This window comes from Xenorhabdus griffiniae (genome assembly GCF_037265215.1).
GTDB lineage: Bacteria > Pseudomonadota > Gammaproteobacteria > Enterobacterales > Enterobacteriaceae > Xenorhabdus > Xenorhabdus griffiniae.
The window spans coordinates 634,384-692,054 of record NZ_CP147737.1; the positions used below are offsets into that span (position 1 = coordinate 634,384).

At 44.3% G+C, this 57,671-nt stretch carries 36 protein-coding genes and 4 pseudogenes (1 of these 40 running past the window's edge); 25 read left to right on the forward strand and 15 right to left on the reverse strand.

Translation table 11 applies throughout. The features are described from left to right. The 12 genes from WDV75_RS02795 to WDV75_RS22070 all read left to right on the forward strand — a co-directional run. Window positions 1–1,117, forward strand: partial view of a phage baseplate assembly protein V gene (locus WDV75_RS02795; protein ID WP_273557908.1) — the 3' portion only. 500 nt of this gene lie to the left of the window's left edge; the window shows 1,117 of its 1,617 coding nt (coding positions 501–1,617); its start codon lies off the left edge, out of view; it ends in the stop codon at window positions 1,115–1,117. A 10-nt stretch (window positions 1,118–1,127) separates the two neighbouring features. Then, window positions 1,128–1,550, forward strand: coding sequence for a GPW/gp25 family protein (locus WDV75_RS02800; protein ID WP_273557909.1), 423 nt, complete (start codon window positions 1,128–1,130; stop codon window positions 1,548–1,550). Then, complete coding sequence (locus WDV75_RS02805; RefSeq protein ID WP_273557910.1) at window positions 1,547–1,972, forward strand: hypothetical protein; 426 nt, start codon at window positions 1,547–1,549, stop codon at window positions 1,970–1,972. Before WDV75_RS02800 ends, WDV75_RS02805 begins: the two co-directional genes overlap by 4 nt. Before the next feature lie 84 nt (window positions 1,973–2,056). Beyond that, window positions 2,057–4,243 (forward strand): hypothetical protein, encoded by a 2,187-nt coding sequence (locus WDV75_RS02810; protein WP_273557911.1) that lies wholly within the window; start codon window positions 2,057–2,059, stop codon window positions 4,241–4,243. Beyond that, the gene (locus WDV75_RS02815) at window positions 4,236–7,127 is read left to right on the forward strand and encodes a hypothetical protein (RefSeq protein ID WP_273557912.1); all 2,892 of its coding nucleotides are present in this window, start codon (window positions 4,236–4,238) and stop codon (window positions 7,125–7,127) included. The genes WDV75_RS02810 and WDV75_RS02815 overlap by 8 nt, the downstream gene beginning before the upstream one ends. Before the next feature lie 57 nt (window positions 7,128–7,184). Then, window positions 7,185–8,387, forward strand: a complete 1,203-nt coding sequence (locus WDV75_RS02820; RefSeq protein WP_273557913.1) for a tail fiber protein — start codon at window positions 7,185–7,187, stop codon at window positions 8,385–8,387. 139 nt (window positions 8,388–8,526) lie between these two features. Further along, window positions 8,527–10,113: a contractile injection system tape measure protein gene (locus tag WDV75_RS02825; RefSeq protein ID WP_273557914.1), complete on the forward strand. Its 1,587-nt coding sequence runs from the start codon at window positions 8,527–8,529 to the stop codon at window positions 10,111–10,113. Between the two features lie 36 nt (window positions 10,114–10,149). Next, entirely contained in the window at window positions 10,150–12,240 is a 2,091-nt protein-coding gene (locus WDV75_RS02830; RefSeq protein WP_273557915.1) for an ATP-binding protein, read from the forward strand. Between the two features lie 178 nt (window positions 12,241–12,418). Next, window positions 12,419–13,324 (forward strand): DUF4255 domain-containing protein, encoded by a 906-nt coding sequence (locus WDV75_RS02835; RefSeq protein WP_273557916.1) that lies wholly within the window; start codon window positions 12,419–12,421, stop codon window positions 13,322–13,324. 393 nt (window positions 13,325–13,717) lie between these two features. Continuing rightward, window positions 13,718–14,020 carry a LysR family transcriptional regulator gene (locus WDV75_RS02840; RefSeq protein ID WP_273557917.1) on the forward strand — a complete coding sequence of 101 codons (303 nt, stop codon included), beginning with the start codon at window positions 13,718–13,720 and terminating at the stop codon, window positions 14,018–14,020. A 215-nt stretch (window positions 14,021–14,235) separates the two neighbouring features. After that, window positions 14,236–15,252, forward strand: coding sequence for an Insecticial toxin (locus tag WDV75_RS02845; protein ID WP_273557918.1), 1,017 nt, complete (start codon window positions 14,236–14,238; stop codon window positions 15,250–15,252). A 54-nt stretch (window positions 15,253–15,306) separates the two neighbouring features. Further along, window positions 15,307–15,651 (forward strand): DUF4225 domain-containing protein, encoded by a 345-nt coding sequence (locus WDV75_RS22070; protein WP_420497497.1) that lies wholly within the window; start codon window positions 15,307–15,309, stop codon window positions 15,649–15,651. Window positions 15,652–15,729: 78 nt separating this feature from the next. Here the strand turns inward: WDV75_RS22070 and WDV75_RS02850 are convergent, their stop codons facing one another. Next, the gene (locus tag WDV75_RS02850; RefSeq protein ID WP_273557919.1) at window positions 15,730–16,050 is read right to left on the reverse strand and encodes a hypothetical protein; all 321 of its coding nucleotides are present in this window, start codon (window positions 16,048–16,050) and stop codon (window positions 15,730–15,732) included. A 182-nt stretch (window positions 16,051–16,232) separates the two neighbouring features. On the opposite strand from WDV75_RS02850, the pseudogene tssI reads away from it, so the two are divergent. After that, window positions 16,233–16,821: pseudogene (gene tssI, locus WDV75_RS02855) on the forward strand (type VI secretion system tip protein TssI/VgrG); the annotation flags it as partial. Between the two features lie 106 nt (window positions 16,822–16,927). Here the strand turns inward: tssI and WDV75_RS02860 are convergent. Continuing rightward, window positions 16,928–17,164 (reverse strand): annotated as a pseudogene (locus WDV75_RS02860) (DUF3577 domain-containing protein); the annotation flags it as partial. Between the two features lie 63 nt (window positions 17,165–17,227). Here WDV75_RS02860 and WDV75_RS02865 point away from each other — a divergent pair. Beyond that, window positions 17,228–17,860: a hypothetical protein gene (locus WDV75_RS02865; protein WP_273557920.1), complete on the forward strand. Its 633-nt coding sequence runs from the start codon at window positions 17,228–17,230 to the stop codon at window positions 17,858–17,860. 60 nt (window positions 17,861–17,920) lie between these two features. Here WDV75_RS02865 and WDV75_RS02870 read toward each other — a convergent pair. Next, window positions 17,921–18,181: pseudogene (locus tag WDV75_RS02870) on the reverse strand (STY4528 family pathogenicity island replication protein); the annotation flags it as partial. A gap of 194 nt (window positions 18,182–18,375) precedes the next feature. On the opposite strand from WDV75_RS02870, the gene WDV75_RS02875 reads away from it, so the two are divergent. The 6 genes from WDV75_RS02875 (at window position 18,376) to WDV75_RS02900 (ending at window position 28,647) form a co-directional block, all read left to right on the forward strand. Next, window positions 18,376–19,023 (forward strand): thiamine pyrophosphate-binding protein, encoded by a 648-nt coding sequence (locus tag WDV75_RS02875; protein WP_273557921.1) that lies wholly within the window; start codon window positions 18,376–18,378, stop codon window positions 19,021–19,023. Between the two features lie 77 nt (window positions 19,024–19,100). Next, window positions 19,101–20,291 carry a Bcr/CflA family efflux MFS transporter gene (locus WDV75_RS02880; protein WP_273557922.1) on the forward strand — a complete coding sequence of 397 codons (1,191 nt, stop codon included), beginning with the start codon at window positions 19,101–19,103 and terminating at the stop codon, window positions 20,289–20,291. A 1,233-nt stretch (window positions 20,292–21,524) separates the two neighbouring features. Beyond that, window positions 21,525–21,656 carry a hypothetical protein gene (locus WDV75_RS02885; protein ID WP_273557923.1) on the forward strand — a complete coding sequence of 44 codons (132 nt, stop codon included), beginning with the start codon at window positions 21,525–21,527 and terminating at the stop codon, window positions 21,654–21,656. 45 nt (window positions 21,657–21,701) lie between these two features. Then, complete coding sequence (locus WDV75_RS02890; protein WP_273557924.1) at window positions 21,702–24,062, forward strand: type I restriction-modification system subunit M; 2,361 nt, start codon at window positions 21,702–21,704, stop codon at window positions 24,060–24,062. Next, complete coding sequence (locus WDV75_RS02895) at window positions 24,062–25,402, forward strand: restriction endonuclease subunit S (RefSeq protein WP_273557925.1); 1,341 nt, start codon at window positions 24,062–24,064, stop codon at window positions 25,400–25,402. The genes WDV75_RS02890 and WDV75_RS02895 overlap by 1 nt, the downstream gene beginning before the upstream one ends. Continuing rightward, complete coding sequence (locus tag WDV75_RS02900) at window positions 25,399–28,647, forward strand: type I restriction endonuclease subunit R (protein WP_273557926.1); 3,249 nt, start codon at window positions 25,399–25,401, stop codon at window positions 28,645–28,647. The genes WDV75_RS02895 and WDV75_RS02900 overlap by 4 nt, the downstream gene beginning before the upstream one ends. Window positions 28,648–28,836: 189 nt before the next feature. On the opposite strand, the gene WDV75_RS02905 is transcribed toward WDV75_RS02900, so the two are convergent. The 3 genes from WDV75_RS02905 to WDV75_RS02915 are packed head-to-tail and all read right to left on the reverse strand — an operon-like array spanning window position 28,837 to window position 38,521. Continuing rightward, complete coding sequence (locus WDV75_RS02905) at window positions 28,837–35,118, reverse strand: TcdA/TcdB pore-forming domain-containing protein (RefSeq protein ID WP_273557927.1); 6,282 nt, start codon at window positions 35,116–35,118, stop codon at window positions 28,837–28,839. Between the two features lie 38 nt (window positions 35,119–35,156). Continuing rightward, complete coding sequence (locus tag WDV75_RS02910; protein WP_273557928.1) at window positions 35,157–37,322, reverse strand: type I secretion system permease/ATPase; 2,166 nt, start codon at window positions 37,320–37,322, stop codon at window positions 35,157–35,159. After that, a complete protein-coding gene (locus tag WDV75_RS02915) occupies window positions 37,322–38,521 on the reverse strand; it encodes an HlyD family type I secretion periplasmic adaptor subunit (protein WP_422399060.1) in 1,200 nt (399 codons plus the stop codon). The genes WDV75_RS02910 and WDV75_RS02915 overlap by 1 nt, the downstream gene beginning before the upstream one ends. Window positions 38,522–38,575: 54 nt before the next feature. Here WDV75_RS02915 and WDV75_RS22075 point away from each other — a divergent pair. After that, window positions 38,576–38,758 (forward strand): annotated as a pseudogene (locus tag WDV75_RS22075) (hypothetical protein); the annotation flags it as partial. On the opposite strand, the gene WDV75_RS02920 reads toward WDV75_RS22075, so the two are convergent. Beyond that, the gene (locus WDV75_RS02920; RefSeq protein ID WP_273557931.1) at window positions 38,707–40,836 is read right to left on the reverse strand and encodes a type I secretion system permease/ATPase; all 2,130 of its coding nucleotides are present in this window, start codon (window positions 40,834–40,836) and stop codon (window positions 38,707–38,709) included. The pseudogene WDV75_RS22075 and the gene WDV75_RS02920 overlap by 52 nt on opposite strands. A 1,277-nt stretch (window positions 40,837–42,113) precedes the next feature. Between WDV75_RS02920 and WDV75_RS02925 the strand changes: the two genes are divergently transcribed. Genes WDV75_RS02925 through WDV75_RS02935 form a run of 3 tightly spaced genes read left to right on the forward strand, consistent with a single transcriptional unit; the run spans window position 42,114 to window position 44,543 of the window. Continuing rightward, a complete protein-coding gene (locus WDV75_RS02925; protein WP_273557932.1) occupies window positions 42,114–42,545 on the forward strand; it encodes a GNAT family N-acetyltransferase in 432 nt (143 codons plus the stop codon). A gap of 3 nt (window positions 42,546–42,548) precedes the next feature. Beyond that, entirely contained in the window at window positions 42,549–43,238 is a 690-nt protein-coding gene (locus tag WDV75_RS02930) for a helix-turn-helix transcriptional regulator (RefSeq protein ID WP_189758617.1), read from the forward strand. Window positions 43,239–43,262: 24 nt separating this feature from the next. Next, the gene (locus WDV75_RS02935) at window positions 43,263–44,543 is read left to right on the forward strand and encodes a cytosine permease (protein WP_273557933.1); all 1,281 of its coding nucleotides are present in this window, start codon (window positions 43,263–43,265) and stop codon (window positions 44,541–44,543) included. A gap of 42 nt (window positions 44,544–44,585) precedes the next feature. Here WDV75_RS02935 and iolB read toward each other — a convergent pair whose 3' ends face one another. The 8 genes from iolB to WDV75_RS02975 form a co-directional block, all read right to left on the reverse strand. Continuing rightward, entirely contained in the window at window positions 44,586–45,416 is an 831-nt protein-coding gene (gene iolB, locus WDV75_RS02940; RefSeq protein WP_273557934.1) for a 5-deoxy-glucuronate isomerase, read from the reverse strand. A gap of 24 nt (window positions 45,417–45,440) precedes the next feature. Continuing rightward, window positions 45,441–46,331 (reverse strand): myo-inosose-2 dehydratase, encoded by an 891-nt coding sequence (iolE, locus tag WDV75_RS02945; RefSeq protein WP_273557935.1) that lies wholly within the window; start codon window positions 46,329–46,331, stop codon window positions 45,441–45,443. 54 nt (window positions 46,332–46,385) lie between these two features. Continuing rightward, window positions 46,386–48,290, reverse strand: coding sequence for a bifunctional 5-dehydro-2-deoxygluconokinase/5-dehydro-2-deoxyphosphogluconate aldolase (locus WDV75_RS02950; RefSeq protein WP_273557936.1), 1,905 nt, complete (start codon window positions 48,288–48,290; stop codon window positions 46,386–46,388). Between the two features lie 90 nt (window positions 48,291–48,380). After that, the gene (locus WDV75_RS02955; protein WP_273557937.1) at window positions 48,381–49,514 is read right to left on the reverse strand and encodes a Gfo/Idh/MocA family protein; all 1,134 of its coding nucleotides are present in this window, start codon (window positions 49,512–49,514) and stop codon (window positions 48,381–48,383) included. Window positions 49,515–49,700: 186 nt separating this feature from the next. After that, entirely contained in the window at window positions 49,701–51,413 is a 1,713-nt protein-coding gene (locus WDV75_RS02960; RefSeq protein ID WP_273557938.1) for a solute:sodium symporter family transporter, read from the reverse strand. A gap of 186 nt (window positions 51,414–51,599) precedes the next feature. Then, a complete protein-coding gene (gene iolG / locus WDV75_RS02965) occupies window positions 51,600–52,586 on the reverse strand; it encodes an inositol 2-dehydrogenase (protein ID WP_273557939.1) in 987 nt (328 codons plus the stop codon). Between the two features lie 498 nt (window positions 52,587–53,084). Beyond that, complete coding sequence (iolD, locus tag WDV75_RS02970) at window positions 53,085–55,019, reverse strand: 3D-(3,5/4)-trihydroxycyclohexane-1,2-dione acylhydrolase (decyclizing) (protein WP_273557948.1); 1,935 nt, start codon at window positions 55,017–55,019, stop codon at window positions 53,085–53,087. Between the two features lie 22 nt (window positions 55,020–55,041). Next, window positions 55,042–56,553, reverse strand: a complete 1,512-nt coding sequence (locus WDV75_RS02975) for a CoA-acylating methylmalonate-semialdehyde dehydrogenase (RefSeq protein ID WP_273557940.1) — start codon at window positions 56,551–56,553, stop codon at window positions 55,042–55,044. A 242-nt stretch (window positions 56,554–56,795) separates the two neighbouring features. Here WDV75_RS02975 and WDV75_RS02980 point away from each other — a divergent pair, with 242 nt between their 5' ends. Then, window positions 56,796–57,620, forward strand: a complete 825-nt coding sequence (locus WDV75_RS02980) for a MurR/RpiR family transcriptional regulator (RefSeq protein ID WP_273557941.1) — start codon at window positions 56,796–56,798, stop codon at window positions 57,618–57,620. Window positions 57,621–57,671 lie beyond the last annotated feature (51 nt).

Sequence of the window (57,671 nt, forward strand, 5' to 3'; positions counted from 1 at the left end):
GCTATCGGCAACCGGCGTATGGCTGTTACCCACAACAGAAGGCGTTCGGCTTGTCCAGCCTAACACCCTGAAATCTAAGCCAATCCATATCCTGAAAAGCCGGGGAGATGAGAAAAAAGATATCGTCGTCAAAGATGCAAGCTGGCAGTTTGACAATCATCTTAACCCCGCTTCACTGGAAGTCAGTGGCTGGGATATCAGTAAGCAGCAAGAATTATCAGGTGGCCGCCACAGCAGTGTTGCCGTCGGCAAAGCCGCCCTCTCTCCTGACAGGCTGGCGTCTTTAAATAAAACAAGCTGGGATATTCGCTACAGCAGCCCATTAACCACCCAAGAGAGTGGCTATCTGGCACAGGGGCTGTTGCTGAATCAGCGCCTTTCTGGTGTTACAGGTGAGTTCCTGCTTAAAGGCAATGAACGTTATCAGTTAGGGGACAACATTCAATTGACGGGATTTGGTTCACAATTGGATGGCACTGCAAGCATTACTGCGGTTCGCCATCGTTTTAACCGACGAATTGATTGGGAAACTACGTTGAGCATTGGCTTACCACAGGAATATCTGCCGATGTTACCCGATGCCACCGAACTCCATATTGCAACAGTCGCGAAGTATCAGCAGGACAAAGCCGCCCTGAACCGTATTCCGATTATTCTGCCGGTACTGAATCGTCCGAATGAATTTTTATGGGCCCGATTGGGGAAACCTTACGCCAGCCACGAAAGCGGTTTCTGTTTTTATCCAGAACCCGGCGACGAAGTGATTGTCGGTTTTTTTGAAAATGATCCACGCTATCCGGTCATTCTGGGAGCAATGCACAATCCGAAAAACCAAGCACCTTTAGAACCCACCCAAGATAATCAAGAAAAAGTCTTGGTGGTTAAGCAAGGTGAAAACCAACAACAAATTGCCATCAATGGCAAAGAGAAAATCATCCGAATCAATGCGGGAGATAATCAAATAACGCTCCAACAGGATAAAGATATTTCTCTGTCAACGAAAAAAGAATTAACACTGAAAGCGCAGACAATGAATGCCCAAATGGATAAATCGCTCAATATGTCTGGCAAAAATAGTGTTGAGATCAAAGGCAGCAAAATTAATCTTACCCAATGAAAGGTGAACAATGGAAAACCAAATATTGACACAGCTTTATGGTCGTGGCTGGGCTTTTCCTCCTGCCTTTTCCCTTGAAAAGGGAGTAGAAATGGCGGAAGGGGCAGAAGATGTGCGCCAGAGTTTGCACATTCTGTTCAAAACTGAGCCGGGGGAGCGCCTGATGCGCGAAAATTATGGCTGCGGATTAAATGATTTTATGTTTGAAAATATCCGCAACGAACTGTTTGCTGAAATTGAATCCCATATTCATGACAGTGTATTGCGTTATGAATCACGGGCGGATATTACGGATATCCAAGTCCTTCAGTCGCCAAATAGCAAAAATACCTTGCAAGTGCAGGTCATGTATCGCCTGCGGGGCAGCGATATCAATCAGCAAATTCAAGGAACACTGGCATTGAGTGAAGGTCGGGTGATGGAGGTGGTATGAGTGAGGCCATTGTGACAGACGGAGACATGCTCCAGTTTGATCCCAATTTTGGAAATCGACAGGTGATGGTTTCCAGCCCGGGTAAGATCAGCGGTCAAGGACATGCGCAGGTAAACGGCAAGAAAGTCTGCATTCTGGGGGATGAGAAACAAGTCAAGGTTTCTGCAACCTATATCACAGCAACACATACAACACCGGGAACCGGCACTATTACCATCAGCGCGTTAGATTCCAGCCAGCAAGCCCTTCAATGTACCAGTGGCGCGGCCTTAATTATCAAGGGGCAGAAGTTTACAGCTATGTTTACGCCTCAATCACCAGCGATGAATAATACCGTGAACCCGCCGCAACCGGATGTTACAACGCCTTCATCGGGCAAAGGAAGTTTTATCACTCAACAAAATTTTGCCACCGTGAATTAAGGCCTTGTCTGAAACAAATTGAAATTAAACAGTGTGAGTAATCCTTTATTCACAGAGAAATCGCTGTACCACACAGGTGATATTATGGAATTAACTGAGTTAAATAATAAATTGTCAGACTTGGTGCCGATGAGCGATTTTAAATTAGATAATCGAACCAGTTTGCAATTACTCGAATATATTGAAGAGTACACGAAAATAATTCCCTTCAATCAGGGAAATAACCATTGGAATGATTTTTTCTTTATGGAAAATAATACGCCAGAGGAACTTGCCGAATTATATCAAGGGGAAATCGAAGCCAATGGGGAATTATTACCTCATCAAGCTTTTCTGTTAGCGATATTACGATTACTGGAAACCCCAATATCCTTATTGAATACCTTACCGGCGGCGCATCGCAATCTCTATTACCGGAAACTTTTGGGATTATCTCCCCGTCCGGCACAACCTGATCAAGTTGCCTTATCTGTAGAACTGAATACCACAGTAACAGAACAATCGCTCACTAAAGGCACCTTATTTGAAGCAGGACAGGATGAACAAGGCAATGCCCTGCAATATGCGCTGGATACCAGTTTGCTGGCGAACCGTGGATATATCAGTGACTTACGCTGGTTACGTAAAAAAGAACAACAGCAATGGATCACCGCGATACCGTGGGATTCTCAGGTGCAGTTATCATTGCCATCTGATGGAGTACGGTTATTCGGTGAAACTGATTTGGATAAATCGGTACTGGGTGGGGTGTTGATCACTTCCGAAAAACTGGCAATGGAAGAAGGAACAAGAAAGATAACTGTTACCTTTGATAAAGACATGAGCAGCCAAAATCTGATCGCCCAGATCAGCAGCGGTAATCAATGGCTAACCTTGTCGCCCAAGGTGAATACAAAAGAAGTTACACTAGAGCTTTCAGATAAAGAATCCGCAATCAGTGCCCCAGAGGATTTGGATAATCTGGTTTTCAGTGAGCCAGTACTCAGACTACAGGGTAAAGACAGTCAAGCATTGCCAACAGTGGAATCTCTTAAGGTACAGGGAAAAGATGTCGATAAAACCTCGTTCGAAACGTATCACCTAACCCCTTTTGGTTATTCCCTTGAAATTCAGCCATTGAAAGAAAACCCCGCTTTATATCTTGGTATTACTGACGTCGAGCCGGGACAGACCTTATCGCTGTATTGGAAATTAAAATCGCCGCAGCAACCCGAAAACGTTTTCTGGTATTACCTGAATAATAAGAATCAATGGGTTGCATTAGATGCGTGGGTTAAAGATGAAACCCAAAATCTGTATCAGGATGGCATTTGGCAAGTTGTACTGCCTGCGGATGCTTCCGCTCAGGCTACCCAAATGCCAACGGGGCGCTATTGGCTAAAAGCCATCGTGGCAATACCCACACATGAAGGTTCATGGGGAAAAACGCCTTGGTTGTACGGCCTGATCTATAACGCGATGACAGCAACATTGGCGAACACCGATGGCATCAGTGACAGCCACTTCTTAACGCCATTACCAGCAGGCACTATTCAGCGTCCGGTTGAACCCATCATTGTGGTGGCGTCGATCAACCAGCCCTGGGCATCATGGAATGGGCGTGTACCGGAATCCTACAGCGCCTTTTTTGAACGGGGAGCCCAACACCTGTCTCACCGTAACCGAGCCTTAACCTGGGGCAATATGGCGACACTGTTAACAGAGCGTTATGTCAGCATTTTTGATGTTAAGTACCCCGGCAATGATGAGCTCACGCGAGTCCCCGCACTGGAGAAACAGCAACTGACGATCATTCCGGCTAACCGATACAACGACAGCGATGATCCTTTACGTCCGGTGCTAAACCCGGCCCGCCTGCAAGAAATGGCCGAATGGTTACAGCAAAAAGGCTCTCCGTGGGCTGAGAATGAGATCAGCAATCCAAAATACGTTGATGTAAAAATCAATTATAAGGTGATTTTTAAGCCGGATGTTAACGAAGATTTTGGCTATCGCCAGCTACGACAGCAACTCAGCGAAACCTATATGCCCTGGAGCGTCAATGAGCAACGCCCCGTTATGTTGAATAACAGCATTAATTATTACCAGTTGCTGGCGGCCATTCAACAGCAGCCGCTGGTTGAACGAGTCACTTGTCTGACGCTGCGTCGGTCGAATGCCGCTACAGACAGTGACATCACTGCATCAGTGGAAGCCAAAGATAATGAAGTTCTGATTTTGGTCTGGGAAGCAGATGATAAGCTGCAATGCCGAGGAAATAACTATGAGTGATAAAGATGTACTGTTTCACAAAGTGAAAGACGATATTCACTTTGATACCTTGCTGGAGCAGGCTCATCAGGTGGTTGAGCAACAGGCAGGAAAATTGTGGAGCGACACAGCGGAACACGATCCCGGCATCACCTTTCTGGAAGGAGTCAGCTACGGTGTGTCAGATTTGTCTTACCGTCATACTCTTCCCTTAACAGACTTACTGACCCCTGCCCCCGATAAGCAGAAAAAACCAGACGGAATTTTTCCTGCTGAATTTGGCCCCCACAATACACTGACTTGTGGGCCAATCACCACCGATGATTACCGGAAAGCATTACTGGATCTGCATAGCCGTGACCGGAGAGAAGAAAAGTCAGAATCAAAACAGGATCAAGGGGATTTTCTGTTCCGCAATGTGCAGTTAGTCCGTGAACCGGAAACACAACGTTATACCTATTGGTATGATGCCACCAAAAGGGAATATAGCTTTGTCGAGAGCAAAGAAGCGAAAAAGTTTACTCTGAGGGGAAATTACTGGCTCTATTTGGAACCGACCCGTTGTACTCAGGAGAATTTGGATAATGCCACCCAACAGCTCACCGATTTTTTGATCCAAAACCGCAATATTGGTGAATCAGTCAGCCAAATTATCTGGACAAAACCGGTTGATTTTCCGCTATTACTGGATATTGAACTGGATGACGATGTGCAGGATGTCGCGGGTATTTTTGCTGCCGTCTATAGCACAGCAGAACAGTACCTGATGCCCGAAGCGCAGCGTTACGACACTGAAACACTGCAAAATGCGGGAATGCGTAATGATGAAATCTTTGAAGGGCCACACTTAGAGCATGGCTGGATACCTGAATTGCCGGCAGCCCGTGATTATACCAAGCGGCTCAAGCTCAATCTTAGCCGTTTGGTTAATAAGCTGCTTGAGATTAAGGGCGTTCAGAATGTGAATCGTCTTCAATTGGCTGACTGCTTTGACAAGACCTTGATTGCACCGATTAACGAAGATAGCTGGTCATGGTCAATTAAAGAAGGCTACTACCCTCGCCTGTGGGGTCAAGATCCAATCTATCAACTAGCGCAACATGATGGCCCGTTAAAGGTGATTGCCAAAGGTGGGATCAGTATTACGGTTGATGAAGACCAAATTCGGGACAGTTTACCTGATTCTCCCTTGATTCAGAATAAACCTGTGGTATTGGCTTACGGGCGGCATCGCAATGTGGATCGTTATTATCCCGTCAGCGACACCTTGCCCGCTTGTTATGAGTTACAGCAACCTTTATCTGAAAGTGAACATGCACAGCGCCTGTTGTCACTTCACCAATTTATGCTGCCATTTGAACAGTTGTTGGCTTGCGGCTGTCAGCAAATTGCCATGCTGCCAAAACTGTTGGCTTTTAAGCGCGAAGGCTATGAAGTCTGGGGCGATCAATGGCCATTTAAGCCAGGTTCTGTTAATGATGATGCCCATCAAGATTATGCTCCGGCATTAAAGAAATTACTAAAAGAAATTGCACTCGATAGCGATCACGAGCTGGATATCGTCAATTATCTGCTCGGATACTTTGGCACCGAGCGGGCACCACGTACCTTTACCATCGACATCAATGACTTTCGTGCTGTGCAACAGGGCTATCTGGCACAGCAACCAACATTAACTTATCACCGTGCCAATATTCGGATTGATCAGGTCTCGTCGCTACAAAAGCGCATTGCTGCCCGCATGGGATTAGGCGATGAGCTGTTTAAACCGAAGCCTGACCTGAGCAAACTGCCTTTTTATCTGGTGGAACATCGGGCATTGCTGCCAATCAAGCCCAATAGCCAGTTTGATAAAGAGCAGAAGCCAGACTTGGTAACAGAGGAGAAAGAAAGCCAGACCGAACCGCATTATCTGGTGATTAAGCAAGCCGGTATTAATGGCAAGCTGAGACAAGGGCAAGTGATTAATTTAGTCCTCTATGAAGGTGAACAAAACGAAAACCGATTTACCGTTCGTGGTCAAATGATAACCAAATCCGAGGGGGATCAATTTTGGCTGGACATAGGTAATAGCGCCCAACTGGAATACAATCTGGAACGGGTCATGACCGCTGCCAAAGCGAAAAAATTGGTCTGGCAAAATAGCGTGGTCTGGATGGAAGATATGAACTATCGTTTAGCCTACGATAGTGACCAATTCCAGAATGGGAACCCGTTGCCTGAAAACCAACGGCGCCTGACCCGCACAGCACAAACGCCCTTTCCATCCCTGATTGCGGTAGGTAATGAAATTACCTTGACCAAAAATGTAGGGATCGTCAGTGTAATACAGGATTATGCTGGTGAATCAGAAGAATTGTATGCCAAAGTCGTCAGTTTTGATCGCATCAAGGGCACCTTGATTATTGAACGTCAGGATAATTCGACATTGAAGTTCCCGGCCCCAGAAGAAGCATGGCGATACAGTTGGCATTTTTCAGGTGAGGAATATGAAAAAACCGATCGTTTCTCATTTGTGATTAGTGTCGTAGTAAACAGTGACTTAATTAAAGTTCCCGGTGTTGATCCCTATAAATTAGAAGAGTGGGTTAAAGAAACCATTCTTACCGAGTTCCCTGCCCATATTTCCATGATTATTCACTGGATGGATCGGGAAGCATTTTCAAATTTCGGCACTACTTACCAACGCTGGCAAAATAATGGTGCACCTTTGGGTGATTCTGCCTATTGGATTCTGGAAAGCCTGACATTAGGTAAATTACCTTCCTCTTTAAAAGGAATAGGGACAATGCGTGTTGCTACTGTGCACCAAAGAGAGGAAGTTGTCGGTAAAAACAACGATCAGTGGAATACCGATAAGATAATCCAGAATGAATTATTCTATGTTCCGAGAGAGAACGAATAAGAAAACAAGCATCTACCAGTCACAATTTTATATTAAAAATAGTTTATGGAATTAACCATGAAAGAGATTCGCTATTCTGAAAAAAAACAAGGTCAACAAACTTTATCTAATGAAAAAAGTGTTGGGCCTGAGACTGATAAATTAAAAGATAAATTTAAAGACGGCAGTATTCCCTTACAAACCGACTTCAATCAATTAATTGATATTGCGGATATTGGGCGCAAAGCTTGTGGTCAGGCACCAGGCCAAGATGGTCCGGGAACAGGATTAAAGCTGGATGATAACGGTACACTTAATTTAAAAATAGGTACCATCGACAACCAGGACTTTTCCCCATTAATATTAGAGAAAGATATTTTATCTGTTGATCTGGGGAGTGGCCTGATTAATAAGAGCAATGGAATATCTGTCGGTCAGGGTAATGGTATTACTGTAAATACAAATAATGTGGCTGTAAAATCAAAAAACTCAACCATTAAAGTTGAACCTACGGGAATATCGGTAGGAATGGGTTGGGGAGTGACTGTAGGCGGTGATGGCTTAGATATTGTAGGCAGTGATGGTATTACTGTTAGTGCTAAAGGGGTTGCAGTAAAACCCTATAATGGCATTATCTCTAATAGTAGTGGTGTTGCAGTAAAGCCTTATAATGGAATTAACGTCGATGGTAATGGTGTTTCAGTTAAAGCAGGCAATGGTATTACTGTTAATTCAAATGGTGTTAGTATTGATCCCAATAATGTGCTTCCCAGAGGAATGATTGTGATGTTTTCTGGTAGTAGTATTCCTACAGGATGGGCATTATGTGATGGCTCTAAGGGTACACCTAACCTTATTGACAGATTTATTATGGGGGGTACCATACAAAATACACATGGTAAATCTTCAAATATATTTTCCGGCAACAAAGATAATAAAAAATTTACCTTTATATCAGAAAGCCAAAGCGTTCGTATATCAGGACAAACAGAGGGACATGCTCTAACCGCTGATGAAAATGGTAAACACAAACATGAACAAGGTGAAATATTAAACGAAAAAGGTATGTGTCATAATGGTTATACAACAGACACGAGCCAACGTGACTGGGTTAACGGTGGATCTACCGGGGGAAAACCACCTAAATATAGACCATATACATTTGAAAGTGGTAAAGGAAAACCACATTCCCATAATATAAGTCTGACCAGCGGTCAACATAATCATAATAATAATGTCACTGTACCATATTATATCCTATCCTTTATTATGAAGCTCTAATGAAGCTCTAATGAAGCTCTAATGAAGCTCTAATGAAGCTCTAATGAAGCTCCTTTAACTTATATTACTAGTAATGGGCATTACCAATGCACATTGCTAGTTTACATAACTAATTCTATTTATGGAGTTAAGTTATCTAATGATTTCATTGATCAAAGAAACAAATAGCACTATTTACAGAGTTATCATATCCATTGAATCCGTAGATTGTTATAGTAAAAAGGTAATGAATAAATGCTCATTTTTATTTAATAAGAAGTTATCCTTAATTATAAAAGAAAATATTAAGGAATTAGAGTTAAACAGAAATAAAAAAATCCTCTTAGAAAGAATGCTTGTGGATTTAGGCAATATTGATATTAATGCATTTGAAACAGAATTTCCCATAAAATTAAAGTCTGAGTTAAGAAAAAATCTTAAAAAATATTTTCATTCTTGCGAATATAATCTGTGGGAAGAAAAAAGATCTTACCCACTATCAATGCATAAACCTGTGGATAAATATATAGATAGATCAGAAAACAATATTTCTTACCAAATATCTACTGAAACTCTATTGATAGAAAAAGTAGATCATTATTTACGCAAGGGAAACTGGTTGTTTGATGACAAGAAGCATCATATCCCGAATATTGTACGTATCGACAATCAGTTATGGCAGCAAGTTAACCACCAACCACAACAATGGTTACCTATGTTAGCCAAACACTGCTTACAACCCACAGGCCTAAGTCGCTTAATGCGAATTTGCCAGCCAGACGTTCTTGCTATGCTTTGCCAGTTATTTACTGAAATAACATCCGAATTTGTTAATTCGCAAACACAGGTAATTATAGATAAAAAGGTGACACCAGAAAAATTAAGTTTAGCGGCTGAATATTACCTACAACATCAAATGAAACATACCCATGCCACACAACAGGCACTTGGGTTACAAACTCAAAATAAGCAAACACCGAGGATAAATATTATTCAAAATGATAGTCATCTATTAAAACAGAATCACAATAAAACTGACATGCCAATGGATGCAGTACCGCCATTTGCACTCCAGCCCACGCAAATACCCCCTCAATCAGCGGCCACACAACAGCATCATGGTTTGATAAAGGAGCCCCCTGCAACTTTACAAAACAGACAACAACACAAGGAATTACCGGAATCAACTTTATCAGCGCAGATATCATCCATACAACCTGATAATGGAATTCAATCTCCATCAGCACAGTCGGTTTTACCCATCAGCAATGCCGGCTGCATGATTTTATGGCCGTTATTGCCCACATTTTTCCGCACCTTTGATTTACTGGAAAAGAATCAATTTATCAGCCTTGAAGCACAAAGAGAGGCAGTCTGTTTACTTGATTGGCTGATTTGGGAAGAAGAGGAAATACCTGCATGGCGGTTGACACTCAATAAAGTACTTTGTGGATTACCCATTTATGATAACTCGCCATGGCATACACCAGAGCCAGAACAACGAATCGTAATCAACCAATGGCTGGAAAAAATCCTCGTGCAACTTCCGGCCTGGAAAAAAATGGGAGTAAACGATGTCCGGCACTTATTCCTGCAACGTTCCGGGGAATTAAGTGAGTTAAATGGAATAACAAATATCCATATTAAACCCGAAGTTTATGATGCACTGATAAGCGAATGGCCGTGGCCAATGAATATAGCGAGCTTTAGCTGGTTGCAACAACCTATCACCATAACGTGGTTATAACCATTAAACACAGTAAATTAGTCTGAGTAAAAATTTATGAATACAGCGCCTGTTTTCCCTGATTTATTTCAGCAAAATAATAACTCTAATTTAACGTTTTTATTTAGCCAACTGGAACGCATCGATCTCGTTCTTCAATACCATTTCCACTGCATATCAGGCCAACGAGGTGATCTTGATGAGTTTCTGTTAAGCGAAGAAGATATTATCGCCAGACTGGATAATCCAATGGGTAAACCTCATTGGCTCAACGATGATTGTCTGGCAATACCACAAATCGTCACGCCCGTGGCATCCCGATTAGCTGATCTGATTGCACGTTTTGAACTGACTGATTTTGAAAGAGATGTTTTGCTGTTAGGTTTACTGCCCCATTTTGATAGCCGCTATTATCAACTATTTGCGCTGATTCAGGGAGAACAACAATTCCGATTTCCCTCTTTTACTCTGGCGTTGGAACTATTTTGTCACTCAGTGTTGGAAAAACAGGCACAACAGGCCAGTTTTCTGCTTCAATCCCCCCTGATTGGTTGCCAACTATTATCCATTGATAGGCGTCAAAAAACGTCATCCTGGATTCAGACACCTTTTATCACTGACAACAGCGTGTATCATTTTTTACTTGGGCATCACTCTATTACGCCTGATTTGGAACATTGTTCTGAATGGTTAACTCCCGTAGAAAATGGCTATTACCCAACCCAATTAAAGCAATCACTCAATAACGCATTATTATCTGACCACGATGCTATTCGCCCTATTATCTTATTAAAAGGCATTACCAGCAGTGCCAGAGCTTATGCGGTTGCCAATATCATGGCGTCCGAAGGGCGGCAAACTCTAATGGTGGATATTGCCAAATTAGCTGACAACAATGATCAAACTCTACTTTCCCAAATAAAACCTATTTTGCGGGAAACCCGCATGCGCGGTGCCTGCTTAATATTGCGAAATTTTTGTTTATTCGCCGAACAGAATAAACAGCTACTGGAACCTTTGTCAGCTTTATTGCATCAACCTGAATTAAGGGTTGTTTGTTTAATTGAACCCTTTTCCCCATTGGTCTGGCTGAAAAAGTTATCGGTATTACTGGTAGAGATGCCCGTTCTGACCTCAAAGGAAAAAGCTAATCTATTGACGGCCCAACTCCCCAATCACTGTGCAAATAATATTGATGCAATAGCCTTAAGCCAGCGTTATACCTTTAATCCCGAAACCCTGCCATTGATTTTACAAGAGGCTCAGCTTTACCAACAGCAGCGAGATCCTTTGGATATCTTGCAGCAATGCGATATCCATAAGGCACTCAATTTACGCGCCCAGCAAAATTTTGGTCAATTGGCGCAGCGGATTACCCCTACACGTTCATTAAAAGATTTATTGGTATCCGATGATATCGCTCAGCAGATACAAGAAATACTCGCGGCCATTAAGTATCGGGAACAAGTTCTGGTGGGAGGTTTTAAAGATAAGATTGGTTATGGTATGGGTATCAGTGCCCTGTTCTATGGTGATTCCGGTACGGGAAAAACCATGGCAGCAGAGGTGATTGCCAACTGTATTGGTGTTGACTTAATCAAAGTAGATTTATCCACCGTCGTGAATAAATACATTGGTGAAACCGAGAAAAATTTATCCCGTATTTTCGATTTGGCAGAACAGGATGCCGGAGTTTTATTCTTTGATGAGGCGGATGCGCTATTTGGTAAACGCAGTGAAACCAAAGATGCACAAGACAGACATGCCAATATTGAAGTCTCTTATCTACTGCAACGGCTGGAGAATTATCCGGGGTTAGTTATTTTATCCACCAATAATCGTAGCCATTTGGACAGTGCTTTTAATCGCCGTTTTACCTTTATTACTCGCTTTACTTACCCGGATGAAACTATCCGCAAGAAAATGTGGCAGGCAATCTGGCCTGAAAATATAAAAGTCGCCCAAGATGTGGATTTCGATAAATTAGCCCAACGAACAAGCGTTACAGGGGCGAATATTCGCAACATTGCTTTATTGTCTTCGCTTTTTGCCGCAGAGAATAACCATAACGAAGTCAGTAATAAAAATATTGAAACAGCATTATCACGTGAATTAGACAAAGTGGGCAGATTGACTTTTCAAAATTAATAGAAATAAAAACACCTAAAAATTACATGCACTGATGATCTAAATAGCGTTTCAAAATGATAGGAGTATTCCTTACCCCGCGCTCCGCACGGGGTAAGGGACTCCAACATCTGATACTCTCAGTATTATAAAAACCTATTTAGCTGTTATCACCATAATAAATTAAGAGGATTTTTTTATGTTAGAAATGCAAACCGTTATTAATGTCAATAAGGCAATGAAGGCGATTCTGGAAAAATATCTGGATAAAAAAGTGGCGATCCGTTTCGATCTGCCTGAGTTAGATACCGTGCAATCTGATGCGATGGTGAGTGTCTTTCTTTATGATATCTATGAGGATCTACAGCTTCGTTCAACAGAATCCAGAGTGTTTAATGCCAGTTCAGGGAGGTTATTGCCGGGTTGGGTCAATATCAAATGTAATTATCTGATTACCTATTGGGAATCGACCAAACCCGCAACCGATCCCAACAGCCCGGATAGCCAACCGGATAATCAGGCAATACAAGTCATGTCACAAGTCTTGAATGCTTTAATTAATAACCGCCAATTATCAGGTATTCCCGGCGCTTATACTCAGGTTGTACCCCCGAAAGAAAGTTTAAACAGCTTAGGGAATTTTTGGCAATCACTGGGGAATCGCCCACGACTTTCTTTAAATTACTCAGTGACAATACCGATTAGCCTCACCGATAAGCAGGATGAGTCGAAGCCGATAAGCACCATTTCTTCTACAGTGGAACAAATTGCACCACTCAGTCAGGAAAAGATTAGCCATGCTTTGCGAGAATTATTGATTACGGAACTACAGATACAGCCTGTTGCAGAATCAGAAAGTGAAGAGAATATTAGGCTGGCACTGAGCAAAGTTGAACTATTAACAATGAAAGAGGCTATGACCGCAGATAATTCAGCAGAAATTTCTATATCTCTGTCTGTATTAGGGATTACCCATCAGAAATATCTACAGGGCATCAATGCAATTTTTGATCGCTGGTTAAATGATAACAAGATTATTACCACAGTTGATGATTATGGAATCAGGATTAAGAATATAGAAAAAAACCAACTTTTTGGAATTTAATTTATTGTTATTTTCATAAATCATGGAATAGCAGATATTAGCCAACCAAGAATAATTTACCTGATTTTAACATAATGATATCATTCATAAGTCAAACTTAGCCTAATGATATTTGAATTAACCTTATTAACAATAATGTTAATTTATAAAATATCATGAACATTCCATTATTTTTTAATAAGATTTATTTAAACAGCATATTTAATAATGCAATGATTTTTATATTAAATTGTTGACAAACACCAATGTATATATATGATTATTGCATAATTAATGATTTTTACTGTGATGAGCTTCTGGTCAAATCACGTAATTAAAATAAAAATTCAATAAATTTATTAATAATTTTATAACACCAGGAATAAACCCTATTACATTCAAAAAGGAGTTCAGGTGTTTATTTCAAAAGACTTAGCAAATTTTATTGTTGTAGCCAAAAATAAATCAATAAATAAGGCAACAAAGGAGCTTTTTATCACACAGTCGCCAATTAGCCGAAGCTTAAAAAAACTGGAGTGCTCATTAGGTGTGAAACTCTTTGTCAGAAAAAACCAAGGATTAGTTCTAACGGAAGAAGGAGAACGCCTATACAATAAAGTGTTATCAATTTATGAACAACTTAAGAATATTGAAAATGATTACAAGAATCATAAGTCACCCTATTATGATATTTATAAAAACAACATAACGATTTAATAGAATTAAAATCGTTAAGATAGATAGTTAATAGTGGACTTTCAAATAGCCATGGAATCATATTTAATATACTTTATTACAGAAATAAGTTATACCAATATCACTTCAAGATGCATGTAATTTCTCCCCGCGAAGCGGGGAGAAATCAGGTTTCATATCGTGTTGTAAATTGCAGCTTGAAGTTTAATTCGTATATATAAGGAAGGAAATATAATATGCCTACATCTGAATATTTAAATAAAAAATCGAAAAAAAGAGCCTCTTCAGTACAAGCACACTCTACCAATGAATATAGACAAAATGACGAAGATATTCTTCAGCAAGTTGCTAACCAATTTATTTGGCAAGGCCATATCAAAGCCATTGAACGAGCATCCAGAAGAGGCCAGTTTGCCGTCAGTTTCCGAGCAGCGGGTGAGCCAACACTTAAAGCATTAAGTCAAGGGGCCGCTGCTAAGGGACATGATATTCTGGAAAAAACCATTAAACCTGGTTCCATTAAGAATGCTTATGGTGAAGAGAAAGCACCGCAAATAATAAAGCAAGTTAGGGATGCGGGTATTGAAGGTTATGTTGGTCACTGGGATAAGGAATCAAGAGAGCTTCTGGGGATTTATATGAGTAGTGGTCACGGCTTATCAGATGATCAGGTCAATGGGAAAATTTATCCCATAGATTTAAACAATCTCGATGCCAGCTTATCGGCCTTGAAAGCAAAAGAAAACTGGGCCGCACTACCTTTCACTGGTGACTATGATATGCATGACATGATTCTTTTCGCGGGGCGACCCCATTCTGTGCCATCAGAGTCACCAGACGAAAAAAGAATAATCAAATTTATTAATGAAGAGATCGCAAAATCTGACACAAATAGGCCGTTTAACAAGCTGGAACATAATGTTATCAGGCATGGGCCTCAAGTAAATTATCCTGCTTTTGCGTTAGATAAAGAAAAAGAAGAGACAAAAAATCGGGGAGGACTTTTTAAAGCTGTTGCTGAGCCCGGAGAATTTCCTGTTGCTATAGTCAGTAAAGGCAAATGGTCAATTGCCAAAAACATTAATGAACTAGAACAATTTTATAACAGCATTGGTGCAAAAATGAAAACCCCCTGGAAACCAGATGATGGAAACTTCGGATATTTTCCCAATGCTGAAAAACCTTGGTTGGTCAATATTAATTCTAAGCAGAAAACCAATCCAGAAAAGCCTTGGTTGGCCAATCGTAAGTAAAAAATAAATCGGTCAGACATAATAAATAGGTTTTCATAACACTGAGAGTATCAGATGTTGGAGTTCCTTACCCCGCGCGGAGCGTGGGGTAAGGAATACTCCTATCATTTTGAAACGCTATTTAAAAGGAGTTGGCATAGTCGTAGGTTTATCACAAATAGTTGCAGGAATAGGCCTAATAAAGGATTGGTCAGATTAGGATATGAAAATACCTTTGAATATTTGGGCTCTAGTAAAACAACAGGAAGCCTAGTTTATACAGGAGTAGATTTATCACTGTCTGCTCATGCATTATTATCGCGTACCTTAAAACCTGATGCATGGCGATTATTTCATCACATTAATGAAGATTATGTACATGGTTACAAACTTATGAGTGGATACGCACTAGGCTTCTAAATAACGGCCAATGGTCTCACGATAAAATCGGCCTATGACATATACAACAATCCAAACTACAACAAGTAATGATTTAATCTACCCTTTATGTTTTTTTATAAACATAAAGGATTTATATGTTAGTCTTACAGATGAAAAATATAACACTATTGGCATTGCAATAAAAAATGTAAGCGCAGTATTAATATAATTATCGATATCATGATCGAGTAACAACATGCAAATAAAAAAAGAAAGAGCAATAAGAAAAACAAAAACAATACCATGAAACTTTCTTTTTAAAATATATATTTCTTGCATGATTTCATAACCGGAGCGTTCTGAAGCAGCTTTTATCAAGCTAATATCCTTTGAAGTAAAACCATGTTCAATCATTAATGACACTATATTTTTTTCCATTTTTACTCACCTTTAATAATTTTGTCATATATGCAAGACGCTGACATGAAAATTGAATATTCTGTCAGGTTGACGATGAAAATTATAATCCCGCGCACTTATTTTTCTGTGTCTACATGCTACACGTATTATAACCATACGTGAAGAAAGCATTATATTCTGATTTGAAAAAAACCAGGATACAGACCGGCAACGGGCAAAGTAACTGCATCAAACTGATGCCGGGGCAAATTTTCAACATTGCCGCCCATCCTCATGCCCCGCTCAATACCTGCTGGCAGATTGTCGGGATCAGCCATCAGAGTCGCTGCCCGCAGGCACTGGGTGACAATGGCGGCGAGGGCACCACACTCAGCAATGACTTCAGCTTTATCGATAGCTATGCCGACTGGCGACCACCATTTCATACAAGCCCCTGGCGGATGGGATGAGAGTGCCGCCATGGTCGGGCCGGAAGGGAAAGAAATCTTCGTCAATAAAGACAGCGCGATTAAAGTCCATTTCCATTGAAACCGCTACGACAAGGCAGATGACAGCGCGTCTTGCTGGGTTCGGGTAGCTCAGGGCTGGAACGGCAATGGTTTTGGCTTTATGGCTATTCCGCGTATCGGGCAGGAAGTGATTGTTTCTTACCTTAACGGCGATATTGACCGACCGATAGTGACCGGCAGTGTCTATAACGCCGTCAACCGTCCGCCGCTAGATTTACCCGCCGCGAAGACCCTCACCACGTTTAAAACCAAAACCCACAAAGAAGGCTGTGGCTTCGATGCTGCTTATACCCAGTCTGCTGAGCCACCGCCTGTTTTGCCTCGCCACGGCTTCCCAGCATCTGCATTGTGCCATTGACACTCCCCACCACTTCCGTTGAATAGCGATCCCCCCGCTTCAGGGTAAAAATATCGGTGGAAGGATTACTTAAGGTAAACCCCAGCAACACTTTTTTGTCCTCGTCAACAGCCTTCTGGCAACGACTGACCAGACTGGTAGTCTCCTTGCCGACCACGGTAATATCAAAACGCACATAGACCGGATTATCACTCGGACCATTTAACGCATTGATCACGCAGCTCAGGAATGTGCCATTAGCAGTGCTGACATGGCGGATATTTATTTATACGAGCATAAAGCAAAGGAGTACACTATCTGAATTAATCAGAACTATGAGGAAAGAAAAATGTTACCTCCCACTGTTTATTTCAATCAAGAGTTTGCTCCCGGTGATTTAATTTATGGCTTACGTCGTGAAATAGCCAGATACGCCGATTCTTTACACCTTAAAATAAATCTGGATGCATTTGATGTTCAGGCAGCAACCGTTGATCAATATGTCGTTCCACGGGAAGTGGAACTATCAACAACAGGGAGATGTCGATTTTATAATATGACGTTACCAAAAAATATACCGTATTTTCAGAATTTTATTTCTTATTTAGCAGACCATCCTAAATATCATACTGCGCTCACATACCCGATTGAAAACAATTCCCGAATCTCAGGCAGAAAGTGTAAAGGTGCATTATCATGGGTTACCCTGGGTAATAATGCGTTGACTGAAAATATGCATATTCATTTCCTCCTCGATGGTATCAATATGAAATATGTCGTGAATAAAAAACCCTATCCGGGGAATCCGGATCTTGAAACAAACGTGACAGCCAGAGAGTTAAGGTGGATCTACAGAAACAAAGACCACCCACAGGTACAACGAAAAATATTATTCTGGTTGAACAGAGAACTGACATCCCCGCCCTGGACAGGAAACGGGGCTGTGTTATGGCGGAATTATGTACCACATCATATTCTCTGACATGTTTATTATACGTGTGATTGATCTCCATCCGCTGATATCTGCCCGAAAACGCGGTCAAATATCCCGGGCCGTCTGACTGATAGTGCGGTTTTTGCTGCGACAGGCTTCCGCCACGGTATCCAGCCAGTGCGAGTCGAGAATTTCGGCATCACGGCAGGTCAGCGGCTCATCGTGTTGCGCATAGATATTGCCCCGCATTCGTCCGTGTTCATCACGGATGCGCTTACATAAACTCAACCAGCCGGTTATTCGCAGCATCAGTAACACCCGGCTGACGGTTTCACACGACGCCTTGCCTTTATAGGGTAACGCCATCATATAGTTATTATGTGAATTATATAATTAAAGAAATTAATATTTTATATTTTTGTTTTTATAATCTTTGATTATAAAATGATAAATAAATCAAATAAAATTGAATTAATTAAATTTTAAATTTGTATATAAGCTGTTTAGTATCTTCAAAGTAGAATTATTAGAATTTACATGATAAATAAAAATAAGTTGATTGAATGGAAATGCACAATGTATTACAGGACAGTACCCAATCTGGAATTAACCAACAAGCCATTTTTTCTCCGGTGACTCGCGCAACATTTGAAGTTAAGGCGGGTCAATCAATTAGCCGATTTCTGAGAGAATCATTCCGGGCAATGAAAGGAATTGAAAGGGGTCCTGTGTATCTGGGCGTTAGTAAGGAAATTTTAAATGAATATGATGAAAATCGCCCCGACATTAGTTCAAGCATTTCTGATTCTTGGAAAGATCGTCCGGTCGATATCAATAAAATACGTTCACCCGAATTTAAAAATTTCATGAGTAAAACCCATAATTGCATCATTCTCGCGGGTCTTGATATCACTTGTGGGATCACAGCAAACAGTAGTGCATTCTTGAAAGCTCTTGATGAACATTACCCTAATATTATCATTCAAAGCCGCTTCAAACGGGAGAAATGGTTACAGTATCTCAGTATCATTCCCAAGTATTTCCCTATTGATTTTAGCGCAACAGGCGATGCAACAAGACACCCAGCATCCTATATCAATATCCTCCAGAAACATTTTCCGGAAAATGGAATAGTCAGTGTTGATTCCGGTGAGTACCGTTCATTTTTTGGTCATCATTGGATCGTCCGCAGACCTGAAACTCAAATGTGACAACCAACATACAACGCCAAATAAAGAATATAACAAACGCATAAAAGCGTTCCCACTCGTATGAAAGGTGAAAAGGCATGAAGTCAAAACTCATTATCATCAATTCGTGTGTTATACTGGTATTGGGATTATTTTCTATAGACCTTTATAATCCGGCACTACCTATAATAAAAACCGCACTCGCAGTTACTGACAATCAGGCACAAAGCCTTGTTGTTTATTATCTCGTTGGTTTCGCTATATCCCAACTTTTTTATGGGCCTCTCTCCGATAAACACGGACGCATTCCTGTCATTGTATTTTCTTTATTATTTTCCGCTATCGGTAATTATCTGACTTCTACTGCTGAATCATTTTACGCACTATCTCTATTCCGGCTTCTGACCGGTATTGGTGCTGGTGGGTGTCCGGTTATTAGCAGAGCTATACTCAGTGATACTTTCCGGGATAAGACGGAATTATCTAAATCTCTGGCTATTTTTTCGATGGCATCACAAGTTTCGCCTGCTTTTGCACCTGTTATTGGCGGGTATATTACAGAATATCTGCCGTGGAAGTTTAATTTTATCGCTCTTACCATAATGATGCTGATAGGTGCATTTTTTGTAAAAATGACGTTGCCGGAAACATCACCGATGAAATCAACAGACAATGGCCGAATAACAGGTTTTCGAATTCTGTTATCTGACATTAATTTTGTTATATACAGTGTTGTCTCCGCCGTTTTGTTTGCTATTACCATTGGTTATTTTACTGCCAGCCCTTTCGTATTCCAGACACAATTTGAATTATCTTCATCACAGAATGGATATCTATTTATGGTTTATTCTGCTGGGATCGTAATAGGTTCGTTGCTGACAAAAAAATGGTTGTCACATTCCACACCTGAAAGAATTCTGAAAGTTTCACTCCCACTATTAGTATTGTTTACAGCGATGGCACTCATTTTTATTTATTTTACTCAGGTATTGTCGATTGAATTTATCATTATTTATAGTTTTGCGGTAGGGCTAGGATGTGGATTGTCTTCTCCATTATTACTTGGGATAAGTTTGCATGGACATCCAGAATTGTCAGGAACAGGCAGTGCCTTACAAGGCGCACTAAAAATGGCCGGAGCAGCCATTGTATTATGGTTTTTCTCTAGTGGGCATACAACGACAGCAGCGGGTTTAATGTGGGGGCTTTTCATTCTTGCCTTGATTTGTTTTGTTTTTATTACGTTTACTCTGTATAGGGTATCCGAAACAAAAAACCGGCGTTTATAGAGCAACCAACATTGATAATGTTATTTTCACTGTCACACTAACGGAGAGAATATGGATCTTGGGATCGCGGGTCGCTGGGCTGTCATATGTGCAGCCAGCGAAGGTTTAGGATTTGCTTGCGCTGCAGCGCTAGCGGCAGAAGGAGTAAAATTAGTATCAAAAACAAAGGAGAAATACGGATAGTGAAGCGATCACGAACGAGAACAAACAACAAAGATTGATTTAACCGTCCGTATTTTCTTCTGAGTTTGTGCGCTCTTGAGAGGAATTATAGCCATTAAACTTAGTCGTTTAATTATTAAACAATTAGTTAAAGGAGACTCACGTCTCGCCGGAGTAAGCGCCGGTCTGCTAACCCTGTCTGATAAGCAATATAAATAAGTTAAATCAGTCAGATAGGAAAGAAAAAACAAGCAAAAAAATGTGAGGGCATTAAAAGGGGCATAAAAGGAAAGTCAGGTTATATACTTTGATTATTCAACAAATTATAATACTTTTCGATTCCGCCTCCGCACTAAGTTTCCATGCGGTTTTGTCCCAACTTGTTAAACTTCCTGACAAAAGCGCAAAAAAGAATCAATGGTTAATTAAATGTTAAAGCCTAATCAGTCCAATTTGCACTGCTATGATGTTTAGGAACATTTAAAACAAGAAAAGGGTGACTGAAAAACAGTCACCCTTTTCTTGTTTAAGGTAATGATTTCAGTAATTGATTCTGATGTCAAGTGGGGTGTAAACTTCGCGGGATGCCGATGCCAGTTCGGTATCAATTATCTTTTCGTACCATCTACTGTTGATGCAGGGCAGTTCAGTCAATTCCATCCTCCTAAATGACTCAAACCCGCCCTGCTCTTTTTAATCCGTGTTATTCCTTATCATCAGAACGATCGGTATACAGCCCCAGTAGTCTTTTCACCAACGACAGATTCCGATCCGGCGCTTTCATCAGTGTCGTTGCCAGGGTATGGCGAACCTGATCAACTCAGGATGAACGCCTCATTATCTTGACGTATGTCATATCTCTTTTTTTACTGCATCAGCCTATTTTAAGGCGGTGGGTTGAAAACCAGATCTGGAATTCGTTCGTCAATCAAACGAACTGTCTGTTAATGGTCTATTTTGAATGGTTTCACTGAGTAATTCAGGGTTCAAATCGGTCGTAAAGGCAGACCGAATACGCTCTGGACACTGACGCCGCGTAATTTTCGTAACATTTATCGTGATAAATACAAAATGCAGGCAATAGTTGGGTTCAAAATCTGGCTTGACGAAATTCAGGCTAAAGAAAAGCTCGGCCAGCATATTCGGGCAGATGGTGATGCAGCGGATGATACCGAAAGGAAAATAGTGATATTGTTTTTTTAAGTTATAATCATGTCACTTTTTTATGCCATTTTCCGGATATCAATCATGTCTAACACTAACTTTTCTCAAACGGCTGCTTTTATCTGGTCGGTTGCTGACCTGCTTCGCGGTGATTTTAAGCAATCTCAGTATGGGCGTGTGATCCTGCCTTTTACACTGCTGCGTCGACTTGAGTGCGTGTTAGCCGCCACTAAAGACGCCGTGGTGGCAGAAGCTGGAAAACTGAAAAACAGCCCGCTGCCAGAAGAAGCAAAAGAGAAATTTCTGCTCCGTGCCAGCGGCCTGACATTCTTCAACTCCTCTCCGATGGACCTCGGAAAGATGGGGCAAAACGATATCAAGGCCAACCTGGAGAACTATATCCAGTCTTTCTCAAAAGATGCGCGTGAAATCTTCGAACATTTCAATTTCAGCGAGTTTGTCAGCCTTTTGCAGGATGCCAACCTGTTGTTTAAAGTGGTGAAAAAATTCGCCACCACCGATCTTAGCCCACAAAAAATCTCTAACCATGACATGGGCCTGGTGTTTGAAGAGTTAATCCGCCGTTTTGCGGAAAGTTCAAACGAGACGGCGGGGGAGCACTTTACCCCGCGCGATATCGTACGTTTAACCACCTCGCTGGTATTTATGGAAGATGATGAAGCTTTATCGAAAGACGGCATTATCCGCACCATTTACGACCCAACCGCAGGGACGGGGGGGTTCCTCTCTTCCGGTATGGAATATGTGCATGAACTGAATCCTAATGCGGTGATGCGTGCTTTTGGTCAGGAATTAAACCCGGAATCCTACGCTATCTGTAAAGCCGATATGCTGATCAAAGGGCAGGACGTCAGTCGCATCAAGCTGGGCAACACCCTTTCCAACGACCAGTTACCGCAGGATCAATTCGACTACATGCTATCTAATCCGCCGTTTGGCGTGGACTGGAAGAAGATTGAGGGCGAGATTATCACCGAGCATCAACAAAAGGGCTTTAACGGCCGTTTTGGTCCGGGCTTGCCGCGTGTGTCTGATGGCTCGCTGCTGTTCCTGCTGCATCTCATTAGCAAAATGCGCAATAGCCACAATGAGGATGGCACCGTGACTAATGGTGGGCGCATCGGAATTATCCTCAACGGCTCACCGCTGTTTACCGGTGGGGCGGGCAGTGGTGAGAGTGAAATCCGTCGTTATATTCTGGAAGCCGATTTGTTGGAAGGTATTGTTGCGCTGCCGACCGATATGTTCTACAACACCGGCATTGCGACCTATGTCTGGATCCTGTCGAATAAGAAAGCGTCAGAGCGCAAAGGCAAAGTACAGTTGATTGATGCTACTAACCTGTGCGGCAAAATGCGTAAGTCGCTGGGTTCTAAACGTAACCTGATGGGTGAAGATGATATTAAACTCATCACCCGTACCTTTGGTAATTTTGAGGCGGTGGATGCCACGCCGTTGGAAGAGTTGGGGCTGGAAAAAGCCATAGAGCAAAAATCCAACCGTGGTCGTCAGTCTGCTACGACAAAAACCGAAACACCGAAAACCTTCGCCAGCAAAATCTTTAACAGCACTGACTTTGGCTATCGCCGTCTGACTATTGAACGCCCGCTGCGTCTGTCTGCACAAGTAACCGATGAGGCGATTGCAGCCCTGCGTTTTGCACCGAAGCCATTTAACGCGCCGATGGAACGTCTGTATGAAGAGTTCGCCACACAGTGGCAGGACGATAACTATGGCGATTTTTCTGAAATCGCAGCGGAAGCTCGCACCATTATCAAAGCTGAATTTGCCGAGCTGAAAGAGAAGCAAATTAAAGACTTGCTCGATAGCAAGCTATGGCTGGCGCAACGAGCGTTAATGGAGAAAGCGCAGCAGATTCAAACCGCATTGGGTGAGCAGGCGGGTGGTAAGACGCAGGTCAGCGACGACTTCAACCAGTTCCAGCTCACTCTGAAAGGTGCGATGAAAACCGCAGACGTTAAACTGGATGCCAAAGAAAATAAACAGCTTATCAGCGCTATTACCAGCAAAAATCCTGCCGCAGAGCCGGTTGTGAAAAAGGTACTGAAAGAAGACGAGCAGCCGCTGTACGGAGCTTTTAAGTATAACGGCAAGGTGGTGGAGTTTGAGCAGGATGGCGATCTGCGTGATAACGAAAACGTGCCGCTGAATCCGGCTGTTGCCACCAGCATTCTGATCGAAAACTACTTCAAAGCGGAAGTGTTGCCGCACGTGGCTGATGCCTGGATTAATGCCGATAAACGTGATGAGAAAGACGGCGAGGTGGGAATTGTTGGTTATGAGATTCCGTTTAACCGCCATTTCTACGTTTACCAGCCGCCACGTCCGCTGGAAGAGATTGATGCTGATTTGGATGCGGTAAGTGCCGAGATTATGAAGCTGTTGCAGGAGGTGCATTCCTGATGGCTGGGTTAAATAAATATCAAGCATATCCGGAGCATAAGGATTCTGGGATTGAGTGGTTGGGAGCGGTTCCCACCGATTGGCATATAACTAAACTAAAATATATAGCCGGTTTATTAACAGGCAGGTCTTCCATGGCGTGTGAGTTATTTGTTGGGCTAGAGAATATTTCAAGTGGTGATGGTAAATATATAGCTAAAGAAGAAAATATAGCAGAAGGAATATCAATATCATTTGAGAACAATGATGTTCTTTTCGGGAAGTTGCGACCCTATCTTGCTAAATCCTGGCTAGCCACTTTCTCTGGTGTGTGTTCATCCGAGTTTTTGGTGCTTCGTACGAATAAACTACACCCACGATTCCTGAATTATTATTTACTCACAAAAGAATTTATTGAACAGGTTAATTCTTCCACGTATGGCTCGAAAATGCCTCGTGCAAGTTGGGAGTTTATTAGACTGTTGCCTGTGCCGACATGTTCGTACTTTTTATCTGAGAAGATAGCTTGCTTCCTCGATCACGAAATCGCAAAAATCGATAACCTGATCGAGAAGCAACAACAGCTGATTGAACTGCTAAAAGAAAAACGGCAGGCAGTGATTAGCCATGCTGTAACCAAAGGGTTAAACCCTGATGTGCTGATGAAAGATTCTGGTGTTGAGTGGTTGGGGAAAGTGCCGAAGCATTGGATTATATCACGCTATAAGTTCTGTACAGCCAGAGTAATCGTTGGAATCGCTGAAGCAGCGACGCATGCTTATTCGGATACTGGAACACCCATTATTCGTTCTACAAATATTAAAGAAGAAGGGCTTAGTACCACTGATTTATTATATCTCAAAGATGAGTTCGCAAGACAAAATGAATCTAAATACTTATATGGGAATGACATTGTAACTGTTAGGACTGGTTATCCAGGTATTAGTGCTGTGATACCTAGCGAATTAAATGGCTCTCACTGTTTTACAAATTTAATTTCGACTCCTTTATGTACTCAACACTCAGAGTATTTAGCTGAGTACTTAAATTCTGCAATGGGAAAAGAATATTTTTCACTCAATGGATGGGGGAGTGCACAAAAAAATATCAGTGTACCAATTCTTCAAAACTTCCCAATTGCATATCCCGATAAAACTGAGCAAGAAGAAATTTCGGCATTTATTTTAGAAAAAAGAAAAGAATTTAGTAATCTCTTAGAGAAAGCAGAGGAATCAATCCGATTAATGCAAGAACGCCGTACCGCCCTTATCTCCGCCGCCGTCACCGGAAAAATCGACGTTCGCAATTGGGTTGCACCTAACTCACAAAAAGTTGAGAAGTCACAGGAGGTCGCCGCATGAGTATGGATACCACCAACGAGCTGATTTTCCAGAATGAAATAATTGCTCAGATGGTCGAAAAAGGTTGGATTGTTGGCAAGAGTGACGGCTACGATCGCGAACGCGCTTTATACTCGCAAGATATACTAGCCTTCGTTCAGACAACGCAACCGCAGGAGTGGGAGAAGTTTTCGAAGATTTATCCTACCGATACCGAACGTCATTTCCTCGATACGTTGGTAGCACAACTGAAAAAAGCTGATATCAACGCTACCGATATGCTGTCACGCACTTACGGTACGCTGGGTGTATTGCGCCACGGGCTCAAAAGCCATAACGCCCGTTTTTCTCTGTGTCAGTTTAAACCAGAACATAACCTCAACCCGGAAACCCTCGCGCGCTATAAACAGAACATCTGCCGTATTGTGCCGGAGCTGATTTATAGCCCACATGCTTCGAAAGAAGCATTTGAAGAAAGCGGCGTAAAAGCGAAGAAATGGCGTATCGATCTGGTACTGTTTGTAAACGGCCTGCCGGTGGCGACGCTTGAGCTGAAATCTGAATTTAAGCAGGCCGTGCAAAACGCGATCACACAATATAAGAAAACGCGTTTGCCGAAAGATCCTGCCACCAACAAGCCTGAACCGCTACTTACCTTCAAGCGCGGTGCATTGGTGCACTTCGCCGTCAGTCAGTATGAAGTGTTTATGGCGACCAAACTCGACGGCGATAAAACCGTATTCCTGCCCTTTAATAAAGGTACAAAAGATGGCGGCGCAGGGAACGATATCCCGGAAGATGAAAACGAATACGCCACCAGCTACTTGTGGAACGAAGTGCTGCTCCCTGACAATCTGCTGAAAATTCTTGCCAGCTTTGTACATCTGCAAATCAAAGAGAAAGAAGAGTGGAATGGTCTGAAAGGCAAGAAAGAGAGTCTGATCTTCCCGCGCTATCACCAGTGGGATGTGGTGAGCAAGCTGATTAGTGCTGCTGCGATTGAAGGTACCGGTAATAAGTATTTGATTCAGCATAGCGCGGGTTCCGGTAAATCTAACTCGATAGCCTGGACCGCCCACCAGCTTTCCCGATTGTATGATAAGAAAGGCGAGAAGCAGTTCCATTCGGTGATTGTGGTGACAGACCGTACCGTACTGGACGATCAGCTTCAGGACACCATTTACCAGTTTGAGCATCAGGACGGTGTGGTCGGGCGCATCAACAATAAAGAAGGCGATGGTTCGAAGTCTGAAAAGCTCGCCAGCGCGCTGGAAAATTCGCAGCCGATAATTATCGTCACCATTCAGACCTTCCCGTTTGTACTGAAAGCGATTGAAAACAGTGTCAGTCTCAAACAACGCAAATATGCAGTGATTGCCGACGAAGCCCACTCTTCACAAAGTGGTTCTACGGCACGTCAGCTTAAAGAAGTGCTGATGACCGAGGAAACGGATGACGATGTAGTGCTGTCTTCTGAAGATATTCTGGATGCCACCGTCGCCGCTCGTAAGAGTAGTAATAATCTTAACTACTATGCGTTTACCGCGACGCCAAAGGCCAAAACGCTGGAACTGTTTGGTCGTCGTCCCAATCCGCTTGAACCTGCGTCAAAAACCAATAAACCCGAAGCGTTCCATGTCTACTCCATGCGTCAGGCTATTGAAGAAGGCTTTATTCTTGATGTCCTGAAGAACTACACCAATTACAAGGTGGCTTATAAGCTCTTGCAGAAGCTGGACGATCCAGACCGGGAAGTCGACAGCAAAAAAGCGAAGGTCAAACTGACTCAGTGGGTAGCGCTGCACGAATATAACATCTCGCAGAAAGTTAAAGTCATTGTTGAGCACTACCGTAAGCATGTGATGCATTTGCTGGGTGGGCAGGCCAAAGCGATGGTCGTTACCAGTTCACGTAAAGCGGCAGTACGTTATAAATTGGCGTTTGATAAATACATTGCTGAGAACAGTTACCAGAAGATCAACGCGATGGTGGCGTTTTCAGGCGAAGTCGAATTCGTTGAAAGCGACCACAACAGCCTCGCACTGATGAACCAGAAGTTTACTGAAATGAGTATGAATCCTGGTCTGAAAGGCCGGGATATGCGTAAAGCTTTTGATAGCGATGACTATCAGGTGATGCTGGTAGCGAATAAATTCCAGACCGGTTTTGACCAACCTAAGCTGTGCGCCATGTATGTCGACAAAGCCTTGGGCGGAGTGGAGTGCGTGCAAACACTTTCACGGCTAAATCGTACTTATCCGGGTAAAGCAGAATCGGGAACATTTGTGCTCGATTTCTATAATGAACCGGACGACATTCTGGGCGCTTTCCAGCCTTACTATCAAACGGCGGAGCTGACCGATGTCAGCGATCCACAGTTAGTCTTCGAGTTGTTCGAGAAACTTCGCACCAGTGGCATTTTTCTGTGGAGCGAAGTTGTGCAATTCTGCGAAGCATTCTTCACTAAAAACAAATCTAACGCAGCGATTAGCAATATCTGTAAACCTGCTGTTGAACGCTGGAAACAACGCTATACCTCCGCGATTGATGCCTATGTGCTAGCAAAGGAGATGTTTGAACGCACCAAAAAGACCGGTGATGTGGTGCTAATTACTAACGCGGAAAACAACTTTAAAGCGTGCAAACAGGAAAAAGATAAACTGGATATCTTCAAAAAAGATCTCGGCAGCTTTGTCCGTTTCTACGAATTTATATCGCAGATCGTTGACTACGATGACAAGGATTTAGAGAGGTTGAGCCTGTTTGCTCGTCACCTTCGCCCGTTGCTCCATGAGCAGCGTATTGAAGAAGATGAGATTGATTTAAGTAATGTGGAGATGAGCCATTACCGTTTGTCAAAACTCCACGAGCAGCATCTCAAACTTCAGGAAGATGCTGAAGAATACAAAATCAAACCGGGCAATGATATTGGTACAGCGAAGCCAAAGGATAAGAAAGAAGAGTTTCTGTCGAATATTCTGGCACGCCTGAATGACCTGTTTATCACTGACAATCTCACTGACAAAGACATGATCAATTATGCTTTTACCGTGCGTGATAAACTGTCGGAAAATCAGGCGGTGATGATGCAGATTGCTAATAACACACGCGAGCAGGCCATGTTAGGTGATTTTCCTAAAGCCATTGATGATGCAGTTATGGACAGTAATGACGCTCAGCAAGAGATGATGATGCAGTACCTGTCTAACCCTGAGCTGGCAAAAGGGTTTGCGCGAGTGGTGTTTGATATGCTGAAAGGGGCTTGAGTTTTTCAAAGGAAAATGGCATCACCTTTTTCAACTCTGGCTAAAGATGGAATTCCTCTGGTGGTTCTCGCGTCATCCATTACGCAAATAATGAAAGTTTGGGATATTAGAGCCGAATATCATGAGCAGTTTTGTTGAGTAAGTCCAGAAACAGGAGAGGCATTTACCCCCTCCTGTTATTTCTCGTTCTTACCCTATGACAGAGTTGGAGTTAGGTAACAAAAGTGGTTGTTCGGCCCTAGCCGGTTGTATATTTTGCCGTAAGTGCTCGTAAGCCCCTCCCATATCAGGGAATGAAGCCATAGCTTCGCTCAACTTCACCAGACTAGGGCTTTCTATCGCTGAAACAGTAGTGACGGCATGAGCGGCAATATTGGGTTGCCTGCTGGCCCAGGATAAATCCATCAACATATCTCCTTGCTTACTCATGTTCTCGACTAGATGAGCCACATCAATCGCCGACGAAGTTCCCTCCAAATTAATATGCAAATGTTGATGAGATTTGGCCTGATTACCAAATACCTGACGCACCACCAATGCTGTTCCTGTGCCAGAGTCGGTCAACATCAAGTCATCATCATGTCGGTTCACAAGAACACTTTTCAGATTGGCTATCGGTAAGATCAGACGATCTAAAGACTGTCTCGGATCGTTATTGTCGATGATCACTGTACGGTATTGAGCCCACATCTCTTTACTGAATCGATAGGTATCGTGATTGGCTCCACCATACAGCACCAGACTATCGACACCATCGATGATCGGTAGCGTTAGATTATCACTGGCTTCGCCTCCTTGAAGTAATAAGGATGACTGGATTCGTTCCATTCCAATGGATTTATTGAGTATTTTTACCCCACTGCTATCGCTCTGGTATAACTCCTGCGTCACCTGGTTATACACATATGCCGCCTTATTTTTGGCATTGATTCCCAGAAAGCGCAGATTGCCTGAAACGGGAATGCCATTACCTGAAAAGACCTGACCGCTGCCAATATCAAACCAGTCTTGCATATTGTTATTTTGCAAGGTCATTACCCCTTTGGCGTGCCATTGGATAGCAAGTTCAGTGAGTGCCTGTGATAAATTAGCCGCATTGTTCTGGTGCCAATCTTTATCAACGCCAACTAACCGCAATTCACCCGTATTAGCTCGTACCAGGATCTCACCCTTGGCTGTGATCAGACGTATTCCCGTATCAACCTGTTGTGCCGCCTTAAGAGACAAATCAGGTGTCAATTCACTGGCAACGGGAAGTTGTGCCGAAGCATTAAGTACAAGATCAGAACCAAAGGCAGTAGCCAATGCATTCGTGGTCATAGCGGGTTGGCGATATAATTTACCACTTTCAGGTGCAAAGAGCCGCGCAGAGGTGCCATCAGCTTCGAATCCCAGGAATTGCAGCGGCTTATCCTGTAGTGTTGCTGAAGCCACGACCACTTGTCCATTGTGGTACCACACGGGCAACACGCTTTTGCCATCGCTGCCCTTGACGCCAAATACCGCCAGAGTGGTTCCCCCATTTGTGACACTCGCCAGATCCTGCCACCAGTGGGTACGCCCCTTGAGCCAATGCTCGTTAACTGCTTCGTAGTTAAGCTGCCCCAATGCATCAAGTTGCGCTACGCGCCCATCCTCAGTGATGGCAAGCAGGCTACCATTCAGGTTGACTACATTGGCTAACGGCGGTGTGTTGATACGCAAGGCAGTGGGTTGATTAGCGTCAAGAACAGCCTGACCAGGGCCTTCTTGACGGAACAAAGCATTCTGCTCTTTACTGTAGAAGAAGAACACTTCCGTACCAGCGGGACGGGAAATGCTTCCCGCTAGTACAAGGTCAGCCGGGAGCTGCCAGGCACTGCGGATCTGTTCGTCCTCGTTAAAGTACAAGGTCTGTTCCTTCGGGGGTGCCAGATTCGGTTTAATCAGTGTTCCATCGCTACGTATCCAGTAACGATGTGCTACACCGGCCGCATCCGTCCCGAATAGAGTGACCAGCTCGGCACTGGTCGGTTGGATAAGCCGCGCACCCAGTGTATACACCGAAGTCTCACGTTGCGTGCTATTGCTCTCGTAACCTCGCAGTACAGTCTTAAGTGCATCACCGTGCCGATCTCTGTTTGCCGAAAGCTGGAGTAACTCATCATCACCCACCGCACTGACTAACTCCATGCGGTCACCGGTGATCCGGTAGCTCAACTCAGCTTCTCTCTCCTTCAACTGATAACGGCGCGCCAGGTAGACCGCATCACCTTCTTGCCATAACCGACTAATCTTGCCTGCATTCTGGTTGAACCATGGCTCAAACTGCGCGTTGACTTGCCCAGTGGCAATGTCTACCCGCCATGCCACCGCATTATCGGCATCGTAGAAATAAGCATGGTCGTCCATTACTGCACCCAATTGGGCATGTTTAGCTTGTTCGTGAGTCGTATCGGTGAACAGCATTCGTTTGTTGGAGACATCATAGAAAGCCCGGCCAACATCATGCCCGTTGTGATTGTAGTTCTCCACTACCACATACTGCCCGTGCAACTGATGTGCCTTGGCCAGGTCATTTAAGTGTTGCTCAATTTGCTGGCCGGGCACTTGCCACTTACTCGCATCTTCGCTTATCACCTGAGTTGTCAAATTGGAAAAATCGACTTCGCTCACTTCATTTTTGCCGTTGACTACCAATATCTGGCCGTTCTGAGTGGGATCGAGTTCGACCACAACACCGCCAATTACCAGTCGGTTCTTCGAGACGCTGATAGTATTACTGGCGAGTTGGCTGCTATCGATGATCCAGCGCGACGGTACAGGGTTACTGCCAGCCACGACATCACTTATAAGCTTCACGCTGGTGCCTTCATTCAACCCGATCAGGTATTCACCACCTGCCCCCTTGATCTCGTAATGCAGATAGCCGTGCAGTTCTTTGGGAAGCTCCGGCACGATCAGTTTCCTGTTGCGTTGATCGAGTACCACTTCAATCGGAGTTGCTACATATTCCTGATGGATCCTGCGGATCGTCGCCTCACCCGGGAAAATGTAAAAATCATAATCAAAGCGTTTATCCTTTTCGAGTCTGCGAATGACATCGAAACCCGTGTCATGACGCGTAGTTGCACCAGGAAGTTGCATATATTCGTACCTGATAAAGGATTTGGGTGTCCCCGGCAGGATTAATACGCTACTGTCACTGTGATCGAGTTTATGAGAGGCATCCTTGTAGCCGATCCCGCTACGTATCTCGATCGCCTGGCTACGGTCATGAACCATCTTGGGAAAGTCGCCGACCCAGAAGAAATAATTGATTTCTCCTGAACCAGTAGGGCCTGAATGGGTGCGATAAATGTACTGACTGTCAAAGCCAATCTGATTATTGCGTAGATCCAACGTCTTAATCACCGCCCCAGCTAATGGTATCAACACCTTATTTTCGCTGTCATACCGATAGCCATTGCCCTTGTAAGCCTTGTCGAGCATATCGAAGTAACGACCCACCTCTTTAACATCGTCAGCAACGGCACCAAACGCTTGCGCCAGCGCGGTAAAGCCCACGGCAAGCCCACCAAGGAGCACTCCTGCGCCACCCAATACAGCGGAGGCCGTTGAGGCACCAAGCAGCCCCGCCCCCACCCCGGCAGTACCTGTAACAAAGCTGGCCGAATCGAATGCGAGCTGAGTTCCGAACACCGCCTTCTGTGTATCCGTTTCGGCATGGGCGAGTTCATAGGCATCCAACCCAACCAAAGCTCCACCAAGAAGCACACCTATGCCTTCATTAGCGGTATGAGCCAGAGTTGAAGAAAACTGATTGAGCGAGGTTTCAGCAACCACCACTTCACCACGTAATGCCGTGCGCACCAACTCGATAACGTTGGTGGCATCGTTCACACCAGCGTGAATCATCTGGGCGTAGTTAAGGTAACTGTGGATTTTGAGTGCAGTGGCCAGATCAGGCGAAACATTCTCATGGGCCGCATCATTGCGATTTTTGTCGGCAAACCATTGGATTAGCGTCTGTACTGCAAATCCAGCATTCAGCCCATCAACCGGAGCTACCTCACCAACAACGCCATTAAACTGTAACTTGCCGCGTTCAAGATCAAAATGTTTACCCAAAGTGAGTATATGTTCATCGACAAAGCGGCGGAATTCGAAAACAGTGGCATCGTTACTGCTCACCAAAAGCGTCTCCTCAAGCTGATCGCGATTGATAAATTGGACACTATAACGGCCTTCCTCCTGTTCCTTAATGCTGCCAATTACTGGCATCCAACGATGATCAAGCTTATGTTCCTGAGCCAGCGCTGTAATGGCCTTATCAAATTTTGCGCCCCACTGTTCGGTATCAAGAGTAGCCAATGAGGTGCGTAACTGAGCATCCTCGGCAATTTTCACTTGAGCATTGACTGCTTGCTTAACCCACTGTCGTTGTTCTATCACAGTGGCAAGTTCGTCTGGGCGGGTTAAATCGGCAACATCTAAGCCATTGCCTACGGGGACACTTGCCATTTTGACGGGATCAATCTCCACCAGATTGAAGGTAGGTGCAGACTGGCTACCAAACGCGCTATAGTGAACAGCCAGGCCACGCTTCACTAAATGTTTTTCCATCGCACGTAAAAAATTAGCTGAATTATCGAATGCAAATATCCCGAAATTTGGATCATAGAAATAGTAACGACGCCCTTTAGCGCCGACAGTACTCCCCACCATCATGGCATGGTTTTGGGTATTGAGAGCGAACGTCGAAGTTCCGGTCGCTTCCTGCAACAAAGAAACCACCTTAGACAAGGTAACCTTCTCTTCCAGCACTTTTGACGCCTGGCTAGCCTCAACATTAGAGTGCAGTCTTGCCAGACTATTTTTGAGCAGTGTGGAACTGCCCGCTTGGGGAGAAGCGGCGGCAAAGAAGAGTTTTTCCACCAGACTATTGATACTTGTTTCACCACCATTGGCGAGTGCTACCGCCATAGCTCTGACCAAGGGATAACAGCGGCCACCAGATGCGTCCCCAACCAACGACAGATAAAAATCTTGTGGTATCAGACGACTAAAGCTGCTACCGGCCCGCTGAAAGTCTTCACTGAACACCGCTGTCTGTTTCAATACCTTGTCGATATATTCAGCCCGACTAACTTCGGTAATACGACCGCTCAAAGCTCCTCGTTGTTTAGGGGTAAGCGGGCTGTCAAGAAACAGTTTTTTCATCTCCAGGATTGACATTCCATCATTAAAACCTGGAATAGTGATATCCTGAAAGTTCTGTAATCCATCAGAAAATTCAGTGCTTCTCGGCCCACTTCGCTGATAAGCTTCGACAATAGCATAACGCTCACCCACGTTATAATCGTGTTCCTGCCCACCTTGAATAGCGGTATCATCAATCCGCACTACTGCATCTGTACCATTTTTGGACTTGATCTGCTGCCACAACCAGCTTTGTTCCACAGAAAACACTTCGCGCAAAACTGAATCGTATTTCTCCTTGTAGTGATCCAGCGTGATATTGATATACCTTATCTTTTCATCAATCAGAGAAATCTCAGAACTGTCTCTGGTTTTTCTTCGCTTTTCATAGAGTGTACTGCGGGTATCCACCAACGGCTGGGTTTCTGCTCCAATCGCAGCCTGAACCTGGTCACGCAACTTAAGCCACCCAGTAATTGCCGGATGATGAGGAGAAAATTCCCCTTGTTCATATACACCATCCGAGATCCCTTCAACTGACACACCAAACTGCTCAGCAGCCTTTTTCAGTTTTTGATGGATCGTCTCACGATAAGTGGCGAATTGGGCCTTGCTACGCTCAGTCGCTTGACTGTCAGCTTCCTGAATTAATATGGGTTCCTCACCACGACGCAATGTCGGCCAAATATTCTGACCTTCTCGCTGATACTCCTGACGTTGGAACACCAATTGCCATTTACCCTCAACATATTGCATGTAGGCCGCAGCGAGACCTTCAGCGGTGTTTGCTACCTGATAATCCTTAAAATCCACTGCCATGACCACGTTATCATAGAGCAGCGAACTGTTGACGCGTCCGTCGTGATAGACTCGGTAAGTATCAGCATCAAGGTCGGTCACCACCAGTGAACATCCCGACAACGATCCCGTGAACAGAAAACTTCCCGGAATGGGATGCTTAGGAATATCTACATAGGCCGGCAACGCATTAGCCTGGTTTGCACCGTTATAGCCAAGGAAATAGGCTGGCACGCTGTTAGCATCACTACCGGCTATCTCATTCGGGCTTCGATCAGCATATTCAATCTCATATAAGCCTGACTTAACTTTCACCAATTTGGCGTTTCCCTCTGTCGGAAGTCGCCCTGCTCTAACCAGAGTCTCGGCACTGATAGTGTTGGATTTTGCAAATAATTCAGGATTGATAGCAAACTGCTGGATATCAGCACTGCCCTGGCGGGATACCGCCTGAGCAGGCGCAAGCAGTGACGGGTAGCTGTTATTGGGCATGAACACTTCTCCTTATAAAAAAATCCTACTGATGCTCTTTACGGGGTTACTTTTTCTTTCATCTGCAAGGCCCACAACCGGGCATAGAGTCCGCCCATGGTAAGCAATTGCTCATGGCTGCCCTGCTCAACGACTTGCCCCTGATCGAGTACCAAAATTCGATCAGCATGGCGCAAGGTATTGAGGCGATGAGCAACACTGATCACAGTGCGACCTTGAGCAATGTGTTGCAAGTTGGCTATCACCGCCGCTTCTGATTCATAATCCAAGGCACTCGTGGCCTCATCCAGTAGCAGAATACCTGGATTAGTCAGCAAGGCTCTGGCCAGAGCAATGCGCTGACGCTGTCCACCAGACAGGAGCACGCCCTTCTCACCCACCTGAGTGCTGTATCCCTGTGGCAGGTGGCGAATAAATTCGTCTGCCCCAGCCAAAGTCGCTACCTGAATCACTTCAGCATCACTGGCTTGCGGCCGACATTGGCGGATGTTTTCTGCCACCGAGCCTGAAAACAGTAAACCCTCTTGTGGTACGACACTCATGTTGCGACGCAGCTCCACCGGATCTGCAATCGCCAGGTCGATCCCATCCACTAATACTTGCCCGTGTTGGGGGATATAAAGGCGCTGTAACAACCGCGTCAGGGTGGATTTGCCCGAACCTGATGGCCCTGTAATACCCACAAATTCACCAGGTCTAATTTCGATATTGAGGTTACGTAATACTTCCTGACCTTCCTCGCTATAGCGAAAACGCACACCTTTGAAGCTCACCCCACCTTGTAATTTGGGGATTGAAGCCAGACCTCCGCTACCGTTTTCTCCCTCTTCATCGAGGATGTCACCGAGCCGGTTCAATGAGATTAACGTGTGTTGAAAGTCCTGCCAGACCTGGGCTAAACGCAGGATCGGTTGGGTAACGTGCTCCGATAGCATATTAAAGGCCACCAGCTCTCCCAGACTGAGTTTTCCCTCCATCACCATAATAGCTCCCCACCACAGTAGCAGGGCGGAGGTCAGTTTCTGGATCAACCCTATCCCCTGTCCGGCGAGGAGTCCTACCACTTTGGCGCGAAACGAGGAACGAACAAACGCAGATAGCTGGCGCTCCCAACGACGCGCGAAACCCGCCTCAGTCGCACTGGTCTTAATCGTTTCAATGCCGGTCACTGATTCGATCAGGAAAGCAGTGTTGTCAGCCCTTAATTCATATTCCCGCAACACCCTGGCACGCAGCACAGGTCCAACGATCATCCAGAACAGGAAATAGAGCACCAGAGAGCCGAGTACTAGCCATGTTAGCTCAGGGGCATAGAAGAACATCACCGCCACAAACAAGCCGACAAAGGCCAAATCCAGTACCATCGTCAGTGCTGAACCGGTAAGAAACTGTTGTATCTGGCTCATTTCACGCACTCTGGCGATGATTTCTCCCGTCTGACGCTGCCGGAAATAGTCCATTGGCAGGGCAATTAAGTGCTGATAGAGACGACTGGAAAGCTCAGCGTTGACTTTACTGGCAAGGTTCGCGAACAGCCAGGAGCGGAGAAAACTATAAACAGGCTCGCACACGGCCAAAATAAGCATGGCAAATCCGAGCACCTGTAAACTTGACAGACTGCGGCTGACCAGCACCCTATCGATCACACTCTCGAACAACATAGGGGTGACTAAGGCAATCAACTGTAGCATCAAAGACACGAAGAGTACGTTTCTGAACTGGGCGGCATGCTTACGAATGGAAGGTATAAACCAGCCAAAACCAAATTTCTGTCGTTTCGGTTGCTCGGCCGCCTCCGCCAGTAACACAACCCTACCTTGCCAATAGTCGGCGAGAAGAGTCCGGGAATAGTGCTTCTCTTTACCCAAGTTTGGCTGATACAAGACAACAAACTCGCCTTCAACCCTTTCCAGTACTAACCACCCCTGTTCTGTATCCAATAAGACAGGCAGGGGAAGATATTCGAGACGGCTCATCTCTGTAGTGATATAGCGAGCCTTTAAGCCGATCCACCGGGCACAACGGCAAAGATCTTGGTAGTCCGTGCGCCCTTGAGTGTGTCCGAGACGGTGACGCAATAACTTCGGCTCCACCGCCACATTGAAATGGCGGGCGGCGTAGGCCAGAGCCAAAAGACCACTATCTACAACGGTGGACTCGTCTCCGCCAGATGGCTCTAATAGGGTAGATTCGATAGCTGGCATTAGCGTTCCTTCAATGCTTCGGACTGGTACTGTTGCAACGGACTGATCAGGTAGTCGATTACCCGTCTATCCCCGGTACGGATTTCGGCGGTAACACTCATACCTGCTTGTAATGGGACTTCACTCTCATCCACTGCAATAGAGGTTCGCTCCATTCGAACCCGAGCAGGGAATACCAGCCCCAGTTGCTCATCCTTAACTGCATCCTTAGAGATATGAGCCACCTTGCCCCGTACGGTGCCGTAACGGGTATAAGGGAAAGCATCGACCTTAATTTCTACCGACTGACCTGCGTGCACAAATCCCACATCCTTGTTCAAGACCATCACTTCAGCTTCAAACAGAGTATCATCAGGGACGATCACCATCAGTTGTTGAGCCGATTGCACGACGCCCCCCAACGTGTGGATCGCCAATTGCTGCACCATCCCATCAACGGGTGCCCGCAGGGTATACAACCGCAACTTTTCGCGAGTTTTAATTAACTGCTGCGCCATGACAGCGATTGCGGTCTGTGCTGCGTTCAACTGGTCATAATATTCGCGGTTGATCTTCGCCAGATAGCGCTCTCGGCTTTCCTGCAATCCTTGATATTGCTCTTCAAGGACAACCAATTCGGCATGTTGTTGGGAAAGAGAACGTTCTACCTCCAGCCTTTCTTTCTCTTGCCCCAGTAGCTCAACTTTTGATAGCAAATTTTTGGCAGCTAGGATCCGGTGCGCTTCAAGACGTACCTTGATATTGGCTGCAAGATCCGCCAATGCGGAGATATCGGCACGACGAGCGTACTGGTTCGCCTGATTAACCTTCATTTCGCCATCCAGACTGTTTAGATTGGCAACCACTTCTTTCCAGATACTCGCCAAATGCTCTCTCGCTTGCATGGCCTGTGCTGGTGGCGTACTTTGCGGAACCACGAAATTTTCGATAGGAGCATCGGTCAACAAGGCCTGTAATCTCGCCTGTTCCAACTGTTTGAAGTTAAGCTGCTCCTGCAACTCCTTCAACTCAGCTTCAACGCCTAGGGTGTTGAGTTTGATAAGTACATCTCCCGCTTTTACTCTCTGGCCGTCGCGAACGAATATCTCTGCAATTTCACCAGTCTCAAGGGGCTGAATTACCTTCGAATTGCTGGATACAAGTAATTTCCCCACAGCATTGGCATGGATATCTAGCCGACCAACAATTGACCAGATCAAAGCGATTAGTAATAACAGAGTCAGTGCCCCCGCAGTGAGCCTTGCCCAAGGTGCTGGAGGACGTTCAATGATCTCCAGATAGCCAGGCTGAAACTCGTATTCGTCACGGGTACGCTTTGGTGCCTTGGGTGCATAACGTTCCTGACGCCAGGCCAAAAGTGCGGTTTTCAGATGCTTGAACAACATCACACCACCTCCTGCCGCAATTCCTGTTGCAACTGCCACAGTCTGGCGTAGCAACCGCCCTTAGCCAGCAACTGGTGATGGCTGCCCGATTCAGTGATCTGGCCCTGTTCTACCGTGATGATGCGGTCACAATCACGCACCGTAGACAGACGGTGAGCAATGGTGATAACGGTGCGTCCCTGGGAAATCTCAGCCATGTTAGCCTGGATTAAGGCTTGAGACTCATCATCAAGGGCGCTTGTCGCCTCGTCAAAAATCAAAATCTTGGGATTAGCCATCAGTGCTCGAGCGATAGCAATGCGTTGGCGCTGCCCTCCAGACAGAGAACTACCTGCTTCAGCCAGCACAGTGTCATAACCCAGAGGCAACTGGAGGACAAAATCATGAGCACCTGCTAATTTGGCAGCAGCTATCACGTCCTCCAGCGAAGCAGTAGGCTCCTTGAGTGCAATGTTATGGCGCACACTGCGGTTGAACAGGTAATTCTCCTGCAATACGACACCGATCTGGCTACGCAGGCAGGTAGGATTGAGTTGATGTAGGGGAATACCATCGATCAAGATCTCTCCTCCATCTGGAGCATAAAGTCTTTGTAGCAGACGGGCCAGAGTGCTTTTCCCTGAGCCGGAAGGACCAACTATTCCCAAAGACTCGCCGGCCTTGATATGCAGAGTGATCCCTTTCAGTACAGGCTCTTGATCAGGTTGATAACGGAACACCACATTACGCAGCTGTAAATCACCGTTGAACGGCGTCTGGGGATAAATATCCCCTTGCGCCTGCTCAACAGGCAGATTGAGCATGTCGCCAAGTTTATCAACAGCGACTCTGGTCAGGACAAATTGCTGCCACAGGTCGATCATCTTAGCGATAGGTTGGCTGATGTGTGACACCATCATATTGAACGCAATTAGCTGACCAATGGTAAGCTCCAGAGCAATAACCTTGTTCGCTCCTAACCAGATAATCCCGACACTCGTTACCTTCTGTAGCAACATCACCCCGTGGCTGACAAAGCTATTAAGAACCTGAGTACGGAAACTGGCTTCAACCATATTTGCGGTTTGAGACTCCCAACGCCGCTGCATATTGGGTTCCACCGCCAGGCTCTTGATGGTTTCGACACCGCTAACGGATTCGTTCAAAAAAGAAGTATTGCAGGCCGCAGTCTGGAACTGCTGTTCAATCCGTTGTTGCAGCGGTTTTGAACTCAACCAGGCCAGCAAGAAATAGAGAGGCAATAACGCCAGTACCACGCAAGTCAGAGGCCATGACAGCCAGGCCATGACTCCGAAGAAAACAAAAGTGAAGGCAACATCTACACATAAGGTCAGCATAGAGCCAGTCAAAAAGTCACGAATACTATCAAGCTCTTGCACCCGAGTGATAATAGAGCCTACCTGACGGTGTTTGAAGTAGAGCAGAGGCAAATCCAGCAAATGCCGGAAGAGTTTAACGCCCAAGGTAATATCGATACGGTTAGCGGTATGCGCGAACAGGTATTCACGTAACCCTCGAAGTATCACTTCGAACACCCCTACCACTATTAGCACGATCACCAGCACATCCAGGGTGGACAATGCCCTGTGTACCAACACCTTATCCATCACTACTTGGAAAAGCAAAGGAGCCACAAGCGCGAGTAGTTGCAGCATCAGGGAGAAAATCAGCACCTCACCGAGGAGGTGACGGTGATGAATAAAGGCAGGAATAAACCAAGAAACATCGAACCTGTGGCAACCTTCCCGCAACTGGATCACTTCACAACTCCATCTGGCTTCAAGTTCATCAATAGGAAGCACTTCAGGTGAAGCAGAATAAGGAGACTGGATCAGCGCCTGATTAGGAGAGAGGCGTACTAATACAACAAACCCTCCCTGTTTGTCCCGAAAAGCCAAAGGTAACTGTTTTGGTGTTAGCTTATGGAATTTTAAACGGCATAATGCCATATCAACATTATGTACTTTACCGTATTCTTTTACTGCAAATTTCAGCTTGCTATCAGAGGACAAAGAAGGCGTTTCTTGAGCTTCGCCTTTAATCAACTGCAACAATAATCGACAACAGTTAAGGGCAGAAGACAACGTATCGGCAGATATATTGTCCTTATCAATCGTAGTACCCATCATGTGATTCCATTCTCATGTTATTGGAAAAAACATATTAGTAAGATGGTTAATCCACATTAACTAACAATATCTATGTAGCTGTGGAAAAAATTTTTTTCATAGTCAAGATAACTAAAAGGTATGATCACCATTGATGATAATTATCAATACTATAATTATTACCAACATCAATCCAGAAAAATAATTACCTTTAAAATCAATGAATTAATTTAAAATAGCAATATTTGTTATTGGATTGTTTTTTATTTCTGCCTGTTTTGTATCTATATAAGTTGCAATTGACAACACGATATGAAACCTGATTTCTCCCCCCGCTTCGCGGGGAAAAATCACACGCATCTTAAAGTTAGATTGGTATAAATAGGGTTCAATAAATCTCAAAAAGAGGCTATTTATTGGCAGGAATAACCATGAAAAATATATACGCATTAAACTTCAAGTTGCATTTACAACACGATATGAAACCTGATTTCTCCCCGCTTCGCGGGGAGAAATTACATGCATCTTGAAGTTGGATTGGTATAAGTCAGCAATAATCATCATGTTCTGCTACAGGAAACTAAATAACATCGCCTTGTACCAGATAGGTTGGATATATGACGATGATTAAACAACGATTGGATGCCCTTCTTCATTACATTGATGAACATATCGATACACATATGGATATACAAGTTGGTTATCAGAGCATAATCAGGAAGTTCGGGATTTCCCACTATTTTTTGAACGAGTACAGTTGTTCCCAACAGTGACTGAAGCCGAAGCTGTCACTGATATTTACCTGCCTCTGGCGTAAAGTTATTGCTACGTTAGCTTGTAGCATATTAGCTTGATGATAGTTCCAGTCTCTTAATCAGATCTCTTCGATTAAGAGACTGGTTACTAGTTCAGAAAATTCGCCATCCAGAATAGATATTCCTATCACATTTAATATGGTATTAAGAGGAATACCAATTAGATGACAGATTAATTTTTTTCTGTTAAATAGCAACAACAAATTTAAAAATATAAGTGAATTTCCCTGGTGATGCCCTAATCGGACGCTACATTTTTGTAATAAATAAGGGTGGCAGACAGTTACTACGGAACGGTGAATTTCGCATTTTGCTGTCTCCATCACCCTAATTAAAGATAATCATTTTTATCGTAAATTAAATGGGTGGAAAACACCCTTGAAATTAAATTTAAAAGATGATAATGATTGCTTCGAGAGAGTTTTAGTTTCATTTACAAACAATTATATCCAAAATTATTACAATGGAAAGGTATCTTTCAAAATGAAAATACATATTACTGACGCTCCAAATTCCTCAGATGAAACATATGTCATTCAAAATCTCTGGGCACATAATCAACAATATAGTGATGTTGATATCCGACCTCTATTTCTCACTATCACTGATGATAATAACCAAATTATTGCCGGCCTCGTTGCTAAAACCTGGTGGGGAGGCCTTGAAATTCAATATCTCTGGGTGGATGAGAAATACCGTAAAAAAGGCTTTGGAAGACAACTCATGTTACAAGCTGAGGAAGAAGCATTAAAAAGACACTGCCATATGGCTTATGTTGATACTTTTAGCTTTCAAGCCAGAGGTTTTTATGAAAAGTTAGGATACAAAGTCTATGGAGAGCTTGGAGAATACGCCCACAAGTACACTCGTTTTTATCTCGCGAAAAAATTCAGTGTGTCCAACCATATGAGATAAAAAATGAAGTTGCCCTACAACAATAACAACTCCTATCTAAAGGGATTAATCGCCATGATGGAACATCTGAGCGAACCTTGGGGAATTAAAGATTTGAACTCCCGCCATATCTACATGAACAAAGCTGCATATTTCTACACTAATACCCCCATAAATTTTGATATAGAGGGAAAGTTTGATAATGAGTTTCCGGCTGACTGGGCTGAATTGGCCGAAGATCTAACAAATCATGATAAAATGACCGAAGAATCCCAAGATAAAGTTTCTGTTATAGAAACACATTATTGGTATGGTCGGGACAGTTTAACACCATACATTAGTGAAAAGTATCCAGTATACAACAGCGACAAAAAATGTATTTGGATCGTATGGAATGCTAAGCCTCTAAATACATTGTCCCCTTTACAATATATCAATCAACATAAACCCAGCGTTTTGACTACAGAAATTGATACCAAACTGTTTACCAGAGCCGAGATGGATATCATTTTTTTTATGCTTCACCGATTTTCAAATAAGGAAATGGCCAAAATATACAATGTGAGTAACAAAACCATAGAAAACAGGATATATAACATTTACCAAAAAGCCAATGTCCATTCTCTCCAACAATTTGAGGAATTTTGTAGGCATTTACATCTGGATAACTACATCCCCGAACGCCTAATTGAGAAAGGTATTCTCTTTATCTAAACTCCAAAGGAATCACGAAATATCATGGTCAAAATTGAAAATTATCCATTGAGCCGAGTACCACAAACACAACGTGTGTCATTGTTAAGCGTGGCTATTGTGCATATGGGCATGTTGACGGCATTGGACCAATTTATGCTTGGAGCTGTGTTGGGCAACTCTATGGCTTTAATCGATGCTTTTATTGCTATTTTCGTCGGCAGCTTGATCTTTGGCATTGTCACATTTGGGCTCGGTTTCGCGGGAATGCGTGAAGGCTTATCCGGCAGTCTATTGGCTCGGTGGTGTGGTTTTGGTCGCATAGGATCTGTATTAATAGGCCTCGTGATTGCAATCAGCTTATTAGGCTGGTTTGGTATCCAAAACGCAATTTTCGCCCACTCCCTTAATTTTGCCTCCGGCGATAAACTTGGGTTTGGCTGGTCAGCAGCTTTCTCCGGCACTTTATTGACAACACTGGTCGCTTTTGGCTTTAAGGCATTGCGTTTTACCGCCAGAATCGCTGTTCCTCTGTTCATTTTGTTGGTTGCTTATATCTCCACTATAGTACTGTCCGGTAACACCACTCAGCAGCTACATGAAATTATTAACTTACCTTATTCTGGTGATACCTTAACCATTAGTGCAGGTATTACGATCGTCGTGGGTGGCGCAATTGTTGCAAGTTTAATGACACCTGATTTGACTCGCTACACCAAATCAGGCAAGCATGTTTTTGGGATCACCTTGCTGACCATTATTGCAGGAGAATTTGTGATTAATGGCCTGGCGATCCTTATCGCAAAGGCCCTGAATACGTCAGATGTGGTCACTATTATGTCACAAGTGGCAGGAGGAGCAGGTCTTTTGGTTGTCGTTTTCTCCACATTGAGGGTCAACGATTTAAATCTGTATTCTTCATCATTAGGTATTATCAACGCCGTAGAGGGTATTACTGGCAAAAAACTCCGTTATCCCCCAACGACCGTAATTATTGGAATACTTGGAACGCTACTTTCTATTCTGGGTATCCTGGAACGGTTTGTGGATTTCCTGACTGTGTTGGGTGTTGTTTTTCCACCCATTATTGGGATTATGTTGGTTGATTACTATATTCTGCGTTCCCATCGCAAGATATTAGATGAGAGCCGAGAGCAAGGCACACTTCCGCATGAAACACCAACTATCGGCTGGGCTGCCATTATTGCCAGTGTTATCGGCAGCGTAATTGGCCTGGTGGCAGAATGGGGTGTTCCAGCCATTAATTCATTATTGCTAGCGAGCTTAACCTATGGGCTATTTAAGTCAGTTTGTAAACGCGTTTAGCAAATGCCTCTATGATATTGCTCCCCTAAATGGGAGCAATACCTAACGGCTGGCATGTTTCTCCGCATATTCTTTGCCATTAACCCATTGATGATCTTTTTCCCAGGTAAATAACCACTTGCGTGTCGGGCCAGCCATAACATTGAGGTAGTAACTGTCATAACCCGCGATGGTAGCCACAGGATGATACCCTTTTGGCACCATCACCACATCCTTGTTATAAACCGCCATTGTTTCATCCAACGAGCGGTCGTCGGTATAGACTCGCTGGACACAGAAACCCTGGGGGGGATTCAGGCGATGGTAGTATGTCTCTTCCAAGTAAGTTTCTTGCGGCTCGTTGTCAGTATCGTGCTTGTGACTAGGATAAGAACTGGTGCATCCTTCATCGGTATAGACTTCAACAACCAGCAGACTATCCGCCGGTTGATCATCTGGCAGAATATTATGAACATAGCGTCGATTATTACCATTGCCGCGCTGTTCAGCCCCAATGTCTTGTGGGGCGATTAAGCGGGTGGGATAACTGCCTTTTCCTTTCGCCTGACATACCGCCAGTTCCAGTTGAGTCTCGGCAACGATTTCCATCATTTCATTAGGTGCCACATAGACGGCATAAGGCTTTTTGCGCTCAAATGGATCCATGCGCTCCCCAATTTTTTCAAACCGTTGTTGAGGTGTTACTACCGTGGCTTTTCCTGCCACCAGTACCAAACACGTCTCATTTTCTGAAGCGGGTAAGGTGATGATTTCCCCTACATTCAGTTCATAAACCGCAAAATGGACATATCCCCAGTCTGCTGTTTCCGGCGTAATATGCTGCGTTCGTTTGTCCTGATTTGATGCGTGGTATTTTGACAGTAGTTTAGACATTTAACCTCCCCTCAATCTCCGCGTTTAAATCAATCCCGCTTCTTTGGCAAATTTATGCAAATTACGATACCCCAGCGTGGCATAAGTCAATGGGTGGGCAACAGCAGGATCTTGCTCTGCTTCAACCACCAACCAACCGTGATAGTTATTCGCTTTCAAGATCGCAAAAATAGCCGGATAATCGACGCAACCATCTCCTGGTACGGTAAAAACACCGCTCAATACCGCATCCAGAAAACTGGTTTTGCGATTTTTGACATCTTTTAACACGTCTGGACGAATGTCTTTGCAATGCACATGATTAATACGTGTGCACCAACGTCTTGCCACCGTTAACGGATCATCCCCCGCAAAAGTGAGATGTCCGGTATCCAATAACAATCCCACTTCCTCACCCGTATTTTCCATCAGGTTATCGATGTCTTTTGCACTTTCAATCACCGTTCCCATGTGGTGATGATACGCAATCTGTATGCCTTGTGACTGCGTATAACGGGCAAATTCTGTCAGTTTTTCACCATATTCCTGCCAACGCTCTGCCGGAAACAGTGGACGAAGATACACCGGCTTATCCTGATTGCCATGAATGCAATGAGTCACTTCGGCAAACACCATCACAGTAGCCCCCAATTCCCGCAACAGGGTTAAATGCGGTTGAACAGCAGCTATTTCTTCTTTAACACTGCGTGTTAATAGTTCAGCAGAATACCAGCCAGATACGAGTTTTAAATCATGAGCGGCCAAAATGGGGCCTAAAATCTGTGCCTGGCGAGGGAATTTATTACCCAACTCAAAACCTGCAAACCCTGCTTGCCGCCCTTCTGTCAGGCAAGTTTCTAACGGTGTTTCTGCCCCCAAGGACGGCAAATCATCATTGGTCCAGGTCAGGGGGTTGATGCCAAGTTGAACAGCCATGAGGTTCCTCCTGTAAGGTGAAAAAAATGATGTTCTATTTGTTTTGTTATTCAGTTAGCTACGCTGATTCCAGTAGTCAATCAGGTTGTGATAATTAGTTTTTATTTTCTGGATAAGCGTTTCATCATCTATTTCTTCCGCCAGCCATTGCAGTGACGGCTGACCAAATAGCGTTCTGCCAACAGCAAAACCTTTGACGATAGATTTACCCGCTGCTGCATTGAAACTGGCTTTTAAGATCGTCTCCGGTGCATCAAGGCCAAGGATAACAACCCCATGACAATAAGGGTCACGCTGTTCAATTAATGCAGCGATTTGGTCCCAGGTTGCAGATTGCATCGGTGGCAATTTCCACCAGTCCGGTTTAATACCAAGATTGTAAAAACGCTGGAGCGCCCGTAGATAAAGCTCATCAGAATGGGGCATATCGACTGGCAAAATCACTTCCAGCAACAATTCATGACCAGACTGACAACAGGCGGCATAAACTTCTTGTACGGTTTTTTCCTGTTCCAGACGCAATGGGTGGCGATCTTCTGGATGAAAGAACACTAAACATTTAACAATATGTTCCCGCGGCCAACTAACTAGCTGGGAACCAATATCACCATGTTCGAGGCAAAGTGGTCGGGAGCCAGGCAGTTCAATCGGACGACCAATCCATAACCCTTTCCCTGTTGCAGCATTCAGTACATCTTGACCAAAACTGCTGTCACATAATATCCCCGCTCTTCCTGCCAAATAAGCTTCTGTGCTGACTTCCTGACTGGCACGGAACAGGAGTTGTTTCAACTGTGGAATTCGCTCAAGACCAGCATTCACCTCGCGCGCCATTTCGACAAACTGGATACGATGATCAAATGCCATGACACATAATTCATCCCATTGTTTATGACGATTGCTAACCCGATGCAGGTGATTGAGATGTGGATCTAAATCTGGGGATCGTACTTCTGTTGCTCGCCTTAAATAGTTATCTAACTCCGTCTTATCTGGCATAGCGGGCGCACACCCATGACGGGAAACAACCAACGCTCCACAAGCATTGGCATAAGTGCAAGCCTGTTCCCAACTTTCGTTATTAAGGTAGCCGCGCAATAAACCAGACATAAAGGCATCCCCAGCCCCCAAAACGTTCAAGACTTCTACCTTGACACCCCGTACAGTGATCCCCTCGTCTAAGGTATCGGGAATATTGGCAGCAAATACCGAACACCCTAATGCACCGCGCTTACAAACCAATGTTGCCGCCGTTAGTGTCCGTATTCGACGCAAAGCTTCGACAGTATCCGTAGTGCCACCCGCAATATGAAATTCCTCTTCGGTTCCCACAATCAAGTCAAACAGGGAAAACACTTCTTGCAATTGTGTTGTCACTGGTTCAGAAGCGATATAACGAGTTTCACCGTCACCTAATGACGTTAATCCCCACAGTACCGGACGATAATCGATATCAATAACAGTCCTGACACCATTGCGGCGGGCGTAAGTCAGAGCTGTCAAAACAGCATCACGAGTTTGTGGATGGGAAAGATGAGTTCCGGTTATCGCCAGACAACGGGCAGATGCAATATAGTCTTCGTTGAAATCATCTCGGGAGATCGCCATATCAGCACAATTATCACGGTAAAAGATCAGCGGAAAAGTTTCGTTATCTTTAATGCCGAGTAAAACCAAAGCCGTTAGCCGCTCTTTGTCGGTGATCAAATGGCTGGTATCACAACCCACCCGCTCCAGTTCTTCACGCAAAAATCGGCCCATGTGTTCATCACCAACCCTTGCCAGCATTGAGGATTTTAATCCCTGACGTGCTGTTCCATAGGCGACATTACCTGAAGAGCCACCTAAGTATTTTGCAAAGCTTGTCATGTCTTCCAGACGGGAACCAATTTGTTGACCGTACAGATCAACCGCAATACGTCCCATGCAGATCACATCCAACTTTCTATGCTGTTCCATTGATTCACCTCTTACCGGATACGCTATTTTGCTGAACGCCTTATATTGTTCGCTTTCGTTACCCCCTTTGAACCTACCGGAAACCGGACTTTAGTTAATTTCAGTGACATTAACCCAGCGTTTCTCTTGGTGGGAGCACAAGATAGCGTCCAAAATGCGTGAAACTTTCCAACCTTCAGTAAAATCAGGCCACATATCTTTTCCCAAAGCGATACCATCTATCAGGTCTCGAATTTCCACGGTTTTTTGGTCATTGAAGCCGATGCCATGCCCTGCACCATTGCAGAAAGGGGCATAATCGGGATGCTCAGGCCCCACTAGAAGAGTTTTGAACCCCTGGCGATTTGCAGGCTCGTCATGACGATAAAGCTGCAACTCTGCCATCCTTTCCTGCGTAAAACTCAGTGTGCCTTTAGTGCCTGTGACTACATAACTCAACCCCATTTTGCGGCCACACGCGATACGGGATGTTTCAATGACTCCCATTGCTCCTGTATCGAAACGCACCATTGCATGTGCCTGATCTTCATTTTCAACCGGGAGCATCACAGAAGAGCCTGCTTTTTCAGGGCGCATTTTCACTACCGTTTCCAGATCACCACAAACAGTCACAATATCCCCCACCAAATAGTGCGCCATGTTGATAATATGGGCTGCTAAATCTCCCAAGGCTCCCAATCCTGCATATTCTTTAAAACAATGCCAGTGGATTGGACTAAGAGGATCAGCCATATAGTCCTCATTATGAGTACCGTAAAAATGCACAATCTCACCAATCTCACCATTGGCAATAATCTCTTTCGCCAACTGTGCTGTGGGGTTTTTCATGTAGTTAAAGCCAACCAGAGTCTTAACTCCTGCTTGAGTGGCAGCTTCTACCATCTGTTTTGCATCATAAGAGTTCAATGCCAATGGTTTTTCACAATAGACATGCTTACCGTGTCTGATAGCTTCCAACGCCATTTCTTTATGCAAAAAATTAGGCGTGCAGATATCAACAACATCAATTCTCGGATCAGAAACTAATTCATGCCAGTCGCCTGTCGAGCGCTTAAATCCAAGGACTTTTGCCTGTTCACCAGCCTGCTTTGCCGTCACATCAGCAACCATTTCACGTATCAATCGCCCCTTTAGCGGAAATACTGTAGGCGCCTGGGCATAAGCAATGGCATGAGTTCGGCCAATATAGCCTGTGCCAATTAATCCGATACGGATCTCTTTCATGCAATTGATCCTCTACGCTTTTAATCTTTGGTTTCACTATCTGGGTTCTTAGCTTTGTTCTCCAGCTAACCAACTGAGATTGATTGCAATTCCTTCTGATTCCACAAGAAACATTTATTTTAAATAAAATTGGGAACATAAATTTGACATCGTGATCCAGTAAGGACTTTTCTGCTAATTGCGCACTTATTTTTCTGATATACCTGTTTTTTCTGATGTACTCACCACCACCGGACGTTTAAATAGCACCCTGCCTATCTGGTAGAAAACATAGCCCAATATACTAGCGACAAAGAGATAGTAGAGCGCCATCACATAAGCCGGCACGTTCTCAGCAAGGAAAACATACATGGAGACAACAGCCAGTGTAATTAAGCATCCTGCCGGTTTAACCATCGACCAAGGGGTAATATCCACCTGTTCTGTATACACTTCCTGATAAGATTCAGCTGGGAAAAAATACCCAATCGTCAACATGAAAATGATATTCAGGACAAACAGGATGCCAACCAGATGGAAGAAATGAATATTGAAGTTCAGGATAAAGTGACAAATGATGTAAGCCGACATACCAAACAACAGCCCCAGCTTTGCTGCAATCGGGGGAACCCGTTTGGTCATCAACCCAACCAGAACGACACTGAGGATCGGAGCATTGAAGATCCCTTGTAGCTGTTGAATCAGGTAGAACAAGCCATCAGGCGCGTTAGCGACAAATGGGGCAATGAGCATCGTTGCCAGTGCAAGACCAATGCCTAAATATTTACCGACTGTCACAGCCTGTGTTTCAGTGGCATTCGGGTTAATTCGTGGCTTGTAAATATTAACGGTAAATAATGTCACGGAAGAGTTGAGACCACCGCTGAATGTCGAAAATACAGCTCCCACAACCACCGCAGCAAAGAAACCAACCAACACTTTAGGCAATACCAATTGCACTAATGCAGGATAGGCATTATCTGGGTTGTCTATTTGGCCATTAAAAATATGGAATGCAATTATTCCTGGTAAGATAATAATGGTAGGAATAATGAGCTTAAATAAAGCACATAACATTACGCCTTTTTGCCCTTCCGCCAGATTCTTAGCGCCCAATGATTTCTGCACAATGGATTGGTTAGTACACCAAAAGAACATGTTGGAAATCAGTAGTCCTGTGAACAGGGTCGAGAATGGCACAAGTGAATCTTCACTGCCAATGGAATTAAACTTCTCTGGATGGGTTTGATAGACATCAGTTAACCCTTTCCATATACTGCCATCTCCCACATACAACAGGGCAAACACCGTTACCATCAAGCCGCCCACAATCAAGCCTACGCCATTAATGGTATCGGCAACTGCAATCGCTTTGATCCCACCAAAGATGGCGTAAATTGCCCCCAATCCCCCCACTCCCCAAACCATGATCCAGAGTGCCGTGGTTTTATCGACTTGAAAAACCTGGGAAACCTGAAACAGACTTTCCAGAGCAATCGCTCCTGTATACAGAACGATAGGTAATAATGAGATCACATACATCGCTAAAAATAGGATTGATGTAATTAACAACGTGTTTTTATCAAACCGACGTTCAAGATATTCTGGGATGGTTGAAATGCCTAATTTCAGATATTTCGGCAAGAAATAAATAGCAAATAGGACAATAGTTAAAGCCGCAATCACTTCCCAGGCCATAACAATAAAACCAGTCCTGAACGCCAGCCCATTCAAGCCGACCAAATGTTCTGTAGACAGATTCATTAGCAACATGGAGCTGCCGATATATATTCCTGTCAAGGAACGCCCGCCAAGAAAATAGCCTTCAGTCGAATCACTTAAGTGTTTGTTGTGCGTTTTATAATAAGCAAACCCGGCTACCAATAAGGTAAAACCCATAAAAGAAAGAAAAGCTAACATATACCCTCCCCCCCTGATTAACCGTTTAGAGCCATATAGTTACCTCCGCTGAGGATTATTTCCTTTGCCACCGCCCTCAGAAATCTATTGGGTACAAAACGGCCTGCCGTAGTTATGGCTGCCGGAACAGATATGTGATTTTTATGAAATAAATGTTCCAGTAATGTTTGTTATTGAATATTATCGTTATAGTTTGATTTCTTTACCGGATTGCAAGGATTCGAGTGCCTTGTCTGCGAGATATAAAGCCCGTTCTCCATCAATACCACTTGTCTCAGGCATTACCCTGCCTGCCATGACATCAACAAAATGGCTCCATTCTGCGATGTATGCGTCACGGTAACGTTGCAAAAAGAAATGTTCTGGTTTCGCGGCGGTACAACCGTTTTCTCCCCAGAATTCCACACTGTTTTCCTTTATATTTCCGGCAGTCAGAAGCCCTTTTTCGCCATGCAGTTCCAACCGTTGGTCATAACCATAACCGGAACGACGGCTATTGGTGATGGTTGCCATTACCCCCGATGGAAATTTCATGACAATAAACGCAGTATCGATATCACCCGCCGTACCGATAGCTGGGTCAACCAGATTGCTGCCCTGGGCATAAATAGCACATGGCTCTTCACCAATGATAAAACGAGCCATATCTAAGTCATGAATGGTCATGTCCCTGAACATACCACCAGATACACACACATATTCAGCGGGTGGGGGAGACGGATCACGGGAGATAATAAGCAGAGATTCTGCCTTGCCAATGGTTCCGGCATCAAACAGGTTTTTCAGCCGACGAAACTGCGGATCGTAGCGACGATTAAACCCGACAAACAGAGGAACCTGACACGCTTTTACCGTAGCAAGGCACTGGCGAACCCGTTCAAGCTCAAGGTGAACCGGTTTCTCGCAGAAAATCATTTTATTGTGTCGGGCGGCCAGTTCTATCAGATCGGCATGGGTATCTGTTGCTGATGCAATCAGGACACCATGAACATCAGGATCTGACATCGCTTCTTCAGTGGCCTGTATTTTTGCTTGATATTGGTGTGCCAATGTCTTAGCACTTGTCAGATGTGGATCTATCACAGAATAGAGGCAAGTTTCTTTATGGTTGGCAATGTTGGCAGCGTGAACCTGCCCAATTCGCCCAGCGCCAAATAATGCAATATTGAACATAAATGCTCCTTGATACCTTGGTATCTGCTTTTTGGTGTGGATGAAAACATACCAAATAAAATATTTATTTCAATTTTTCTTTATTTGAAAATTTTATTTTTTAGAGCTGGCTCATAACTTTCATCTGGCGTGTATCTTGCCGGCAATGTCTACGCTGCCTGACCGTTTCCATATCTTATGAGCAAAATCGCGGGACAATCTGCCTGTTATCACGTGTGATATCACCAGCAAGCATGTAGTGACATAAACTCAGAATTGTAACCACATCTATAGTGTGGATTTTGGTAAGAACCAGCCTCAATTTTTTAATAAATTAAAAAGGTCAAATTGTCATTTATACCAATCGTCTTTCAAGGTGCGTCTTATATCTCCCCGTGTAGCGGGGAGATATAAACAATCACATTGAGTTGCAAGCCGCAACTTGAAATTCATTGGGTCTATATAACACATGGATTTTGCGCTCAGTCTTGATCAATGCTATCCAATATCGGCTAATACTTAATACTGACGCACTTTTTTCTCCACATATTCCCTGATTTTTTCCGCTGATGCAGCAATGTCTGGATTATCAGCAACCTGCGCAGTTCCTATCCTCCACCATGATTCATAATCATGCGTCATGGTTTTTGGTAAAACTTTAATGTCGATTAACGTTGCACATGGCTGCTTCTGCGCATCCTGCAAAGCGGCAATTAATTGTTGTTCATCATGCACCCGATAACTTTTACAGCCGTAGCTTTCCGCATTCCTGGCAAAATCCACCGGTATTAAGGCGCCATCCAATCTGCCGTTTTGCTGATTGCGATAACGATTCTCCGTGGCAAAACTTCCCATACCTTGGCTCATCTGTAAGTTATTGATGCAACCAAATCCCGCGTTATCAAACAGCAGCACAGTGATCTTAATGTTTTCCTGAATAGCCGTTTGTAATTCACTGTGCAACATCAAATATGAACCATCACCAACCATTGCGTAAACCGGCTGTTCAGGACACGCGAGTTTTGCCCCCAATGATGCAGCAATTTCATATCCCATACAGGAATAGCCATATTCAAGATGATAAGTATCAGGCACTTTCGGTTGCCAAACGCGCTGTAAATCGCCCGGCAGAGAACCCGCAGCCCCCACAATGATGGCATTGGGTTCCAGATACTGATCCAACAAACCAAGTACACGGGTTTGGGTCAGACTGGTTTGTAACGTTTCACTGTACTCTTCCAATTTGTCATCTAAATGCCCGGCAATCTCTGGCTTGATTCCGGCCTGATATTGAATGGAAAACAATCTTTCCAATTCCTGCTGCCAAGCTGCCTTCGCCTGAAAAATTTCTTGCTGCCACGCCGAACGCCATGCTGTTTTTGATAATGCCTGTGCAATGGCATTGAGTCCTTCTCTGGCATCCGCCAGAACGCCTACAGCATCCAGTTTGCAGGCGTCAAATTCTGCAACATTGATGGTAAGAAATTCCACTTCTGGGTGTTGAAACAGTGACTTTGAGGCCGTCGTAAAATCGGTAAAACGGGTGCCAACGCCAATAATCAAATCGGCTTCTTTAGCCAGCTGATTCGCCGCCAAACAACCTGTCGTGCCAATGCCGCCACAATTTAGGGGATGGGCAGCCACAATCGCACTTTTTCCCGCCTGAGTTTCAGCAAATGGGATATGGAAGGTTTCAGCAAAATGGCGTAAAGCGTCATGAGCTTCGGAGTAACGTACGCCACCACCACAAATCAACAGCGGCTTTCTCTTGCGCTGAATCAATGCAATTGCCTGTTGAATTCGCACCTGAGAAGCAGGACGACGTTCAATCAAATGAACCCGTTTCTGGAAGAAGTCATCTGGATAATCCCACACTTCTCCCTGAACATCTTGCGGAAGACAGATCGTGACCGCCCCCGTATCTGCCGGATCAGTCAATACCTGCATGGCGTGGAGCATGGCTGTCATCAATTGCTCCGGTCGCGAAATGCGATCCCAATAACGGGATACTGGCCGGAAACAATCATTGGTACTTATGGTGCCATCGCCATATTGTTCAATCTGCTGTAAAACAGGATCAGGCTGACGACAAGCAAAAGTATCTCCCGGCAATAATAGTAATGGGATACGATTCGCTGTTGCTGTTGCGGCGGCCGTCACCATATTGGCCGCGCCAGGCCCAACAGAGGAGGTGACGGCAAAAATCTGCCGACGTTTTTTCTGTTTGGCAAACCCCGTCGCAATATGTGCCATCCCCTGTTCATTACAGCCTTGATAAACGCGAAGATGCCCAGGCTCCTGCTCCAATGCCTGCCCTAATCCCACCACATTACCGTGACCAAATATGGTGAACACACCTCGAAGAAAAGGATATTCTTCCCCATCAACATTGATATATTGCTGGTTAAGAAATTTGACCAAGGCTTGAGCCATCGTCATTTTCTTGGTCTTTATTGCTTCGTTTTTCATGACATGGCTACTCCATCGTTGGCATCACAAAATGGCTATCGTGATGTTCTAAACGCACACTGGCGGGCCAACGGCTGGTGACAGTTTTCATACGGGTATAGAAGCGCACCCCGTCATTACCATGTACATTCAGTGGCCCAAAAATGGAACGCTTCCAGCCACCAAAACTATGAAATGCCATCGGTACTGGGATCGGAATATTCACACCAACCATACCCGCTTGAACGTCTTCACTGAACTGGCGCGCCGTTTCACCATCACAGGTAAAAATTGCCGCTCCGTTGCCATATTCATGCTGGTTAATCAAGTTCAATGCTGTGTCATAATCCGGTACGCGGACAAGGGTAAGCACCGGGCCGAAAATCTCTTCCTTATAGATTTTCATATCCGGCGTGACATAATCAAATAGCGTTGGCCCCACGAAATAGCCATTTTCATGGCCTGCCACCGGATATCCTCGCCCATCAACCAATAATTTTGCTCCCTGCTCTATTCCACTGCAAATGTAGTCACAGATTTTTGCCCTGTGCTGCTGAGAAATCACTGGCCCCATGTCGTTTTCTTTTCCATTGGAAATACCAGGGCCAACCGACATTTGAGCTATTTGTTGCCGGAGTTTTTCTACCAATCTATCTGCAACTTCATCCCCAACCGCGACGACAACCGACAATGCCATACAGCGTTCCCCTGCCGCACCGAATGCCGCCCCCATGATGGCATTTGCAGCCATGTCCATATCCGCATCTGGCATCAAGACACTGTGGTTCTTTGCTCCACCTAATGCCTGACAGCGTTTGCCGTGCGCTGAAGCAGTGGCATAGACATACTCTGCTATCGGGGTTGAGCCGACAAAACTCACTGCCTGAATGCGCGGATCGGTCAGTAGCACATCAACAGCTTCTTTATCCCCTTGCACAACATTAAACACACCATCCGGCAAACCGGCCTGTTGCAATAATTTCGCCAGTTCAATCGAAAGTGAGGGATCTTTTTCAGAAGGTTTCAAGACAAAGGTATTTCCCGTCGCTAGTGCGATAGGAAACATCCACATTGGCACCATGGCAGGAAAGTTAAATGGCGTGATACCGGCACAAACACCCAAGGGTTGCATCAGGGAGTGACTGTCAACTCCCGCTCCTACATTGGCAGAGTGTTCCCCTTTTTGCAGATGCGGGATACCACAAGCAAATTCGACCACTTCGAGGCCACGAGTTAACTCCCCCACCGCATCAGAATAAATTTTTCCATGTTCTTCAGAAATCAACCTTGCCAGTCTGTCCTGGTTTTCTTCAAGCAATGATTTGAATTTGAACAAAATCCGTGCACGTTTCAACGGCGAGGTTTTTGACCACTCCTTAAAGGCCAGATGAGCAGATTCAATGGCATGTTCAGCCTCATGGGTTGCACTCAAGGCAACCATTCGAATCTCCTGTCCTGTGGCTGGATTGAAAATGAGTGAAATGCGATCGCTTTGGCTATCAACGAGTTGCCCGCCAATAAAGTTTTTAATCTGTTCCATTCTGAGCCTCTCTAAATTCAATTAAGATTGAACTGGCAAGTTGCTATTGAACTACACGCATTAAACTTCAAGTGACAATTTACAACATCACACACATCTTGAAGTTAGATTGGTATATAAGCGTTTCATCACGATGCTACAGATATATGAAATATATATTTCATTTTCAATTGAATTTGAAATGCGCTTTAATTAATGTGATCAACACGCTATTTTTATGCAATATGCAAATGGAGGGCCTGATGTCTGCTGCGTCTAATCTGAATGAACTTCAAGAACAAGTTCGATCCCGTTATGGTGAGTTGAGTAAACGGTTACAACAAGTTGCAAGATATGTACTGGATAATACGAATAGTGTCGCATTTGATACTGTTGCCGTTATTGCCAAAGAAGCCAATGTTCCACCTTCTACTTTGATCCGCTTTGCCAATGCCTTTAATTTCAGTGGATTCAATGAAATGAAGCAACTATTTCGCCTGAATTTGGTGGAAGAGACCGCCAGCTATACCGATCGGGCACGGCTGTTTAAAGAGCTGGATAATGATCATCAGATACCAGAAGATCCTCAGCATATTTTGCAGGAGTTTGCTCATTCCAACGCTCAAGCCATGCAGCAACTCGCAGCCCGTACTCCCGCAGAGGATTTGGATAAGGCAGTGAGTTTGCTGGCGAATGCCGACAATATTCACATTATCGGCCTGCGCCGCTCTTTCAGTGTTGCCTCATATTTTGCCTATGCCCTCAGCCATCTTGAATGCCGCCCGCTACTTATTAATGGCTTAGGGGGTATGTTCCATGAGCAGATGGGTATGATTGGCCCTCAAGATGTCGTGGTATCTATCAGCTTTACGCCGTATGCCGAAGAAACGGTGATGATCAGTGAAAAAGCGGTACAAGCGGGTGCAAAGCAAATTGTCATTACTGATAGCCAGATTAGCCCGCTTGCAAGTTTTAGCGATATTTGCTTTGTGGTGAAGGAAGCCCAGGTTGATGCGTTCCGCTCCCAGTCTGCTACTTTGTGTTTGGTGCAATCTTTGACCGTAGCACTGGCGTATCGGCAGGGATAATCAAGAGTCAGATAAAACCGGAAATAAATGTCAGCGTGATCATATGAGATT

Excerpts from the sequence above, each read along its gene's own strand:
- iolB (WP_273557934.1), bottom strand. The coding sequence starts at position 45,416 with ATGTCTAAACTACTGTCAAAATACCACGCATCAAATCAGGACAAACGA.
- iolG (WP_273557939.1), bottom strand. The coding sequence starts at position 52,586 with ATGTTCAATATTGCATTATTTGGCGCTGGGCGAATTGGGCAGGTTCAC.
- WDV75_RS02920 (WP_273557931.1), bottom strand. The coding sequence starts at position 40,836 with ATGATGGGTACTACGATTGATAAGGACAATATATCTGCCGATACGTTG.
- WDV75_RS02980 (WP_273557941.1), top strand. The coding sequence starts at position 56,796 with ATGTCTGCTGCGTCTAATCTGAATGAACTTCAAGAACAAGTTCGATCC.
- WDV75_RS02850 (WP_273557919.1), bottom strand. The coding sequence starts at position 16,050 with ATGGAAAAAAATATAGTGTCATTAATGATTGAACATGGTTTTACTTCA.
- WDV75_RS02895 (WP_273557925.1), top strand. The coding sequence starts at position 24,062 with ATGGCTGGGTTAAATAAATATCAAGCATATCCGGAGCATAAGGATTCT.
- WDV75_RS02935 (WP_273557933.1), top strand. The coding sequence starts at position 43,263 with ATGGTCAAAATTGAAAATTATCCATTGAGCCGAGTACCACAAACACAA.
- WDV75_RS22070 (WP_420497497.1), top strand. The coding sequence starts at position 15,307 with ATGTTGGAGTTCCTTACCCCGCGCGGAGCGTGGGGTAAGGAATACTCC.
- WDV75_RS02815 (WP_273557912.1), top strand. The coding sequence starts at position 4,236 with ATGAGTGATAAAGATGTACTGTTTCACAAAGTGAAAGACGATATTCAC.
- WDV75_RS02930 (WP_189758617.1), top strand. The coding sequence starts at position 42,549 with ATGAAGTTGCCCTACAACAATAACAACTCCTATCTAAAGGGATTAATC.
- WDV75_RS02835 (WP_273557916.1), top strand. The coding sequence starts at position 12,419 with ATGTTAGAAATGCAAACCGTTATTAATGTCAATAAGGCAATGAAGGCG.
- WDV75_RS02975 (WP_273557940.1), bottom strand. The coding sequence starts at position 56,553 with ATGGAACAGATTAAAAACTTTATTGGCGGGCAACTCGTTGATAGCCAA.
- WDV75_RS02900 (WP_273557926.1), top strand. The coding sequence starts at position 25,399 with ATGAGTATGGATACCACCAACGAGCTGATTTTCCAGAATGAAATAATT.
- iolE (WP_273557935.1), bottom strand. The coding sequence starts at position 46,331 with ATGGCTGTTCAACTTGGCATCAACCCCCTGACCTGGACCAATGATGAT.
- WDV75_RS02955 (WP_273557937.1), bottom strand. The coding sequence starts at position 49,514 with ATGAAAGAGATCCGTATCGGATTAATTGGCACAGGCTATATTGGCCGA.
- WDV75_RS02845 (WP_273557918.1), top strand. The coding sequence starts at position 14,236 with ATGCCTACATCTGAATATTTAAATAAAAAATCGAAAAAAAGAGCCTCT.
- WDV75_RS02820 (WP_273557913.1), top strand. The coding sequence starts at position 7,185 with ATGAAAGAGATTCGCTATTCTGAAAAAAAACAAGGTCAACAAACTTTA.
- WDV75_RS02960 (WP_273557938.1), bottom strand. The coding sequence starts at position 51,413 with ATGTTAGCTTTTCTTTCTTTTATGGGTTTTACCTTATTGGTAGCCGGG.
- WDV75_RS02875 (WP_273557921.1), top strand. The coding sequence starts at position 18,376 with ATGGAAATGCACAATGTATTACAGGACAGTACCCAATCTGGAATTAAC.
- WDV75_RS02885 (WP_273557923.1), top strand. The coding sequence starts at position 21,525 with ATGCAGGCAATAGTTGGGTTCAAAATCTGGCTTGACGAAATTCAGGCT.
- WDV75_RS02905 (WP_273557927.1), bottom strand. The coding sequence starts at position 35,118 with ATGCCCAATAACAGCTACCCGTCACTGCTTGCGCCTGCTCAGGCGGTA.
- WDV75_RS02830 (WP_273557915.1), top strand. The coding sequence starts at position 10,150 with ATGAATACAGCGCCTGTTTTCCCTGATTTATTTCAGCAAAATAATAAC.
- WDV75_RS02890 (WP_273557924.1), top strand. The coding sequence starts at position 21,702 with ATGTCTAACACTAACTTTTCTCAAACGGCTGCTTTTATCTGGTCGGTT.
- WDV75_RS02950 (WP_273557936.1), bottom strand. The coding sequence starts at position 48,290 with ATGGAACAGCATAGAAAGTTGGATGTGATCTGCATGGGACGTATTGCG.
- WDV75_RS02925 (WP_273557932.1), top strand. The coding sequence starts at position 42,114 with ATGAAAATACATATTACTGACGCTCCAAATTCCTCAGATGAAACATAT.
- WDV75_RS02880 (WP_273557922.1), top strand. The coding sequence starts at position 19,101 with ATGAAGTCAAAACTCATTATCATCAATTCGTGTGTTATACTGGTATTG.
- WDV75_RS02805 (WP_273557910.1), top strand. The coding sequence starts at position 1,547 with ATGAGTGAGGCCATTGTGACAGACGGAGACATGCTCCAGTTTGATCCC.
- WDV75_RS02910 (WP_273557928.1), bottom strand. The coding sequence starts at position 37,322 with ATGCCAGCTATCGAATCTACCCTATTAGAGCCATCTGGCGGAGACGAG.
- WDV75_RS02810 (WP_273557911.1), top strand. The coding sequence starts at position 2,057 with ATGGAATTAACTGAGTTAAATAATAAATTGTCAGACTTGGTGCCGATG.
- WDV75_RS02800 (WP_273557909.1), top strand. The coding sequence starts at position 1,128 with ATGGAAAACCAAATATTGACACAGCTTTATGGTCGTGGCTGGGCTTTT.
- WDV75_RS02825 (WP_273557914.1), top strand. The coding sequence starts at position 8,527 with ATGATTTCATTGATCAAAGAAACAAATAGCACTATTTACAGAGTTATC.
- WDV75_RS02865 (WP_273557920.1), top strand. The coding sequence starts at position 17,228 with ATGTTACCTCCCACTGTTTATTTCAATCAAGAGTTTGCTCCCGGTGAT.